Source organism: Pseudomonas putida (assembly GCA_041071465.1).
Lineage (GTDB): Bacteria > Pseudomonadota > Gammaproteobacteria > Pseudomonadales > Pseudomonadaceae > Aquipseudomonas > Aquipseudomonas putida_P.
In genome coordinates this window covers 1,264,459-1,322,129 of sequence record CP163498.1, presented here as the reverse complement: position 1 = coordinate 1,322,129, position 57,671 = coordinate 1,264,459, and the positions used below count along the sequence as shown (strand labels likewise).

Here is a 57,671-nt window from a genome sequence, read left to right as displayed (position 1 = left end):
GAAGCCTGGCTGTCGGGCCTCGATCAGGGCAAGCTGTCACAGCGCTTCTTAGCCGGCTCGGTGAACTTCTGCACCCTGATGCCCATGCGCGCCATCCCGTTCCGGGTGGTTTGCCTGCTGGGCATGAACGATGGCGACTACCCGCGCGCCCAGCAACCGCTGGACTTCGACTTGATGGCCAGCGACTACCGCCCCGGTGACCGCTCTCGCCGCGAAGACGACCGTTACCTGCTGCTGGAGGCGCTGTTGTCGGCACGCGACCAGCTGTATGTCAGTTGGGTCGGGCGCAGTATCCGTGACAATAGCGAACGCCCGGCCTCGGTACTGATCGGCCAGTTGCGCGATCACATCGCCACGGGATGGCATCTGGCCGGCACGCAGCAGGGGCAGCCAGCCGAACCGGGCGAGCAACTGCTGCACGCTCTGACTCAGGAGCATCCCTTGCAGCCGTTCAGCGCACGCTACTTCCAGAAAGGCAGCCCGTTGTTCAGCTTTGCCCATGAATGGCAACTGCTGCACCAGCATGGCGAGACAGATGAACAGGGCGAGCCCGGCCTGCCGCCATACCTAGGTGATGAAGCCCTGAGCCTGACCCAACTGAATGACTTTCTGCGCCATCCGGTACGGCACTTTTTCAGCCAGCGCTTGAAGGTGTACTTTGAAGCGCTGGAAGCACCAACCCCGGACGAAGAACCCTTCGTCCTCGATACGCTGCAACGCTATGGCGCCAGTGAAAGCCTGCTTGGCGCAGCCTTGGCCGAGCCGGACAATGCCGAACAGGCCTTGCGTGCCCAGGCCCGGCGCCTACAGGCCTGCGGTTTGCTGCCGCTGGCCGGTTTCGGAGAATCGCTGCAAAGCGAGTTGATCGAACCGCTACCCGATTTGTTGCAACGTCACCAACAGCTGCTGCAACGCTGGCCTCAGCTGGTCGAGGGCGCTTTGCCGGTGCATTTCGAGCACGCTCAGCACCGTCTCGAAGGCTGGTTGGGCCGGGTGTTCCAGGCTCAGGACCAGAGCCTGCTCAGCATCACCACGGTACCCAACACAATCAGCGCCGGGCGCAACAACCTCAAGTGGCATCGTCTGATCGCACCTTGGGTTACGCACCTGGCCGCCTGTGCGGCCGGCTATCCCTACAACAGTGCACTGGTAGCCAGCGACCTGACCCTGTTACTTGCACCGCTACCGCAAGCACAGGCTGCTCAGCTGTTGGGCGACCTGCTGGTGGCCCGTCAGGCGGCGATGAATGCGCCGCTGCCCGTCGCGGCCAAGACCGCGTTCGCCTGGCTGGCCCAGGACGACGCCGACAAGGCTTTGGCCGCCGCAGCCCGTGCCTATGAAGGCGACGAGCGCACCAGCTTTGGCGAGCGAAGTGAGAGCATCGCTCTGGCCCGCCAGTTCCGCGACTTTGCTGCACTGACGGCTGACGAAACCTTTGAAGGCTGGTGCGAAACCTTGTACCGCCCGTTGTTCACCGCCCCTTGGCAGACCCTGGGCAACCCGGAGAAAGGCGCATGACCCAGGACCGTCCCCTGGCACTGAGTTTCCCCCTGCACGGCAGCCAGCTGATCGAGGCCAGCGCCGGCACGGGCAAGACCTTCACCATTTCGGCGCTGTACCTGCGCCTGATCCTTGGCCACGGTGGCGAACAAGGCTTCGACCGCGAGTTGCTGCCACCGCAGATACTCGTGGTGACCTTCACCGACGCTGCCACCAAAGAGCTGCGCGAACGTATCCGCGCCCGCCTGGCTGAGGCTGCACGGTTCTTCCGTGGCGAACTGGAAGGCGCCGACCCGCTGTTGCACCAATTGCGTGATGATTACCCGCAAGAAGCCTGGCCGCGTTGTGCCGGCCGCTTGGAAATCGCCGTGCAGTGGATGGACGAAGCTGCGGTATCGACCATCCATGGCTGGTGTCAGCGCATGCTGCGCGAGCATGCCTTCGACAGCGGCAGCCTGTTCACCCAGACCCTGGAAACCGACCACAGCGAGTTGCTGGGCCAGGTCATGCGCGATTACTGGCGGCGTTTTTGCTACGGCATGCAAGGCGATGCACTGGCCTGGGTGCGCGGCAACTGGGGCAGCCCCGACGCTTTGCTGCCGCGCATTCGCCCACTGTTTGGCCGCGTGCGTGCTCAGCAGGATGGGCCAGAGCCGGCAGCATTGATCCAGGCATCGCTGCAGCAACGTGGCGAGCAGCTGGCCCGGCTCAAGGCGCCATGGGCGCAGTGGGCCGAGCAACTGCGGCAAATCTGCCGCGATGCGCTGGCCGCCAAGCAGGTCGACGGCCGCAAGATGCAGGCCCGTTACTTCGAGCCCTGGTTCGACAAGCTCTGTGCCTGGGCGGGTGATGAACAGCTGGTTGACCTCGACTTGGGCACGGGTTTTACCCGCCTGACCCCGGCGGGCATGGCCGAGGCCTGGAAGGGTGAACCGCCTGAGCACCCCGGCCTCAACGCCATGCAGAGCTTGCAGCAACAATTGCAGGCCTTGGACAGCCCGGATGCGCCCTTGCTTGAGCATGCTGCCAGCTGGGTATCGGCACGTTTCGAAGTAGAGAAGCGCCGGCGCGCGGAAATGGGCTTCGACGACATGCTCGTGCGCCTGCAGCACGCCTTGGCCAGCGAGGCCGGCGAGCGCTTGGCCGGTTTGATCCGCGAGCAGTTCCCGGTAGCGCTGATCGACGAATTCCAGGATACCGACCCGGTTCAGTACGGCATTTTCGAGCGCATCTATCAGATCAGCGAAAACCGCGCAGACACTGGCCTGTTCATGATCGGAGACCCCAAGCAGGCGATCTACGCCTTCCGTGGTGCCGACATCTACACCTACCTCGCTGCACGGCGCGCCACCCGCGACCGCCTGCACAGCCTGGACACCAACTACCGGTCCAGCAAGGCCATGGTCGCGGCGGTCAACCAGGTGTTCCTGCAGGCCGAAGTGCGTGAAACGGGGCGGGGAGCATTCCTGTTCCGCGCGGCGGATGACAACCCGCTGCCGTTCATCGAGGTGCGCGCGAAGGGCCGTGGCGAACAGTTGCTGATTGACGGCGAAACCAGTGCAGCCCTGCAGTGCTGGCAACTGGAAAGCGAAGAGCCGGTTTCCAGCAGTGTCTACCGCCAGCAGCTGGCAGCCAGCTGCGCCAGCCATATCGTCGCGCTGCTCAATGGTGGCCAGCAAGGCACGGCAGGCTTCCAGAATGCCGAAGGCGAGTTGCGTCCCTGCCTGCCCTCGGACATCGCCATCCTGGTGCGTGATGGCCACGAAGCGCAGGTGGTCCGCGCCGAGCTGGCCGCGCGCGATGTACGCAGTGTGTACCTGTCCGACAAGGACTCGGTGTTCGCCGCCCAGGAAGCCCACGACCTGCTGGCCTGGCTCAAGGCCTGCGCCGAGCCCGACTCCGAGCGCCTGCTCAAGGCCGCACTGGCCAGCCTTACACTGGGCCTGTCATTGGCCGCGCTGGACCAGCTGAACCAGGACGAGCGGGTCTGGGAAGGCTGGGTCATGCGTTTTCGCCATTATCGCGATACCTGGCAACACCAGGGCGTGTTGCCCATGCTGCGGCACCTGCTGCATGACTTCCAGCTGCCGCGCACGCTGATCCGCCGCAGCGATGGCGAGCGGGTACTGACCAACCTGCTGCACCTGGCCGAATTGCTGCAGCAGGCTGCTGGTGAGCTGGACGGCGAACAGGCATTGATCCGCCACCTGGCCGAGCACCTCGCCAATTCCGGGCAGGCCGGTGAAGAGCAGATCCTGCGCCTGGAAAGCGACGAACAGTTGGTCAAAGTCGTGACCATCCACAAGTCCAAGGGCCTGGAGTATCCCTTGGTTTACCTGCCGTTCATCTGCACCAGCAAGCCGGTGGACGGCAGCCGCCTGCCGCTGGCCTGGCATGACAGCGAAGGTAACGCCCACCTCACCCTCACCCCGGATCAGGAACAGATCGAGCGCGCTGACGACGAGCGCCTGGCCGAAGACCTGCGCCTGCTCTATGTGGCCCTGACCCGCGCCCAGCATGCGTGCTGGTTGGGGGTCGCCGACCTCAAGCGTGGCAACCAGAAGAGTTCGCAGCTGCACCGATCGGCATTGGGTTACCTGCTGGGTGGCGGCCTTGCCCTGACAGGTTCGCAGCAGCTGACGGACTGGTTGCAGGCGTTGGCGTCGACATGCCCGCACATTACCTGCCCGGGCCTGCCGCAGGCCAATGAGCAGGCGTATCGCGTACCGCACGCCGAGCGTGAGCTGCTGCCCGCACGCAAGCCCCGCCGCGCGGCCGCCGAGCACTGGTGGATCGCTTCTTACAGCGCCCTGCGCGTAGGCGACCAGACCCTCGGTGCCGACAGCTCACAGGCCCAGCAACTGCTGGATGACGAGACGGTCGATGCCCAGGTGTTGCGCGAGGTCCCGGCTGACAGCGGCGATATCCACCGTTTCCCGCGGGGGCCAAACCCAGGCACCTTCTTGCATGGCTTGCTGGAATGGGCGGGTCGTGAAGGCTTTAGCCAGGTCAGCGGCAACCCACAGCTGATTGAGCGCACCGTTGGCCAGCGCTGCAACCGTCGCGACTGGACCGGCTGGATCCCCACCCTGAGCCAGTGGATGCAACGCTTGCTGGGCGAGGCGTTACCGCTGCCAGGCAGCGACCAGAGCGTAATGCTGGGCCAGTTGCATCATTACCAGATCGAAATGGAGTTCTGGTTCGCCAGCCACCAGGTCGATGCTGAACAACTCGACCGCCTTGTCGCACGCCACACCCACCCCGGCCTGGCGCGCCCGGCGGCGCAGCCGACCGTGCTCAACGGCATGTTCAAAGGGTTCATCGACCTGGCCTTCGAGCTGGACGGGCGTTACTACGTCACCGACTACAAGTCCAACTGGCTGGGCCCGGACATCCAGGCCTACGACACCCAAACCATGGAAAAGGCCATTATCGAGCACCGCTACGACCTGCAGTACGTGCTGTACCTGCTGGCCCTGCACCGGCAGTTGCGTGCCCGCCTGCCGGACTACGATTACGACCGCCATGTTGGCGGTGCCCTGTTCATCTTCCTGCGTGGTGCCAGCAGCAGCGGCCATGGCGTGTATCACGCCAAGCCACCGCGTGAGCTGATCGAAAGCCTCGATGCGCTGTTCCGTGGCGAGCACCCACCCGTACAGCAGGACCTGTTTGCCGGAGCCGTGAAATGAGCCGAAGCCTTGTCGACCTGTTGCCCACGCCGTTGCACGCCGAGCACCTGCTGGCGCTGGCACCACAGCATGACAGCGGTGACCTGCTGCAACTGCTCGACCGCTGGGTAGAACGGGGCTGGCTGCGCGCGCTGGACCGCGCATTCGTGTCGTTCCTGGAAGAGCGCGCTCCCGGCAGTGATCCCTTGTTATTGCTGGCGGCGGCGCTGGCCAGTCATCAACTGGGGCACGGGCATGTCTGCCTCGACCTGCAACAGACCTTGGCCGAGCCTGATTTCGCCCTGTCGTTGCCGCCGGAGGGCGATGCGCTGACAGGCCCCTTGCTGCTTCCCTCGCAACTGCTGGCCAACCTCGATTTGAATGCCTGGCGCCAGCGCATCGCTGCCAGCGCGCTGGTGGCCGAGGGCGATAGCCCAGGCCAGCAAGCGCGGCCACTGGTGCTCAGCGGCCAGCGTCTGTACCTGCGCCGCTACTGGAGCTATGAACGGCGTATCGACCATACCCTGCGCCAGCGCCTGACCCAGGCCGAAGCGCCGCTGACCGACCTGACCGGTCGCCTGGCTCAGCTGTTCGACGGTGGTGCGCCAGCTGGCCAGGTAGACTGGCAGAAGCTCGCTTGCGCGCTGGCCACCCGTGCCGGTTTCAGCATCATCACGGGTGGCCCCGGCACGGGCAAGACCACCACTGTGGTGCGCCTGCTGGCCTTGCTGCAAGGGCCGGCAGTGGAGCAGGGCAGGCCGCTGCGCATCCGCTTGGCCGCGCCGACCGGCAAGGCCGCTGCGCGCCTCACCGAATCCATTGGCCAGCAGGTCGAGCGCCTGCAGGTCAGCGCCGAAGTGCGTGGGCACATTCCCACAGAAGTCAGCACCGTGCATCGTCTGCTCGGTAGCCGCCCGGGCTCCCGGCACTTCCGCCACCATGCTGGCAACCCGTTACCATTGGATGTGCTGGTGGTCGACGAAGCATCGATGATCGACCTGGAAATGATGGCCAACCTGCTCGATGCCTTGCCGCCTCGGGCACGCCTGGTGCTACTGGGCGACAAGGACCAGTTGGCGTCGGTGGAAGCCGGTGCGGTGCTGGGCGACTTGTGCCGGGATGCCGAAGAGGGCTATTACTCGCCGGCGACCGCAGCATGGCTGGAACAGATCAGTGGCGAGTCACTGGCCGGCAGTGGCCTCAAGGCTGGCGACGAACAGCGCAATCCACTGGCCCAGCAAGTGGTGATGCTGCGTTTTTCGCGACGCTTCGGTGAAGGCAGCGGCATTGGCCAACTGGCCCGGCTGGTCAACCGGCAGGACTCCCATGCGGCGCGCAACTTGCTGGCCACGCCACCCGCCGACGTGCACAGCCTGGCACTCAAGCACGAGCAGGACCGTGCTTTCGACCGCCTGTTGCTCGATGGCCTCAACCGCGGCAGCGACGGCCCGCAAGGCTACCGCAGCTACCTGCGTACCCTTGGCCGCTATCGGCCAGCACTCGAAACCGCTGCTGACGACCCCGCGTGGGAGCAATGGGCCGGCAAGGTGCTGCACAGCTTCGAGGACTTCCAGTTGCTGTGTGCAGTGCGTCGTGGCGCCTGGGGCGTCGAAGGCCTGAACGAGCGGGTGGCGCGGGTGCTGCACAATGCTGGCTTGATCGACAGCCAGCAGCACTGGTACGAAGGGCGCCCGGTATTGGTGACCCGCAACGATTACGGCCTGGGCCTGATGAACGGTGACATCGGCATCGCCCTGCACTTGCCGGATGAGCGCGGTGAGCCGCTGCTGCGCGTGGCCTTCCCGCGTAACGATGGCAGTGGCGGCGTGCGTTTCGTCCTGCCCAGCCGGCTCAACGAAGTGGAAACGGTGTTCGCCATGACCGTGCACAAGTCCCAGGGCTCGGAGTTCAGCCACACGGCGCTGGTGCTACCGGATGCGCTCAACCCGGTGCTGACCAAGGAACTGGTGTACACCGGCATCACCCGCGCCAAGCACTGCTTCAGCCTGGTCGAGCCTCGGCAGGGCATTTTTGAAGAAGCGGTGGCGCGCAAGGTGCGGCGTATTTCAGGGTTGATGCTGGAACAAGTCTGATACCGAACGCGGTCCCTTGTAGGAGCGGCCTTGTGCTATCGTTGCGCCAATTCGAGAAAGGATTTTAAGAGACTCCCCACATGCACGTGGCCGCAAGGCGAGTGACAAGCTGTGCGCTTTCGCTATTGCTGGCCGCCCTGTTCCTTTACACAGGCCCTGCCCAGGCAGACTCCGCCACAACCGCCGCTCGGGCTCAACAACGCGCCCAGGCAGTCACCCAGGTCGTATTGGGTATCTTCAGCTACGCCCGCTGGCCTATAGAACCCTCACCCTTGCGCTTGTGCCTGATCGGTCCGACCGAATACGCCGATGACCTGATCAAAGGCCATGTCCAGGAATCCGGTCGCCCCCTGCAGGTGCGGCGCCTGTTGGCAGAAGATACCCAGGTCGCCCAGGCCTGCGATGCCATCTATATCGGCAAGCTCGACCAGGGCCAGCGCGACCAGCTGTTCCAGCGTGTCAGGGGCCATCCGGTGTTGAGCATCAGCGAGGCGGATGACCCCTGCACGGTCGGCAGCCTGTTCTGCCTGCGGGTCAGCGACCAGCAGGTGGCCTTTGATGTCAACCTCGACTCGGTGGCGCGCTCTGGCGTGCGTATTCATCCCAGTGTGTTGCAATTGTCGCGGCGCCGGGCGGTGCAGCCATGAAACCGACCCGCAAGCGTAGCGTGCGCCCCACCCTGCGCTCGGTGCTGGGCCGTGGCCACCTCAGCGTCGCCTTGCTTGCCGTGGGCCTGGCGGGTATTTCCTTGACCCTGCTGGGCGTGCTCGCCCTGCGTGTCTACGCCAACCAAAACCTGCAGCTGATTGCCCGCTCGATCAATTACACCGTAGAGGCAGCGGTGGTGTTCGATGACAGCGCCGCCGCCAATGAATCGCTGGCGCTGATCGCCAGTACCGAGGAAGTGGCTGAGGCCAAGGTCTTCAACGACGAAGGCGAGCTGTTGGCGCACTGGCAACGCGGCGACACCGACATGCTCGCGCAACTGGAAGTGCAGGTTGCCACCGCGTTGCTGGATGAGCCGGTCAACCTGCCGATCCTGCACCAGCAACAACAGGTCGGGCATATCGAACTGGTCGGCCAGGGCCGTAGCCTGTTGCTGTTCCTGCTCAGCGGTCTGGCCGGCATCCTGTTCTGCACCATCCTCAGCGCCTTGGCTGCCCAGTACCTGTCGCGGCGCCTGCTCAGCGATATCACCCGCCCGCTGCGTGGCCTGGCCAGTGTCGCCCACGCCGCCCGCCGCGAGCGCAGCTTCGACCGGCGTGTGCCGGAAGCGCCGATTGCCGAGCTCAACGAGCTGGGTAACGACTTCAATGCCCTGCTGGACGAACTGGAGGTGTGGCACAGCCACCTGCAGAGTGAAAACCAGAGCCTGGCCCACCAGGCCAGCCACGATAGCCTGACTGGCCTGCCCAACCGGGCCTTCTTCGAGGGGCGCCTGAGCCGCAGCGTGCGCAATGCTGCACGGCAGCAGGACCACTTGGCCTTGCTGTTCCTCGACAGCGATCACTTCAAGCAAATCAACGACACCCTCGGCCATGCCGTAGGCGACGAGGTTCTGATCAGCGTGGCCGACCGCGTACGCGCCCAGTTGCGCGAACACGACCTGGTGGCGCGCCTGGGCGGTGATGAGTTCGCCGTGCTGCTGACACCTTTGCAGTCGCGCAAGGACGCCGAACACATCGCCGAGAAGATCGTTGCCAGCATGAAGCTGCCGGTGCAGCTGGACAGTGGCCGCAGTATCGCCACCTCACTGAGTGTCGGTATTGCCTATTACCCGGATGACGGCGCTGACCCCGCCAGTCTTCTCAATGCCGCCGATGCGGCGATGTACCAGGCCAAGCGTAAACGCCGTGGCCATTGGCAAGTGGCGCAGACGGAACGGTCCGCCAACGAAATCAAGAACAGGAGCTGAACCCGTGATACAGGCTTTACGTTTCCCGCTGTGGGCCTTGTTGCTCGCCGTGCTGGCACTGACTGGCTGCCAGACCGCCCCTCCCAAGGGCCTTACCCCGAACAGATTGCCGTGCTCAAGCGCGAGGGCTTTACCCCGACCGACGAAGGCTGGGCGTACGACTTGTCTGGCAAGGTGCTGTTCGGCAGTGACCTGGACAGCCTCAACGGCCAGAGCCAGGCGATTGTCGAGCGCATTGGCAAGGCACTGCTCAGCGTTGGCATCCAGGGCGTGCGGGTGGACGGGCACGCCGACGCCTCGGGCAAGGCGGCGTATAACCAGCAATTGTCCGAACGCCGCGCTCAGAGCGTGACCAAGGCGCTGGTCGGGGTCGGCATGCAGCCGCAGAACATCCAGAGCCGTGGCCTGGGCAGTACCCAGCCGGTGGCGGACAACCGCACCAGTGCCGGGCGCACCGAGAACCGGCGCGTGTCTATCGTGGTGGCGTCTTACTGACGGGAGGGTTTGGGGTTGCACAGCAACCCCATCATTCCTGAGCAAAGCGCATCTGGCGTGTGTCACCCATCAGCAACGGCGCATTCGTCTCCGTCACACCTCGGATGTAATCCCACAACAGGGTAATCCGCTTCAACTTTCTCAAGTCCTCCCGGCAGTACATCCAGAACTGGCGCGTCACCTCGATCTCCTCCGGTAACACCGTCACCAGCCGAGGGTCCTGCGCGGCGAGGAAGCACGGCAAGATCGCCAACCCTCGCCCCTGCAACGCTGCGGTGTACTGCGCGATCACGCTGGTGCTGCGCAAATGCGCGCTGGCGCTGGGGATGAGGTTGGCCAGGTACAGCAGCTCGGAGCTGAACGCCAGGTCATCCACGTAACTGATGAACGGATGTTTGGCCAAGTCCGCCACCTGGCGGATCGGCGCGTGGTTGTCCAGGTAGTCTTGGGTCGCATACAGCCGCAAGCGGTAGTCGCACAGTTTGCAGCACACATAAGGCCCATGCTCCGGCCGCTCCAGCGCGATGACGATGTCCGCCTCGCGTTTGGACAGGCTGATGAAGTGCGGCAGCGGCAGGATGTCCACCGAAATCGCCGGGTAGGCATCGACGAAATGGCTGAGCTGCGGGGTGATGAAGAAGCTGCCAAAGCCCTCGGTGCAGCCCATGCGCACATGCCCCGACAACGCCACACCCGACCCGGACACCTGCTCGCAGGCCATGTGCAGCGTGCTCTCGATCGATTCGGCATAACCCAGCAAGCGCTGGCCCTCGGCGGTCAACACAAAGCCGTTGGTCCGCGACTTTTCGAACAGCAAGGTACCCAGCGCGCCCTCCAGCGAGCTGATGCGCCGCGACACGGTGGTGTAGTCCACACTCAGCCGTTTGGCGGCACTGCTGGCCTTGCGGGTGCGGGCCACTTCAAGGAAGAACTTCAAATCGTCCCAGTTGAGCGCGCTCAGGGATGTGAGGTCTTTTTGCATGATGATCCGGTTTTTTTGTGCGTTCTTGTTGGATGTTTGCACATCTATACTCGAAACAAGCCTCAGGACGCCACCTCGCGTTTGCCCGGCGCTGGCGATCTCGTCCCGACAATAATTCCAAGGAGAACGCAGATGAACGCACCGCAATCCCCTAACAGCACCAAGGTCGAGCAGGTGAAGCTGCTGATTGACGGCCAGTGGGTCGAGTCCAAAACCACCGAATGGCGCGACATCGTCAACCCGGCCAGCCAGGAAGTGCTGGCGCGCGTACCGTTCGCCACCGTCGAGGAAGTCGACGCTGCCGTGGCCGCGGCCCACCGAGCCTTCCAGACCTGGCGCGACACCCCGATCGGCGCGCGCATGCGCATCATGCTCAAGCTGCAGGCGCTGATCCGCGAACACACCAAACGCATTGCCCAGGTGCTCAGTGCCGAACAAGGCAAAACCCTGGCCGATGCTGAAGGCGATATTTTCCGCGGCCTGGAAGTGGTCGAGCACGCCGCCTCCATCGGCACCCTGCAGATGGGCGAATTTGCCGAAAACGTCGCAAGCGGTGTCGACACCTACACCCTGCGCCAGCCGATCGGTGTGTGCGCCGGCATCACCCCGTTCAACTTCCCGGCGATGATCCCGCTGTGGATGTTCCCCATGGCCATCGTCTGCGGCAACACCTTCGTGCTCAAACCGTCCGAACAAGACCCGCTGTCGACCATGCTGCTGGTGGAGCTGGCGCTGGAAGCCGGTGTGCCGGCCGGTGTGCTGAACGTGGTGCACGGCGGCAAGCAGGTGGTGGATGCCATTTGCACCCACCAGGACATCAAGGCGATTTCCTTCGTCGGCTCAACCGAAGTCGGCACCCACGTTTACAACCTCGGTAGCCAACACGGCAAGCGCGTGCAGTCGATGATGGGCGCCAAGAACCATGCGGTGGTGCTGCCCGATGCCAACCGTACGCAAACCATCAATGCTTTGGTAGGGGCTGCCTTTGGTGCGGCGGGCCAACGCTGCATGGCCACCTCGGTGGCGGTGCTGGTGGGCAAGGCCCGCGAATGGCTGCCAGATATCAAGGCAGCCGCCAGCAAGCTCAAGGTCAATGCCGGCTGTGAGCCAGGCACCGACGTTGGCCCGGTGGTTTCCAAGCGCGCCAAGGAGCGCGTCCTGGGCCTGATCGAAAGCGGTATCAAGGAAGGCGCCAAACTTGAGCTGGACGGCCGCGACGTCAAGGTGCCGGGTTACGAGCAAGGTAACTTCGTTGGCCCGACCCTGTTCTCGGGCGTGAAGACCGATATGCAGGTGTATACCCAGGAAATCTTCGGCCCGGTGCTGGTGACCCTGGAAGTCGATACCCTCGACGAGGCCATCGCCCTGGTCAACGCCAACCCGTTCGGCAACGGCACCGGCCTGTTTACTCAAAGCGGCGCGGCAGCACGCAAGTTCCAGAGCGAAATCGATATCGGCCAGGTCGGCATCAACATCCCGATTCCGGTACCGGTACCGTTCTTCAGCTTTACCGGCTCACGTGGCTCCAAGCTCGGCGACCTCGGCCCGTACGGCAAGCAAGTGGTGCAGTTCTACACTCAGACCAAGACCGTCACTGCCCGCTGGTTCGATGACGACAGCGTCAACGACGGTGTGAACACCACCATCAGCCTGCGCTAAGGAGAAGTCATGCGTATCGCATTCATCGGCCTGGGCAACATGGGCGCGCCCATGGCCCGCAACCTGATCAAAGCCGGGCACCAGCTGAACCTGTTCGACCTGAACAAGGCCGTGCTGGCCGAGTTGGCAGAACTGGGCGGGCAGATCAGCCCGTCGCCCAAGGACGCGGCAGCCAACAGCGAACTGGTGATCACCATGCTGCCGGCCGCAGCCCATGTGCGCAGCGTGTACTTGAACGAGGACGGCGTGTTGGCCGGTATTCGTCCCGGCACGCCGACCGTTGACTGCAGCACCATCGACCCGCAGACCGCCCGTGATGTGTCCAAGGCCGCAGCGGGCAAAGGTGTGGACATGGGTGACGCGCCGGTGTCCGGTGGTACTGGCGGCGCGGCGGCTGGCACCCTGACCTTCATGGTCGGCGCCAGTGCCGAGCTGTTCGCCAGCCTCAAGCCGGTACTCGAGCAGATGGGCCGCAACATCGTGCACTGCGGGGAAGTCGGCACCGGGCAGATTGCCAAGATCTGCAACAACCTGCTGCTGGGTATTTCGATGATCGGCGTGTCCGAGGCCATGGCCCTGGGCAACGCGTTGGGTATCGACACCAAGGTGCTGGCCGGCATCATCAACAGCTCGACCGGGCGTTGCTGGAGCTCGGACACCTACAACCCGTGGCCGGGTATCATTGAAACCGCGCCGGCATCGCGTGGCTACACCGGTGGCTTTGGCGCCGAACTGATGCTCAAGGACCTGGGGCTGGCTACCGAAGCGGCACGCCAGGCTCACCAGCCGGTGATCCTCGGGGCTGTGGCCCAGCAGCTGTATCAGGCCATGAGCCTGCGCGGCGAAGGGGGCAAGGATTTCTCGGCCATCGTCGAGGGGTATCGCAAGAAGGATTGACAAGCGAGGACTTCATCGCGGACCGGGCGGCCTTTCCTCTGTAACTGCGCACCAGAGGGAAGGGGACCCGCCCGCGATTTTTTTATTGTGTTGGCAGCCATATTGTTTGCAAGTTACGTAATGCGCTTGCTAAACCGTTATAGGTAATGCGCTATTATCAAGGCGCTGAATAGAGTGATGTGCAGCGCCCAAAGTGTTACAAGTAAGATCTTGGTTTTTTTCGGAAAGCCTTCGATCTCTTGCCTATCTACTAGATTTCTTTTTGTAAAAAAAGATGGTAATGCAAGTATTGTTGAGATTGCGCCCGTGCGCATCATCTTGCCGATTGATCCGGCTCGCTCGTAGAGTAGTTTGTTTTGTTTTATATATTTGCTTTTGGGGAATAGGGATTCAAAATATTCTGTGCGTCGTGAGGCGACAAAAAACTGAGTGATCATTGTGATGATAATCAAATTTATAATGACGGCTGCAATGATCCCATCTTCAATAGCCATCAGTTTGAGAGCGCTCTATACAAAAAATCGCCGTAAGCTTCACCTTTCTCCCCACCAGCCTTGCCTCCAATTGTGGCGCCTGCGGCACCAATTATAACTGCACAAAGAAGCCCACCTGTTCCACCTGTTGGTAACCCGATCGCTGCGCATAAAACTGGCGCGATAATAGCTCCACCCAAATATCCGCCTGCACCGCCTCCTGCAAGGCCTCCCACGAGTGAGCCTCCGTCGATGTACTTTGCCCTTGTGCAATCCTCTTCGTGACCGAGCGTACAAGCGTTGTGGATATCCAGTCCAGTGGCTGCGATTTCAAGTGCTACCCTATGTAAGTTCCTTGTTTGATCAAGCTGGATGCCCTCGCGACACTGGCTACCTTGTTGGCGTAACCGGCTATTTCGCCTGTGTGAATATAACGCTTGGTGGATATTCCCAGCGTCCTTTTGATCGATCCCTTGTTTCTCAGGCCTGAACCATAAGCCGCCATCTTGCCCAACTGTTCATCCAGTTTCATGAACAAGGCCGATCGCTTCGCATAGAACTGTTCGCGGGCTGTCATCGTTCCTGACCCAAGAAACTGCTGGTGGAGTTTTTCGATATCCATCAAGGTGACCTCGATAGCCCTCAGGTGCCTGCTCCATCCGTCACTGACCATTCCAGCGCCCATTGACGCATGCGCGATCAGGCTTTTCAAAGTCTCGAAATTATCCAGAAAGAAGTTATCCACACCTTGGCCGTTGCGCATCAGCCCCATGTGCACAATGGCAGCCTGCCTCATCATCCAGGCTTCCTGGCTGGTGCAGGAAGCCGTGGTGGGGTCGCCAATGATGATAAGCTCACCGCTACGCACCACCGTATTGGCAATGTGCGAATTTAGAACATCAAATTTTTCCAGCGCATGGCCGCTCAGTGCGAGGTCGGATTTGAGCCGATGATAGTTTTGCAGCTTGAGGTTGAGAAACGCGCGGGCTTCGGACATGACTTGAGCCTCACGCGTATTTTTTATTGCCGATACGGTCCCAGCCGCCGGCGATGTTGCCGCCACCGCCGCCATCGATGCGCCGTTGCTGGGTGTAGGTGGTCTTGATTCGACCGTAGTTGAGCTGTACAACTTCAAGCGGTACACCGGTGTCGACGCTCTGCGAGTACTCGGCAATGATGACTTCTTCAAGAATGATTTCGTAATACTTGAGCTTGTCACCGCCGGCACGACAGAGTGCCAGCTTCACCGCTTTGAGATGCTGCCCTGTACAACTGGCCTCCATCAGCTTGCAGCTGGCACTGTCGAGGTATTTGGTGAATGTGAAGTTGGTGACGGAGCTTCGGCCGGATGTGGCACCACCAGCCGAGCTTGCAGTGGCGGATGTACTTTGACTGACCCCAAAGTCATAGCTAAGTACTTCAATCCATTGACTGTATTTTTCGTCCCGTGCTTCGCCTGGAATACGGTCAATCTGAATATATGCATCGAAAGCCATGTCTACCTCTCCCTGGCAACTTTTGATTGGGCAATGCTACCCACGAATGGGGGCAGTCAGTGCAGGCTAGGCCTGAGTGAGTGCGAGGGCAATACGCATTGAGAGGTAGGGATTAGATTCAGAAAAGGACTACAGAAATGGGCGGGGATGTGTAAGGCCATGTAACTGTGGTTCAATGCTTTGATTAATTCACGCTCTTTTGTTGCCTTGTTCAAACAAATTGTTCAAGAGTGTTTCTGGCCCTGTGGGAAATTTAGCGTTTTCCACAGGGCCTATATCGGGTGGAAATTTCTGATCAGGCAAAGACGAAATACTTGCGCACGGTCTCGACCACTTCCCAGGTACCTTTCATCCCAGGTTCGATCACGAACACATCACCCGCTTTCAGGTGTTTCGGCTCTTCGCCTTCCGGGGTGATGATGCAGTAGCCATCGAGGAAGGTTAACCCAAGCTATAGTCCCAAAAAATTTGGCCTACCTCTCTACTGGACCGAGCTCAGCTATGCTGTGAAAACGAAGCTCTCCAACTGCATTGATCTCCGGAGTCAGCAAAATGGCTGTTTTCTTCGAACGATCCCATCGTGAGTACAGAGCGCTGAGATTCGATGCAACTGGTTTTCGACCGGTGTTGCCTGTAATCATCACAGATGAAGGGATACTTAAGGATTTTGCTTACTATATGTACTTGAATGGGCGTAAGAGCAGGTCATGGCAAGATAGTACGACTTTTGCTGTGCAGCTGTTGTTGGAATATGTAGAAGCTAATCATCAGTTTTTTGATTCTCCCCAAATGCTGTTTAGATCGTTTTCCAATTCACTGTATAGTGGTACCGTGGAGCGGGGATGCGATCCATCTGAATTGTGGTGGGAGCCAAGACAGCCAGATGATGCCTCCAAGATTATTTCCGCGATTACTCAATTTTCAGACTGGCTGGCTGCGCTAAATGAAGATTCTGGATTGGTTTTAAATACTTGGCGCAAAGCGAATCGTGCTGAGGAAAAACTTAATTGGGCAGCTTACGTCCATCGGAAGAGTAATGCCTTTCTTTCGCATCTTTGGATAAAGCCACCTGATTTTTCAATGAGTAGGGAGGTCAGGTCTACTTCAATGATAAGCTTTGATCTAGAGCCTGCAAAAGATTTTCCTGAAGAATCGATTGATGCCTTTCTTGCGCAGGGGTTCAAGCTTCGGAAGAATGTATACAGTATCAGAGATATCTTAATCACTATGCTCATGCATTATGGCGGGCTAAGGTTATCTGAGGCGCTGAGCTTGTGGTGCGATGATGTCACAGTTGAAAAAGGTGAAGTTGTTGTTCGAGTTTATCATCCTCAACTCGGATTAGCGCCTGGAAAAAAACGGATGAAGCGTCAAACATTTCTGCGTGACAAGTATGGGCTGACTCCTAGAAATCTACTGGTCAAATCGCAGGATTCTCTATTTTTGGGTGCGAAGGGAAGGGCGTTTACTGACCGTCAGCGAATGAGTTTTGAGGTTTTCTTTCATCCGGCATTCAAGGCAGAAGTATTTGCGCAGTTGTGGAGTGAGTATCATTGCATGCACAGAGTGAAACCTGCATTAGGTCAAGAGCATCCTTATGCATTCACTAACAAACTTGGGCAGCCGTATTCACATACTGCCTACAGGAAAGCACATAGAGGGGCTGTAAAGCGCATTGGGTTGATCAGTGAGAAAATGTTAGGTACTACCCCTCATGGACACAGGCATTCCTATGGGCAGCGACTTGCCGCAGACGGAGCCACGGATCTTACTATTAAGTCAGCTATGCATCACTCGTCTATTGAATCAAGTGGAGTATATACTCAGCCAAAATCAACGCAGGTTCGCGCAACTCTGGCTGCTCTTGAATCGAAAATGGCATACAAGCATCACGATGCAGATAGTGGCGATTAAGGTGTGCGGAGTCTACTGGGACAATTTAGGTTAGAGTCGCCACTAGTTTCCTCGGTGCTCTCTAAGCTCAGGATCTAGCGTTTCTCGTACTCTGCTGGCAACAGTTGCATAATATATGCCGTGCCGGCGTTTATGAGTATCTCCATGTAATCGAAAATACAACTCCGGCCTTCGTCATGCGTTGCGTAGATTTTTCGTCGGATTCGCTCCCGCTTCAGAATTTTTCAGTTCACATTTCGAGCGCAGTTGGCCAGTGCTGAGCGCATCCACTTAGGCATTTTGCATTCCATGAGCCTGTTGAACTCTTCAGCGCTGAGCGAGCTCACAATCTTGCTCGCGACCTGTTCATCCACCCCATTTTCTCCGAGATACCAAAAAGCGGTCAGGGCCGTCCCTATTGGCGTTCCAGCTTGCTGGAGTCGTTGGCGAGACGCATGGCGCAGCCTAACAACCGCGTTACCGATCTTGATCTCACGTGTCGTCCCGCTGGTGTAGTAAGTAGGCAGGACCTGCATCTGAACACTCAGCCCCAGTCGACGAACAGCTTCTGCACCATGGATCTGGATAATCTCGCCTCTTGCCCTAGCAACGGCTTCCAATACAGAAAGCGGGTTGGCTCGAACCCTTTTACCCGTGTATTGGCTGTGCTTGGGACGCATGTAAACGCCGCGGGCAACGCGCTCCAGGGAACCCCTGAGCACCATTCGAGAAAGAGCTTTGTTTACCGCGGAGCGAGAGCCGGCTCGCTCGAATACGGATCTAACAAAGGGCCTTCCCTTAGGCATACGCTTGATTCGGTTCGATATAGACTCTGCGATAGACACAGCTAAACCTATGTCAGACGAGTAGTGGACAGGTCCTCTGGCATGGAACCTTGCGGCGTTAAGCATAGACGCCGTGTTCAATTCGTCCTAGAAGTGTCACCACTTTCTGGTAGCCCGATCGACTTACCATGATGATGCAAGGTACCTGATGACTTAGCCCTATCGCTGGTTTGTATAGCCATTGCGCGGCGAGCACTCGACTGCCAAGCACTCGCGTCGCCAGGTGCAGGATTTGCTCGCACCTTCCCTTGTAGCATCGGTGGACGATGCTCCAGCATTCCAGCGGTGAACTGGGGCAAAGCGCTAGTATCTGAGAATCGTTCATTTGCACACCTCAAATGTGAAAGCGTATCTCTCAACCGGCAAGTCGGCCAACGGGTTCCATTCTCTTGCCGGCTTGTGCCGCTATATCGAGGAACCTTCCTTGCGTCTGTGCCCGCCCTCGCAAAAGCTCTTGGGCGCTGCCTTCCAGTTCCGACTTGATACGCCACTTCTCAGTCTTTACCTTCCGCCGGCCTTTCAATGTATCTCCTTTCCCGCATAGGTAGGGCCAAGGCGCAACCCAGCCACTGGGTCAGGGAGCGCAGAATTTGGTTGCATCAGACAAGACATCTCAGCCCATGCTGAAGGGTGCAGATGCCCATCCTCATCGGTCCGATGGCGTCACGCTGAGCTCCTCACGAACGCGCTGAATGATTGAATCCAGAGTGGCATCCTTGTCCATAAAAAGGTAGCACTGGGTCAAGATCGTCAAAGGATGAACATTCATGGCAGAGGCGAGCCCATGCACCATTTCGAGGGTAGGGCCTTTTCCTCCGGCTTCCAGTTGACTGAGGTAGGTTTGGCTGCTGTGGCCACCGAAATCTTCTTGGTTAAGGTTGCGGGATTTTCTGAGCTGCCTCATTGCTTTCCCAAATGCCTGTTTCAGTTCCATTTTTTCATTCCTACAAAAGGAATGATGAAGCCGTCTTGAACGTCGGACATCCATTAACTATTGTTAATATTTTGAGGATTTTTCGATGTTCAAGACCTACAGGCACGCCGAACTCAGCTCAGCCGACATTTTCGGAGAGCCTTCCAGTCGCCGCTGGAAATTTATTGAGCTGGAACTGCACCATCCATGGTTTTACGTGGAGCTCGTGCGCGATTATGGTGATGACATCGTGGGCAGCATGCTGATGATCCCCACGGTACCGATACTTAAACAGATGCTTTCGGAGCTTGATGACTGCTCATGGATCGCGCAGGCACATCTGATGTCTCCTGGCCACATGAGAGGTGGGAAAGACTGGGTGATGGAACCGCTTCAGGAAGTGAGCATTGCTGAAGATGCCTCAGGAACGGATGAGGGCTATATCTACAAGGTAGTAGGCGGGGCTTGCTACAGCATTCATCACTCGCCTCATCGAGAGAACCTCAAGGTCACAGAGATTATTTTTTCGGCTGATCGCGATATGCGCGTGAGTGGATGAGTAGAGCCACTCGCACTCGCCGAGTGTCATGATGGTGTTTCGGTCGAGGCCTCTCGATGCTTTGAACTCAATGTTTTCGAGTGTGGCCTGCGTCTCTCGCAGCTTGGCCGCCTTGAGCAGGCGCTCAATTTTCCGGGTTTCGCGCTCGCTTTTTTTCGCATCCATCATCAGGCCGAGGCGGGTCTCGAAGGGTTGACCGAGCAGCGCCGGATCGTCCAGCTGGCGCGTATGCCTCAGCCATCTCGCTCAGCCCGAGGCTGCTCAAACTTTCAGCTGTGTTAGCGATCGTTTTCATGGCAGTTCATCTCCTTGAGACGCGTAATACTGAGCGCCGCAAATGTTGTCGTGCTCAATCAGCGGTGCAGATTTTCTGGGCATTGGGCGCAAATCAGACTCGTTGCGAATGATTGACCGCAGTCGTTCAGAGCTCAAAATGTTCAGCGTATTTGCATAGGTGCATATATACATGCGTCTCTCCACCTAAATTTGATGGTCTATCAGAACTCGAAGCGTAGAAAGCAGCGTTTGACCTGGACTCAGCGGGTGAAGGTAATTAACCAGTTGCTTAGTGGTCGAATGGGAATGGACGTGTGCTATGCCATGCAGCCTAGTTACAAACTTGCTGTCGACGAAGACCAGATTCCTATCGAATTGGTAGGTGATTTCCTGCGCAGCGCATCGCTACATAAATGGGCGTGGGACTGCATCAAGGAGGAGCGAGTCGAACGGTTTCCCCCAGCCAATTTGTTGGTTGCGAACATCCCTAGCAAGTACTGATTCTCGGCGAGTCGCCGCCGAAATGTGAAAACCCCACTCCCGCGTTGTACAGTGCAAGTAGGCCGGGGGGTGAATAAGCAGTTGCCGAAAGAAAAACCCAGCCCTCTAACCACTAGTTCCCGCGAAAGGAAGCCAGATGCACATTCGCCTTGCTCAACTCAGCGATGTCCAGGCCATTGCCGAGATCTACAACCAGGGGATCGAAGACCGCAGCTCTACGTTCGAGACCCAACCACGCAGCGCCATGGATGTGCAGCCCTGGGTGGCCGACATGTCTCGCCATCCGGTGCTGGTCGTCGAGGTCGACGGTGCGGTAGTGGCGTGGGCAAACCTGAGCAGCTACCGCGCGCGTTCGTGCTACGCCGGCATCGCCGACTTCTCGATCTATCTGGGCCGTGACGTCCGCGGACGTGGCATCGGCAAGGCGCTGCTCAAGGCATTGCTCAGTGAGGCTGAGGCACGCGGCTTCTGGAAAGTCCTCTCCCGCATTTTCACCTTCAACGAGGCGAGCCTCGCGCTCTGTCAGTCCTGCGGTTTCAGGACGGTTGGCGTCTATGAGAAGCACGCTTGTCTTGAAGGCCGTTGGCTGGATTGCGCGATCGTTGAGCGGGTGTTTCCGTCGAACCAACCCGTTCCAGATGACGAAGCAGCAGGCTGTCGTAGTACTTGCGCCAGTTTCCGCCTGGGCGCGTCTGCTCATCTAGGATCAGAAAGTCCAAGCCGTGCTGCTGTAAATGCCAGCCAAGCGCCAAGCCCGCTTGCCCACCACCGATGACGATCACATCCACCGCGCGACTCGATTTATTCATATGTGCGCACTCAAGCATATATCAGGACAAAAAAAGGGCACGAGCTACGGGCAGCACAGCGAAACCAGACCCTTGGTTCGCTGGAGCAGGCCCTCAAGGCGCTCGACGATCGCCCCACCATTCACTTCGTAGAACACCTGCCTGCCCACCTTGGTGGCTTTCACGATCTGGGCATCGTGCAGCACCTGCAGGTGCCTGGAGACCACCGAGCGCTCCTGCGGCAGCTCTTTAGCGATTTCGCCGACATCCGCCCGGCCCAGCAGGAGCACGCGCTTGAACACCGCGACCCTGGAGGGCTCGCAGAGTGCTTTGAAGAAGGCTTCGTCCAGCGACTCGATGGCAGCGTCGATGGCTTGGGTGCGGAGGTTCTGGTTGGTCGTCATGCCGCCAATATATGTGCACGAATATGCACATGTAAAGCCACCCATCACCGGAGGGGTTGCGATACATTCGGAAAAGCGTATATTCGAAAAATCATATACATGCATAGTACCTCGCGATGACTGGCAAGATCCGCGTCCTGTTTGTTTGCACCGCAAACGCTGCTCGCTCCCAGCTCGCCGAAGCATTGCTCCGACACACAGACCCTGTGCGCTTTGAAGCATTCAGCGCCGGCACTCAGCCTGGCGAAGTAGATCCGCGTACCTTCGCGGCGCTTGAGCACCTCGGTATCGATGCCAGCGGCCGCGCAGCAAGTCCATCGATGAGTTCGCCGGCGAACACTTCGACTACCTCATCACCCTTTGCGACAAGGCGGCGCTGGAGTGCCAGTTACTACCGGCATTGGGCGAGCGCTTGGCGTGGCACTTTGAAGATCCGGTCACCAGCGACAAGCACGATGCCTTCCGCCATACGCTTCACGAGATCCATGAGCGCATCAAGATGTTCGTCTTCGTGAAAACCAAACACTGAGAATCGTTATGACTGATCCACTGACCCCTACCAAGGTTTTCAAATGCCTCGCCGACGAGAACCGCATTCGGATGATGCTGCTGATCGCCCGCGAGGAAGAGCTCTGCGTCTGTGAGTTGACCTGTGCGCTGGAAGAAAGCCAGCCCAAGGTTTCCCGCCACTTGGCGCAATTACGCACCTGTGACCTGCTGGCAGACCGCCGCCAGGGCCAATGGGTTTATTACCGGCTGCATCCAGAGCTGCCCGCCTGGGTACGCGAGATCCTGAAAACGACGCTGGAGGCCAACAGCGAGTGGCTGAACAGCAGTTCCACTCGACTGGACGCCATGGGTGACCGCCCACAGCGTGCTGCTACCTGCTGCTGATTACTGCCGAGCAAAAGCCGATGAAAGTTCTGTTCCTCTGCACCGCCAATAGCTGCCGCAGCATCCTCTCCGAGGCTGTTTTCAATCACCTGGCTCCGGCCGGCATGAAGGCCTACAGCGCCGGAAGCCAGCCCAAGGGCGAGGTACATCCGCTGTCCATCTCCGCGCTGCAGCGCGCCGGTATTTCCACCGATGGCCTCAGCAGCAAATCCAGCGATGCACACGCCGAGCTGGCACCGGACTTCGTCATCACCGTCTGCGACAAGGCCGCTGGCGAAGCCTGCCCCGTGTTCTTCGGACCAGCAGTGAAAGCCCACTGGGGACTTTCTGACCCTTCGGATTTGCACGGTAGTGCCGCCGAGCTGGACGCGGCATTCGACAACACGCTTGAACAGATCAAGCGACGCCTCAAGGCATTCATCGCACTGCCTTTCGACCAAATGGATGCCGCCCAGCTCAAGGTCGAGCTGGCCCGCATCGGAACGCTCTGACGTTTAGGGAGATCCACCATGAGCAAAAGCCGACTTTCATTCCTAGACCGCTACCTGACGGTCTGGATCTTTCTGGCCATGGGCCTGGGCATTGGTCTGGGCAGCCTGTTCCAGGGATTGCCTGCGTGGCTGAATAGCCTGTCGGTAGGCTCGACAAACATCCCCATCGCGATTGGCCTCATCGTCATGATGTACCCGCCGCTGGCGAAGGTGAAATACGAGGAACTGCCTCAGGTTTTCAAGGACAAGCGCATCCTCGTGCTGTCGCTGGTCCAGAACTGGGTAATCGGCCCGGTACTGATGTTCGGGCTGGCAGTAGTGTTCCTTTCCGACAAGCCTGAGTACATGACTGGCCTGATCCTCATCGGCTTGGCGCGCTGCATCGCCATGGTGCTGGTGTGGAACCAGATCGCCGGTGGCAACAACCAGTACGTGGCGGGCCTGGTCGCCTTCAACAGCATTTTCCAGATCCTGTTCTTCAGCGTGTACGCCTGGATCTTCCTTGGCCTGCTGCCACCTCTGTTTGGCCTTGAGGATAGCGTCATCGAGACCAGCTTCCTCGACATCGCCCAATCGGTACTGATCTACCTGGGCATCCCGTTCCTGGCCGGCTTCCTGACCCGCAAGATTCTGATCAGCAGCAAGGGCGAGACCTGGTACCAGGAGCGCTTCATTCCGAGGATCAGCCCGCTGACGCTCTTGGCGTTGCTGCTGACCATCGTGGCCATGTTCAGCCTGAAAGGCGACATGGTGCTGCAACTGCCGCTGGATGTGCTGCGCATCGCTATCCCGCTGACTATCTACTTCGTGGTGATGTTCTTCATCAGCTTCTGGATGGGCAAGCTGCTGGAAGCTGACTACCCACGTACCACTGCTCTGGCGTTCACCGCAGCGAGTAACAATTTTGAACTGGCCATTGCCGTGGCCATCGCCACCTTCGGTCTTGCCTCGCCGGTCGCGTTTGCCACCGTCATCGGGCCCTTGGTGGAAGTGCCGGTACTGATCTCCCTGGTGGGCGTGGCCTTGTGGCTCAAGCGCCGCTGGTTCGATCAGCCATCTGGCGCCTTGTCTCAGGAGTAAATCATGACCGAACACCACATCCCCAACATCGACAACGATCTGGTCGAACTGCCGACAGCAGACAAGCTGGCAGTCGAGCAAAAGTCCACCCATAAGCCTCGCATCCTGCTGCTGTACGGATCGACCCGCGAACGCTCCTTCAGCCGCCTGCTGACGGAAGAAGCTGCACGCCTGCTGGAACACTTCGGTGCCGAGACGCGGATATTCAATCCGACCGGGCTGCCGCTGGCGGATGACGTGCCCGATGACCACCCCATGGTCAAGGAGCTGCGCGACCTGGTGCTGTGGTCGGAAGGCATGGTCTGGTGCTCGCCAGAACGCCACGGCGCAATGACTGGCGTGTTCAAATCGCAGATCGACTGGATTCCACTGAGCATGGGCGCCGTGCGCCCGACCCAAGGCAAAACCCTTGCGGTGATGCAGGTCTGCGGTGGCTCGCAGTCGTTCAACGTGGTCAACCAGCTGCGCGTCCTCGGCCGCTGGATGCGCATGTTCACCATCCCTAACCAGTCGTCCGTGCCGAAGGCCTACCTGGAATTCGACGAGGCGGGTCGCATGAAACCCTCTTCGTACTACGACCGTGTCGTCGACGTGATGGAGGAGCTGGTGAAGTTCACCCTGCTGCTTCGTGATCGCTCCGACTATCTGGTCGATCGCTACTCCGAACGTAAAGAGTCGGCTGAAGAACTATCCAAGCGTGTCAATCAACGATCCATTTGAGGCTTTGTGAGCATGCAATTGCACCCGTATTCCGTGTTGGCTAATTCCGAACTGGTCGGCCAGCTGATCTTCACTCCGTGCCCAGGTACCAAGGAGACATCGGTATCTCAGGCTCTGGCAACGCTGCGCGATGCCGGCGCGAGCGCGCTGGTAACCCTGATGCCGAGTGAAGAACTGCTGCAGAACGAGATCGATCTGCTTCCCGAGGAGTGCCAACTGCTGGGCCTCGAATGGTTCCACCTGCCGGTCGAAGACGACGAAGCACCCGGTGAGCCGTTTGCTGCTGCCTGGGAAACTCACCGGGAACGCCTGAAAGAGCTGGTGGTGACCGGTAAGACGATCGCCATTCACTGCAAGGGCGGCTCTGGCCGCACCGGCCTGTTTGCCGCCCGCCTGATGATCGAGTGCGGCATCCCTGTGCAGGAAGCTGTTTCCCAGGTCCAGGCCCTGCGTCCACGTGCAATTCAGAACCCTGCGCACGTCGGCTACATCAACCAGTTCAGCGTTACCCTCTGACCCTTCGCTAATCGCGACCCGAGAACAAGAACATGGCTATCAAAGTAGGTATCAATGGGTTTGGCCGTATCGGTCGCTTGGCGCTGCGCGCGTCTTGGGACTGGCCAGAGTTCGAGTTTGTGCAGATCAATGACCCGGCCGGCGACGCCGAGACCCATGCCCACCTGATCAACTTCGACTCGGTCCACGGCCGCTGGCTCCGTGAAGCCCGTGCTGAGGGCAGTACGGTGGTGATCGATGGCAAGCGCATTCAGGTCACCGCGAACAAGACCATCGCCGACACCGACTGGTCAGGCTGCGACCTGGTCATCGAGGCCAGCGGCAAGATGAAGTCGGTAGCCGTGCTCCAGGCCTACCTGGATCAGGGCGTCAAACGTGTGGTGGTCTGCGCTCCAGTGAAGGAGAAAGGCGCACTGAACGTGGTGATGGGCGTCAACCAGCACCTGTTCGACCCGGCGCAGCATCGCATCGTTACCGCCGCCTCCTGCACTACCAACTGCCTGGCCCCGGTGGTCAAGGTGATTCACGAGAACCTTGGCATCCGCCACGGATCGATCACCACCATCCACGACCTCACCAACACCCAGAGCATCCTCGATACGCCGCACAAGGACCTGCGCCGCGCCCGTGCCTCTGGCATGAGCCTGATCCCAACCACCACGGGCTCGGCTACTGCGATCGCCGAGATCTTCCCCGAGCTGCGCGGCAAGTTGAATGGTCACGCCGTGCGCGTACCGCTGGCCAACGCCTCGCTGACCGACTGCGTGTTCGAAGTGGAACGTGAGACAACGGCTGAAGAGGTCAACGCTCTGCTGAAGGCGGCGGCCGAAGGCCCGTTGAAAGACATCCTGGGCTACGAAGAGCGCCCCTTGGTGTCCATCGACTATCGCACCGATCCGCGCTCCTCGATCATCGACGCACTGTCGACCTTGGTGGTCAATGGCACCCAGGTGAAGCTCTACGCCTGGTATGACAACGAATGGGGCTACGCCAACCGTGCAGCGGAACTGGCCCGCCTGGTCGGCGCAGCGGAGTAAACAGCGATCATGAAGGCGTTGTCAGCCCTGTCTGCGGAAGTGCGTCAGTACCTGCTGGTTACCGGCAACTACTGGGCCTTCACCCTCACCGACGGCGCGTTGCGCATGTTGGTGGTACTGCACTTCCATTCGCTGGGCTACACGCCGCTGCAGATCGCCGCGCTGTTCCTGTTCTACGAAGTGTTCGGCGTGATCACCAACCTGGTGGGTGGCTACCTCGGCGCCCGCCTGGGACTCAACCGCACCATGAACATCGGCTTGGGCATGCAGGTCTTTGCACTGCTGATGCTCACAGTGCCGGCAGCCTGGCTTACGGTGCCGTGGGTGATGGCCGCTCAGGCGCTGTCCGGCATCGCCAAGGACCTGAACAAGATGAGCGCCAAGAGCTCCATCAAGCTCCTGGTACCGGACAGCCAACAGGGGACGCTCTACAAATGGGTGGCCATCCTGACGGGCTCGAAGAACGCGCTCAAAGGCGTGGGCTTTTTCCTCGGCGGAGCACTGCTCGCGTTGCTCGGCTTCACCCTGGCGGTGCTGGCCATGGCGGCAGTACTGGCCCTGATCTGGATTGGCAGTCTGGTGCTGCTGAAAAAGGACTTGGGCAAAGCCAAGGCCAAACCCAAGTTCCGCGACATGCTGTCCAAGAGCCGAGCCATCAACATCCTCTCGGCCGCACGGCTGTTTCTCTTTGGTGCCCGGGACGTCTGGTTCGTCGTGGCGCTGCCGGTGTACCTGAGCACCGCGTTTGGCTGGGACTTCTGGCTGGTCGGCGGCTTCCTCGCCGCGTGGATCATTGGCTACGGCATCGTCCAGTCGTTTGCTCCTCACATCACCGGTAAGAAGCGCGGTCACGTGCCGGACGGTCGAGCGGCCTTCATTTGGGCGATCGCCCTGGCGGGACTGCCTGCGCTCATTGCCGTGGGCCTATCGGCAGGCTGGTCGGCCCAGGTGGTGCTGCTCGGTGGGCTGATGCTGTTCGGTGTGCTGTTCGCGGTGAACTCCTCGCTGCACAGCTACCTGATCGTCAGCTATGCCAAGGAAGACGGCGTCTCCCTGGATGTAGGGTTCTATTACATGTCCAACGCCCTGGGGCGGCTGGTCGGTACACTGCTGTCAGGCTGGGTGTTCCAAGCCTACGGTTTGCAGGCCTGCCTGTGGGTTTCCAGCATCTTCGTATTGGCTGCCGCGCTCATCTCGCTCGGGTTGCCCAGACACAGCGAAATGGCGCAGCAGACCCACTGAGCACAGGGGAAGAGCGGATGCACTCAAGCCTCCGCTTTCACCATAAACTGCTCGATCTCAACAACAGTGCTGCGGACTGTGCGTGTCACCCCGATCAAGGTCGCGGATGCAGAGCCTGTCCACTCGCCATAACCCACCAGCCAAAGGGCAGGCTCATTCACTGACCGTGTACCTGAAACTTCGACGCGTCCGTCACCCGTGACTACCCCGAGGCTCGCCAAGTGCCCCAGCGCCGGCTTGAATCCGGTGCACCAGATCACCGCATCGACCGCGGTCTCCGAGCCGTCCGCCCAAACCACACCGTCGGGGGTGAAACGAACGAAGGGCCGCACAGCGTGCAGAACGTCTCGCTCACGCGCCTCGACCACAGCCGGGACCATCACGATATCGCCCAGCCCACCGACTGGCTGCTCAATCACACGGCCCTCCATCTGCGCTTTCCAGCGCTCTGTCGCCCGTTCGAACAGCACTCGACCATCCACATCATCAGGCAGGAAGAGTGGCTCGGTGGGCGTTACCCAGGTCGCATCCGCTACTTGGGAAACCTCAGCGAGAATCTGTGCCCCGGAGTTACCTCCACCGACGATCAGTACTCGCTTACCCGAGAAGGCCAGCGGCTCAACATAATGAGCTGAATGCAGCTGCTGACCACGGAACAGCTCGGCACCGGGATAAGCAGGGATATTAGGGTTGCTCCAGGTGCCCGTGGCACTGACCACTGCTTTGGCATCCCAATACCCGTGCTCGGAATGCACACGCAAGGCACTGACGAGGCGCTCACCCAGGATCTATGCTGCGCCCAGGGAATGAGCTTTTCTGGCCTTTCACCAGCTCTCAGAGAATGCCGTTCGACACCGCTTGCCGACTGACAAAGATGTAATCCACAGATCACCCGAGAGACAGGTGCTGCCCCCTAAGATTCAATCACACCAAATCGGAGTGACGAACATGAAAGCTCTCAACGGCGTTGCCGCCATACTGATTCTGATGGCTTCCTCGGCCGCGATGGCTGAGGGCGGGTCCGACCGCCTGCACGGGAAAATGATTCAGGCGAATGAGCAGGCCATGCGCGCATACGCAGCCTCCATCGGTAAAAATCCCCCAGAGGTAGTCCACTACCGCTACGGCATGGAGCTCGATGTAGCAAAAGTGATTGCTGTGACCTCAAACCGGGGAAGCTGTGATGTGATGCCTGCGCAAATGACCTATGAAGACTCGACAGGCAAGCTCAACATTCTCGAATACCGCGCAGCTGGCATCAATTGCCGCGGCCAGAACTGAGCTCTTGAACTCTATTCAAACTAAAACGGCGCCTTTAAAAGCGCCGTTTGCGTTGGGAAAACTGTCGATCAGTGGCCTGGATACTCCGCAACCACTACATCCTGCCCGCTCTTGTTGAAACCGATGACTTGGTATGCATGAGTGACACCATCCACTTCCATACCTGGGGAGCCTGCCGGCATACCTGGGACGGCGACACCGATCAGATCATCTCTGTTTGCCAGCTCACGAACCTGCTCAGCTGGCACGTGTCCTTCGACAAACTTCCCATCAATCACTGCCGTGTGACAGGAAGCCAAACGCGGTGCGACCCCAAGGCTCTGTTTTACAGCACTCATGTCGGTTTCAACATGGTCAATGACCTTGAAGCTATTTTGTTCCAAGTGTGCGATCCACTTTTTACAGCAGCCGCAATTGGCATCCCGATGAACATCAATCGTGGTCGGTACGGCTGCGTAGACTGGCGGCAGCGCGATGAATGCCGCGAAGGCGGCCAACCTGAGAAAGCGGCTGTTAGCCTTCATGGGTGTGTACCTTTCCATCTTTGTGTGTGTGCGTCTTCGAACCTGGTTTGGAATTCTGATCACTAGAGGACTCGGTAGCATCATGATGGCCGCCCTCAGATTCGTGACCCTCGGAATCTGCCGAGTGTGAGTGATGAGCCTCTGACTGCTCCATATCGTGGTGCCCTGCCTCAGAGGAAACCTTGCCATGATGGTCTGGCTCATTGCCGCCATGCTGGCCCTCATGGTTGTGCATCTCACTTTCCCCACCACCGTGCTGGTGGCCGCCACTGGTTGTTACCAGGGCCTTGTACTGCTCTGCGTTCATCTGCGGCATTTGCTCAAGGAAAGCGACAATACCCCAGATGTACTGGTCACCCATGCTCTTGCCCCAAGCGGGCATGCCGGTAGCCTTGATACCGTGTTTAATGGTCCAGAAGGCCGCTGCGGGGTTATTGCTTGAACCAATCTTGGCAAGATTGGGCGGTGCCGGATAAAGCGCTTGGCTGAGCTCGGTTTTATCCACCCCAGGGGCGAGGTGGCAGCCAATGCACATCGCATTGTAGTTACCGGCACCTGTACGGATAAGGGTTTCATCCTTTAGGTTCGGTACCTCGATGTCCCGTGCGCGCACTTCAATGGAGCGATCCCGCGCCATGGCGAGGAAAGCATGCACGGCTGGGAAGTGAGGATCATCAGCACCGACGTTGACCAGGCCAAAATACGCGGCCCCCAACGCCGCCGCACTACCCACGGCGCCTGCTGCTACCAACGTTGTAATTGTTCTCTTCATGTCAGGCTCTCAAAACCACATCCGAATGCCGGCAACGAAACGCGCTTCATCGACATCCCCGCCTTCATCGCGGATCAGGTCTGCCGTTTTGCCGTAGGAGCGGCTCCAGGTGACGCCGACGTAGGGTGCGAACTGGCGCACGATCTCATACCTTAAGCGCAGACCGACTTCGGTGTTTGCCAGGCCAGAACCCACCCCGCGCTCGGGATCGTTTTTGCCATAAAAATTGGCTTCAGCGGTTGGCTGCAGGATCAGGCGATTGGTCAGGAGAATGTCGTATTCGCCCTCTAGCCGAGCAGCTGTCTGGCCATTCTCACCGATGAACGCTGTGGCTTCGGCTTCGAAGTCATAGAGCGCCATGCCCTGGATACCAAAAGCTCCCCATGTCTGTGGAGATCCTGGTTGGAAATCCTGGCGCACCCCAGCGACCACATCCCACCATGTGCTAATGGATCGCCCATACAGAAGCTGCAACTCAGCGTCCTCGGTGACGCCATTCGTCCGCTCACCTTCGGAGCGGATCCACAGCCGGTTGATATCGCCGCCAACCCATCCAGAGGCTTCCCAAGCCAGCGCGCTGCCTTCGTCTGCATCCTGGTACTCAAGCTTATCTAGCAGGAAGAAGCTGTTGATCGCGCTGTCGTGCATCTGATGCCCGCCCAACGGAGGAAAGGCAGCTTGGCGATCAGCATCCGTCAGCACAGGTATCGGAGTACGGCTAGTCGTCGTTGGGGCATCAGAGCCATGGTTCATCATCGAGTGATCCATGGCCCCATGGTCCATCCCCTGCATGCTGCCATGGTCCATCTTGCTGTGGTCCATGTGTGCAGGTTTGGCCGCAGGTTGACTGTGTTTCATTTTGCTGTGATCAACGGGCGCGGCTTTCTTCTGCTGCTTGCTCGCGCCCATCTGAGCGTGGTCCATGCCTGGCATCGGGTCAGCCGACGGAGCGGAATCCATTTCCATGGCTCCGTGCCCCATTGCCGAATGGTCCATCTCCTCAGCAGCAAAGCTGGGCGCAGCACCCAGCAAGCTGAATGAAACGGTCAATGCCAGCAGCGATGGTCGTACCAGGCTATTGGTCATCTTTCCCTGCCTTAGCGTTATCGCTGCCATGCGATTCCATCATTTTGCTGTGATCCATACCTTCCATCGAGCCATGGTCCATACCTTTCATGCTGTCGTGGTCCATACCCTTCATGGAGCCATGATCCATACCCTTCATCGAGTCATGATCCATGCCCTGAGAACCCTTCGATTTCGCGGCATCGGCAGACTTCTGGGTGTGCTGTTCATGATTGTCGCTGGACCACGACGAAGGAGCATAAACAGCAAACAGACCAGCCATCGCAGCAGAAAGGAAAAAGGCGTTTCGCTTCATTGGTTTGCTCATCTTGGATCTCCAGTTCATTCGTCCACGCGGACTTCTCGGAACATGCCCATTTCCATATGGAACAGTAGGTGGCAGTGGTAGGCCCAACGGCCCAAAGCATCCGCGGTTACTCGGTAGCTTCGTTTTGAGCCTGGAGGCATGTCGATGGTGTGTTTTCGAACCATGAAATTACCCTCCTCATCTTCCAGATCGCTCCACATTCCGTGGAGGTGGATGGGGTGAGTCATCATGGTGTCGTTGACCAACGTGATTCGCAGACGCTCGCCATACTTGAGGCGCAGGGCTTCAGCATCGGAGAATTTGACGCCGTCAAAGGACCAGGCGAACTTCTCCATATGGCCTGTGAGATGCAGCTCGATGGTGCGCCCTGGTTCACGTCCATCTGGATCAATGAACGTGCTGCGCAGATCCGCATACGTCAGGACACGTCGTCCATTGTTGCGCAGGCCGATTCCCGGATCGTCCAACTTGGGCGTTGGACTCATAGTCTGCATGTCGACCAAGGGGTTATTAGTTTCTGAGGCTGGGTGAGACTGCATGGCGCCGCCCATGTCTCCCATGCTGCCGTGGTCCATACCAGCCATCTTGCTGTGGTCCATGCCGGCCATGCCGCCTTGGTCCATCCCTGCCATTTTGCTGTGGTCCATACCAGCTATGCTGCCTTGATCCATCCCAGCCATTTTGCTGTGGTCCATACCGGCCATGCTGCCTTGATCCATCCCAGCCATTTTGCTGTGGTCCATACCGGCCATGCTGCCTTGGTCCATCCCAGCCATTTTGCTGTGGTCCATACCGGCCATGCTGCCTTGGTCCATCCCAGCCATTTTGTTGTGGTCCATGCCAGCCATGCTGCCTTGGTCCATCCCAGCCATCTTGCCGTGGTCCATGCCAGCCATGCTGCCGTGATCCATACCCATATCGCTCATTGAAATGAGAGGGCGAGGATCAACTGCCGGAACTGCAGCTTGCATACCTTCGCGAAGGGCTAAAGTGCCTCTGGAGTAGCCTGTGCGATCCATGGATTGAGCAAAAATGGTGTAAGCCTGCTCGTCTTCCGGCTCAACAATTACGTCGTAGGTTTCGGCAACGGCGATGCGGAACTCGTCGACCGCAACGGGTTTGACATGCTGCCCATCCGCTGCGACAACCGTCATCTTCAGGCCGGGAATTCGCACATCGAAATACGTCATGGCCGAGCCGTTGATGAAGCGCAGGCGGATTTTCTCGCCCGGTTTGAACACGCCCGTCCAGTTACCGTCCGGGGCCTGGCCGTTCATCAGATAGGTGTAGGTGTAACCATTTACGTCAGCGAGGTCGGTAGGGCTCATTTTCATCTCAGCCCACATTTTCCGATCCGCCACCGCAGCCGACCATCCCATCTCGCCTACGTCGTTGACGAAGTCGCCCACGGTGCGCTTGTGGTAGTTGTAGTAGTCAGACTGCTTCTTGAGCTTGGACAGCACACGTGCAGGGTCTTCATCCGTCCAGTCGCTGAGCATGACCACGTAGTCCCGGTCATAGGTGAACGGCTCAGGCTCTTTCGCGTCGATGACTAGGGCGCCATACACCCCGACCTGCTCCTGGAGCCCGGAGTGGCTGTGGTACCAGTAGGTACCGTTCTGATGGACCTTGAACTTGTACTCATACATGCCATCGGGTGCGATGCCATGAAAGCTCAGACCAGGCACACCATCCATGTTCGCTGGCAGGATGATGCCGTGCCAATGGATAGAAGTGTCCTGTTTCAAGCGGTTGCGTACGCGGAGCGTGACTGTGTCTCCCTCCCGCCAACGAAGGATCGGCCCCGGCAACGATCCATTGATTGCCATGGCTGTGCGAGTTGCTCCGGTGATGTTGACCGGTAGCTCACCGATGTAGAGATCAAAATCGGTGCCTGTCAGAACATTCGGTTGGCCATGGCTGGTCACAGCCCAGACCGGCGCGCGCCACATGCCCAGTCCACCCAGTAGTCCAGTAGCGGCCAGGCCTTTGACGAAAGATCGTCTCGTGGTTTTGCTGTGCATGCCGTAGTGTCCAGTCAGTCAGATAATTCGCTGATATCCGGGCCGCTCGATCGCAGACCCGGCTTCCTTGGGGGTCCCACAAGTCTTATGGACTTGCTCGAAAGCGCAAGCCACAGTGGGAGAAAGCGATTTGAAACTGCCACATAAAAGATTCCCGAGTGATTACATTTCTGTAAGCTCGGATTAGCAGTTCTCATGCTGCCCGTGTTTATGGCTTTGGCTTGCCATCGGCGCCTTGTCGGTCTTCTGCTGTGCAAGCTGATACGCCTCAGTGGCGGTTTGGCGGGCAGCCTCCATTTTCGCAAAGGTACGGTCGCCACCACCTTCAGCCAGAGCAAGGCCAGCCATTCCAAAAGTGATAACCATTACGAGAGCTTTGATCGAGTTCATCTGTTGTTCCTCGGCGGATTACTGTGCGGCCCATGGAGTTCAGGCTTGGGGTCACATTAGCCAGGCTGCGCTTTCAGAAAGCTGAGCTCGGCATTACAGTTCCGTCAGCTTCATGCGGCCCACAAAAAAAACGGCGCCGTGTGGGCGCCGATAGGCCAAAGGAGCAGAGGGGAACGGCCACGAATCCTGGGCTATGGATGACACTCCTTGTCCGCCATCATCAATTTGTGTTCACGAACCATTTGACTGAGTACGTCATCAACCATCTTGTCGTGTTTCTCCATCCACGCCAGGTGATCTTCTTTGGACATACCCGCTTTGGGGTGATCTTGGTGCAATTGGCCCATCAGGTCCTTAAGCATGGACATGTGCTCTTTCATATGCACATGTCGTTGGCCGGGCTCAGCTTTTTCAGCCCTCACCAGAACTGCTTCGGCTTTGTCGCGAAGCTGCTGCATCCGCTCTATTGCTCGATCGCTCCCACCTTCAGCAAAAACGGCCGACGACAGCAGCATAGATGTAGCCACAAGCAAAAGTCTGATCGATTTCACGGGACTATCTCCATCAGGTGGTTTGAAACCATTGCTACCGATAACGGCAGGCGTGACTGCAATGCCCGTCTTCAATGACCGTAGACGGCAGGCCCTGACAGCTGGCTGATCCCAACATTACTTTTACGTCAGCTTCTGGTTTGCTCACTTTTTTGCTGCACACTGGGTGTGTACACCTTTTGAAGGCTGAGCACATGAAACTACTCGTAGCTGAGGATGAACCGAAAACCGGTGCTTATTTACAACAGGGCCTTGCAGAGGCGGGATTCACTGTTGACCGGGTCCTCACGGGTACCGATGCCCTTCAACATGCACTGAGCGAAAGCTATGACCTGCTGATACTCGACGTGATGATGCCGGGGCTAGAAGGATGGGAAGTCTTGCGAATGGTCCGCGCAGCCGGCAAAGACGTCCCTGTATTGTTTCTGACTGCCAGAGATGGGGTGGATGATCGAGTGAAGGGCCTTGAGCTGGGAGCCGATGACTACCTGATCAAACCCTTTGCTTTCTCAGAACTGCTCGCTCGTGTGCGGACTTTACTACGCAGGGGCACCAGCACAGCAGCCCAGACCACTGTGAGAATGGCGGATCTTGAGGTAGACCTCCTCAAACGAAGAGCTACTCGAGGTGGCAAGCGAATGGACCTTACTGCTAAAGAGTTTTCACTTCTGGAACTTTTGATGCGCCGGCGTGGTGAAGTGCTCCCCAAATCTCTGATTGCTTCCCAGGTGTGGGACATGAATTTCGACAGCGACACCAATGTGATCGAGGTTGCGATACGACGGCTACGGGCAAAGATTGATGATGACTTTGCTCCTAAGCTCATTCACACAGCTCGAGGAATGGGCTACATGATGGATGCCCCGGAGTGATTTTGTCCCGGTCCTCGCTCGTAAAGCGCCTGACTCTGATGATCATGTTCGCGGTCATTGCTGTTCTTGTGGTCGCGGGCATCAGCTTCAACATGCTGAGCCAGCATCACTTCCGCATGCTCGATGAACAAGCGCTGTCCGAGAAGCTGGAGTCAACGAGACACATTCTGTCAATCCAGGCACCTGGAACGGGAATGGAAGAGTTGAGACCACAACTCCGCGCATTGCTGGGTGCTCATCAGGATCTGACGGCAGAGGTGCTGACCTCACAGGGTGAGGTACTATTTTCAGATCTCAAAGCCGTACAAATTCCAGACCACTACAAGCGCGCTGACAAGGAAGAGGTGTGGGAATGGCAGGACGAATACCATAATTTCCGCGGTATCACCGCTGACGTTGCGATCCAGGGCCAACCAGCTCTCGGCACCGTCATGCTGATGCTGGATATCACCAGCCATGCGCACTTCTTCGAAACCCTCCAGCGGTGGTTTGCGATTGGTTTGGTTATTAGTGCGTTGGTCAGTGCTGGTATAGGCTGGCTGGTCGCGAAAAGTGGCCTACGCCCCGTCGAACAAATTACGAAGGTTGCGACGTCCATATCTGCCAGGTCACTTCAAGAGCGAATCCCGCTGGAGCCTGTACCACTCGAACTGCAAACACTGATCTTGTCCTTCAACGGGATGCTCGCACGCCTGGAAGATGCCTTCGTTCGTCTATCAAATTTCTCAGCCGATATCGCGCATGAGTTGCGAACGCCTGTCAGTAACCTGTTAACGCACACCGAAGTGGTGCTGTCCCGGAAGCGCGATGTCGACGCGTATGAAGAGAACCTGTATTCAAACCTGGAAGATCTGAAGCGGATGTCACGCATGATCGATGACATGCTCTTCCTCGCCAAGTCAGACAACGGCCTCATCATCCCTGAGCAGGTGGACATCCAGCTTCATGACCTTGTTGCCAAACTCTTCGAGTACTACCAGTTGCTGGCCGACGATCGCGACATACGCCTCACGCTTCAAGGGAAAGGCATCATCTCCGGAGACAGGCTCATGATTGATCGAGCTGTATCCAACGTTCTCTCGAATGCCGTGCGATACACGCCGGACGGGAGCGAGATCTCGGTAGAAATTCAGCAAGCAGCAGACAAGGTAACCCTCACGATCAAAAACGGCGGGTCCGCCATTGACACGCAACACATCAACAAGATTTTTGATCGCTTCTACCGGGCCGATCCGGCAAGGCGAGAAGGAGGACCTAGCAATGCAGGGCTTGGTCTGGCCATTACCCGCTCCATCGTCAAAGCACATGATGGAAAAGTCTGGTGCACCTCGTCCGAAGGGGTTACAGCATTCAATTTCGTTTTTCCTGCCGCGCACCGAACGGCTAACAATCGCACGCGTCGTTAATGTTGCGCTAACCGCTTTGGCCTACACTCGACCATCATGATTCGATTCCTACGACTGCTAACTATGTTGATGCTCGTGGGCGCGCTTCCTCTCCATGGGATGGCGGGAATCGACTCACCCATAGAACCATGCCCGATGCAGTCTCAGGGCATGGATATGATGGCAGGCATGGACCACGATTGTTGCCAGGATCAAGACAACGGAGAGCCCAACCAACACTCATCCAAAGCCTGTAAAGTCGGTCAGGAATGTAGAACTGCAAGCACACTGCAGGTCAGCATGGTCGAGCCCGCACTCACCTTCGCCACTCCACGTCCCGTCGATACCTACGGTCAAAGCCTTCTAACCAGGGCTCCCCCGATCACTGGCGCCCTCCTCGGGCCTGATTCTTTCGTAAAACTCACACCATTGTTCTGCCTCGGCGGCTGAACGATGACACGCGCCTATGCGCTGGTTTTTTCGAGGAATCATCTTCATGACTCCCCTATGTTCCCATTCAGGGCGGATGCTTGCTGCCGCCCTGACACTCCTGCTGCCGGTGCTATCCGCGCAGGCGAATTCGCTCACGCTGGACGATGCGCTGCAACTCGCCGAGCGCAACGCACCTTCGCTTCAAGCACGCCAAGAACAGGCTTCCGCAGCACGTCACTCAGTTGTGCCTGCGGGTGAATTGCCAGATCCACGATTGAATCTCGGTGTGCAGAACCTGCCCGTGGATGGCAGCGATCGATGGAGTACCAACCGAGACTTCATGACCATGCAGGTGGTCGGCCTTTCTCAGGAGGTGCCCAACCGCGACAAACGAAAAGCGCGGGTCGAAACCGCTCAGGCCACGGTCGAGCGGGCGGATGCCGAAGCGCTGTTCGAGCGTCTGAAAGTGCGTGCAGCCACGGCACAAGCCTGGATTACCGCGTACACCCTGCAACGCAAATTGCAGCAGTTCGACAATCTGTTCAACGAGAACCGCCTGCTGGCAGCGGCGGTACGTGCACGCCTGGCCGCAGGGGGCGGCGCTTCCGCCGACGCCCTGGCCCCGGGCCAGGAGGCCGCGCAGCTGGAAGAGCAGAAGGACCAACTACTGACCCAAGCCACCCAGGCCCGCGCCGCACTTAAACGCTGGATCGGACAGGATGCCGACGCATTACAAGCGCCGACGTTTCCGCAGTGGCCGGTACGCGCACCTGACTACCTGCACACCCTACACGCCCATCCGGAGTTGGCCGCCTACGGGGCCATGACCCGTGAAGCCCAAGCTCAGGTGCAGCAGGCCATCGCCGAGAAAAAGTCAGATTGGGGCTGGCAGGTTGACTACCAACGCCGCGGGCCTGAATTCAGCAACATGGTCAGCCTGCAGGTCAGTTTCCAGTTACCGCTGTTCAGCGGGTCGCGGCAGGACCCGATGATCGCCGCTCGCCAGGCCCAGGTGCGGCAACTGGAGGACGAACAGGAAGCGGCACTGCGTGAACACACCGCGCAGCTCGAAGCTGACCTGGCGGAATACCAACGCCTGCAAAGGGCGGTGACGCGCAGCCGCGAAACCTTGCTGCCGCTGGCCGAACAACGCGTCAGCCTGGCCTTGGCCGACTACCGGGCAGGCAAGTCGGCGCTGGAAGAGGTAGTCACAGCGCGGCGTCAGCGCATCGAGGCACGGTTACAGGATATCGACCTGCAAGGGCAGCTAGCGGCGACCGCCGCTCGCCTGCACTTCGTATATGGAGAGGTGCGTGCATGAACAACACGTCTATCGGTTTGATCACAGCACTCGCCCTGGCCATTGGCACCGGGACAGGCTATTGGCTGGGGCATCCTGGGCAACCTGCACAAGCACCCGCAGCAACAGCGGAACAGAAGCCATTGTATTGGTACGACCCGATGTACCCGCAGCAACACTTCCCAGCGCCCGGCAAGTCGCCGTTCATGGACATGCAACTGGTAGCGAAATACGCCGAAGAAGGCACAGATCCCGTGCAGCCAACGGTGCAAATCAGCCAAGGCGTACAACAGAACCTTGGGGTACGCCTAGCGACGGTGAGCCGTGGCCGGCTGCAGCGCAGCCTGCAGGTCAGCGGCGTACTGGCCTTCGATGAGCGGGATTTCAGTGCACTCCAGGCACGCACCGCAGGCTTCGTCGAGCGCACCTATGGCCGAGCCACAGGGGATGTGGTGGCCAAAGGCGCGCCTCTGGCGGATGTACTGGCTCCGGAATGGGCTGGTCTGCAGGAAGAGTTTCTCGCGCTGCGCCACTTGGGTGATGTGCAGTTGCTAGCTGCAGCACGCCAGCGCCTGCTGCTGGCCGGTATGCCGGGTGAACTGGTCGACCGGGTCGCACGCAGCGGCAAGGTGCAGAACCAGGTGACACTGGTCGCGCCGAGTGCCGGGTCATCCAGGCGCTGGATCTGCGTCCAGGAATGACCGTGACACCTGGCGCAACTCTGGCACGTATCAATGGCATTGCGAATGTGTGGCTCGAAGCCGCTGTGCCGGAAGCTCAGGCAAGTGGCCTGCACGAGGGGCAAGCAGTAGAGGCCCACTTGCCGGCTTATCCCGGCGAGACCGTTCTAGGCAAACTGACAGCTCTGCTCGCGGATGCAGACCTGCAAAGCCGTACCTTGCGCCTGCGTATTGAGCTGCCCAACAAAGATGGTCGGCTACGGCCGGGAATGACCGCGCAGGTTGCGCTGCGCCCAGGCGAAAACGCCGATGACAGCCTGCTGCTACCTGCCGAGGCCGTAATCCGCACCGGCAAACGTGATCTGGTGATGGTGGCCGAAGACCAAGGCCGGTTCCGCCCAGTGGAAGTGCTGCTAGGCCAGGAGAACGGCGGCCAGGTTACCATCTTGAAAGGCCTGCAGGCCGGGCAAAAAGTCGTGGCATCCGGACAGTTCCTGATCGACTCCGAAGCCAGCCTCAAAGGCATCGAGGCGACCACCGCCTCGGACTCACCGGCCGCCTCGCAACCGCCCGAGCTGCATGAAGCAGACGGTCGAATCGTGCAAATTGAAGGTAATCAGCTGACCATCGCCCATGGGCCTTTCGTCACCCTGGGAATGCCTGGGATGACCATGACTTTTCATGTGGCCGACCCCACGCTGATTACTGGGCTCAAGGTGGGTGAACGTATCCGCTTTGGTGTTCGGGAGCGCGACGACGGCATGGTCATCGAGCAGATCAATGCGCTGGAGGGCCAGCCATGATCGAAAAACTGATTCGTTGGTCAGTGAGCAATCGCATACTGGTTCTGCTCACCACTTTGTTCCTGGTGGCCTGGGGGATATTTTCGCTGCGCAGCCTGCCGATCGATGCCTTGCCCGATCTGTCGGACGCCCAAGTGATCATCCGTACCTCCTACCCAGGGCAAGCACCCCAGATCGTCGAAAACCAGGTCACCTATCCGCTGACCACCACGATGCTCTCGGTACCGGGCGCCAAGACCGTACGTGGCTTTTCTGCCTTCGGCGACAGCTTCGTCTACGTGCTGTTTGAAGATGGCACCGACGTGTACTGGGCACGCTCACGCGTGTTGGAGTACCTGAGCCAGGTTCAGTCGCGCCTGCCTGCCTCAGCCAAACCAGCACTTGGGCCGGACGCCACAGGCGTTGGCTGGATCTACCAGTACGCTTTGGTCGACCGCAGTGGCAGGCATGATCTGGCACAGCTGCGCAGCCTGCAGGATTGGTTCCTGCGCTTTGAGCTCAAGACCGTACCGGATGTCGCTGAAGTGGCAAGCATTGGCGGCATGGTCAAGCAGTACCAGGTGGTACTCGACCCGCTGCGTATGGCCAGTCTCGGCATCACCCAGGGCGAGGTCGCAAACGCCATCGGCAAGGCCAATCAGGAAACGGGCGGTGGCGTGCTGGAACAAGGTGAGGCGGAATTCATGGTGCGGGCCTCGGGCTACCTGAAGACGCTGGACGACTTTCGCGCCATCCCCCTGCGCTTGGCTGCCAACGGTGCACCGGTGACGCTGGGCGACGTCGCCCGAGTACAACTCGGGCCGGAAGCCCGGCGGGGCATCGGGGAGCTGGACGGCGAAGGCGAAGCCGTGGGCGGCGTGGTGATCCTGCGCAGCGGCAAGAATGCCCGGGAAGCCATCACCCGTGTGAAGGAAAAGCTCGAAACACTGAAGAAAAGCCTGCCCGCCGGCGTCGAGCTGGTGACTACCTATGACCGCAGCCAATTGATCGACCGCGCCGTAGACAACCTCAGTCACAAGTTGATCGAGGAGTTCATCGTGGTCGCACTGGTGTGTGCGGCCTTCCTGTGGCACCTGCGCTCGTCGCTGGTTGCGATCGTGTCATTGCCGGTGGGGGTGCTGATCGCGCTGATCATCATGCGGCACCAGGGCATCAACGCCAACATCATGTCTCTGGGCGGAATTGCCATCGCCATTGGCGCAATGGTCGATGCCGCTGTGGTGATGATCGAAAACGCGCACAAACGGGTCGAGGCCTGGCATGCCCGTCATCCGGGGCAGGTGCTGAGAGGAGCCGAGCACTGGCGGGTCATGACAGATGCCGCCGTGGAGGTCGGGCCGGCGCTGTTCTTCAGCCTGATGATCATCACCCTGTCGTTCGTGCCGGTGTTCACCTTGCAGGCCCAGGAGGGACGGCTGTTCGCACCCCTGGCGTTCACCAAGACCTACGCCATGGCGGCCGCGGCGGGGCTAGCCGTGACATTGGTGCCGGTGCTAATGGGCTACTGGATCCGTGGGCCATTGCCTGCCGAGCAGCGTAATCCACTCAACCGTGGGCTGATTCGCGTGTACCGGCCGGCGCTTGAGGTCGTACTGCGTAGGCCGTGGTTGACGCTGTTGGGCGCGCTGGCGATCTTGCTCAGCAGCCTGTGGCCATTGAGCCACCTGGGTGGAGAATTCCTGCCGCCGCTGGACGAAGGTGACCTGCTGTACATGCCCTCGGCCCTGCCAGGCCTGTCGGCGCAAAAGGCCTCGGAGCTGCTGCAGCGCACCGATAGACTGATCCGCACGTTGCCAGAAGTCGCCAGTGTGTTCGGCAAGGCCGGTCGCGCGGAGTCAGCCACCGACCCGGCACCGTTGGAGATGTTCGAGACCATCGTGCGGCTCAAGCCCAAGGATCAGTGGCGGCCAGGAATGACCAGCGAAAAACTGGTCGAGGAACTCGACCGGACCGTACGCGTACCGGGCCTGACCAACATCTGGATTCCGCCAATCCGCAACCGAATCGACATGCTCGCCACCGGTATCAAGAGCCCGATTGGCGTAAAGGTGGCCGGCAGCGACCTGGCGCAGATCGACCGCACGACCTTGGCTATCGAACGGGTAGCGAAGTCTGTACCTGGCGTGACTTCAGCCCTTGCCGAGCGTTTGACCGGAGGGAGATACGTCGATCTCGACATCGACCGCCAGGCTGCTGCCCGTTACGGTTTGAACATCGCCGACGTGCAGGCCATTGTCGCCGGCGCCATTGGTGGCGAAACCATCGGTGAGACGGTCGAAGGGTTGGCGCGTTACCCGATCAGCGTGCGCTATCCCCGCGAATGGCGCGACTCAGTCGACGCCCTGCGTCAGCTACCGATCTACACCGAACAAGGGGGCCAGATCACCCTCGGTACCGTGGCAAATGTGCGAATCGCTGAAGGCCCGCCGATGCTTAAGAGCGAAAACGCCCGACCCTCTGGCTGGGTGTACATCGACGTGCGGGGCCGTGACCTGTCGTCTGTGGTCGCTGACTTGCGTCAGGCAGTTGATAGCGATGTGAAGCTCGATCCAGGAGTGAGTCTGAGCTATTCAGGGCAGTTCGAGTATCTGGAGCGCGCCAACGCACGGTTGGCCTGGGTGGTGCCGGCGACCCTAGCAATCATCTTCGTCCTGCTCTACCTGACCTTTGGCCGCCTCGGCGAAGCGCTGCTGATTATGGGCACCCTGCCTTTCGCCCTCACCGGTGGCGTGTGGTTGCTGTACCTGATGGGTTTCAATCTGTCGGTGGCCACCGGTGTTGGCTTCATTGCCCTGGCCGGGGTCGCGGCGGAATTCGGAGTGATCATGCTGATCTACCTGAACAACGCTTGGTCTGAACGGCAAGCCAATAGCGAGCGCACGCAAGTTGCACTTCTGGAAGCCATTCGCGAGGGCGCGGTGCAGCGCATCCGGCCGAAGGCGATGACAGTGGCAGTTATCGTTGCAGGCTTGTTACCCATTCTCTGGAGCAGCGGGACAGGCAGCGAAGTGATGAGTCGCATCGCCGTACCGATGGTAGGCGGCATGCTGACGGCGCCGTTGCTCTCTCTCTTGTGATTCCCGCAGCGTATTGGCTAATACGGCGCCGCGAACTTGCAGTAACCCATGATTCCAAACCAGGAGACATCCAATGAAAAAGCTCTACCTCAATGTTGCACTGTTCGTTGCCTTCGCATCAGGCGCGCAAGCCCAAGACTCCATGGTCGGAATGAACATGGACGGAATGGATATGAAGGAAGCCCCATCAGCACCTGCTGCTCACGCTGAAGGTACGGTAAAGGCTATTGACGCCTTGGGCGGTAAAGTGACCCTGGCACATGGACCGGTGCCGGCATTGAAATGGCCAGCCATGACCATGGGCTTCAAAGCTTCTGCGCAGCAGCTCGAACAATTGAAGGTGGGAGACAAAGTAGCGTTTGATTTCCGGATGGAGGGCAGCGCGGCGACGATTGTTGATATCCAAAAAGAGTAGATCGCTTACGCCCATGGGCTATCAGCGAAAGGTACCCCTACAGGACTGATCGCCTTAGGCAACTCCCGAGCAATGCTCGGGAGTTGGGCCGTACATGACCGCCTATCCAAACAAGGCGCCTCCGGATTTCCGGATATTCACATTGGAAATAGGGGAACTCAGGTCTCCACCTTCACCAAAAACTGCTCAATCTCAGCAGCGGTGCTACGGGCTGTACGGGTCACTCCAATCAAGGTCGCCGAGGCAGAACCTGTCCACTCGCCATAACCCACCAGCCAAAGGCCAGGCTCATTCACCGCACGTGTACCTGTAACTTCGACGCGACCGCCTTCAGTGACTACACCAAGACGCACCAAGTGCCCCAGCGCCGGCTTGAATCCGGTACACCAGATCACCGCATCGACTGGGGTCGATGATCCGTCCGCCCAATGCCCGCCTCTTCAACAAGAATATTGACGTGGCAGTACAGATCTTCTGGGCCTCGTAGATAATTGAAAATCCTTGATCTAACGACGCCGCATACCCCTCCTTTGACCGCCGTAGAGGGGAGATTGATAACATCACCGACGCACGGAATAAGTGCTAAGCCATGGTCGCTGTTGAAGATAATTTCAGTTGGACAGGCATCAATCCTGGCATGCGATTGACCTTGCGAAACCTGCTGATAATAAATGCTATACCTCATGTACAGCCTACCTCATTTGTTGGGTGAGGAATCAGCGCCGCGGATCGTAGACAGAAAGCTCAAGCTCGCAAGCGACGGGAGTATATAACTGATTTTCGGTACGAGAGATCTTGGCAATTATCGCTTTTCGAGCACATACCCTACGCCCCGAAGCGTATGTATCAGCTTGGTCTCGAAAGGGTCATCTATCTTGGCTCTGAGTCTTCGAATCGACACCTCTACAACGTTTGTGTCGCAGTCGAAATTCATATCCCAAACCTGCGAGATAATTTGCGTACGGCTCAGCACCACACCGGTATTACGCATCAGGTAATGCAGTAACGCGAATTCTTTCGTGGTCAGGTCTATGCGCTGACCGTCCCTGAATGCCCTGTGTCGGCTCTGATCAAGCTCTAGGTCAGCGACGCGAATGACTTCTACGGATGCGGGGTGATCTGACCTGCGCATCAAGGCGCGAACCCGGGCCAGAAGCTCAGGGAACTCAAATGGCTTGATCAGGTAGTCGTCTGCGCCGTTCTCCAGCCCCCGGACCTTATCCGCCAGCCGGCTTCTCGCCGTCAGCATCATGATGCGGGAAGGGCAATTTTTACGCCGCAACAACTCAAGAACCTGCCAACCGTCCATCTCTGGAAGGTTTATATCGAGAATAATCAGCTCGTATTCGTGCTGCTTGGCCAAGAATAATCCATCTGACCCGGTGTGGACGCAATCTACGACATAGCCACATTCCGTCAGACCTTGACGCACATACTCCGCAGTTTTTACTTCATCCTCAATTACCAGAATTCGCATGGGATTTTGTCTCGATATCACTGAGCAATTAACCGCGCACGCGCGCCGGCATTATTGAAAGGGATGGTAAATCAAAATGAGCGCGTCGGGGCTCAAATGACGGATTTGTAATTTCTAGGTAATACAGTTGATAGTCTAGCGGTATATCTTGTCGCGGTTTGGGTTTGACAGTTGCGGGCCCTCTCTCCAGCAGGTGATTTGACCTTATGAAGTATTGGGTTATTTTCTTCTTTGTGCTGGCTTCGTTCCGCTCAGATGACGGCGAGGTCGCTCACATCGAGGAGACTGGTCATTGGTGTAGTCATGAACTTCACCGACATGCGATGCGTACAATCGAACGCTTACTTGAATTCTAGGCAAAAAAAAGGCGCCCAATGGGCGCCAAATATTCACCTTTTACCAAAGGAGCACTTAAGCCTCTCAAGGTGAATTCGTAATGCTCGTTGTGCTAATAGGACCAGCTAATGAATAACTGGTCCGGCTAGCGAATTACAGAATCGAAAGCGGGTACTCGATGATTACACGAGTTTCATCCAGATCAGATTCGAATGCAGTGGCACGCGTTGTTGCCTGGCGCAACCGGAAGGACAGATCTTTTGCCGGACCGGTTTGGACAACGTATTTGACTTCGACGTCACGTTCCCAACGCTTCTGATTGTCGAGCGGGTTGCCGTTGTCGTCAGTGCGCATGTAGAACTGGTTAGCGTTCGAGTAATCCGCGCCCGAGCCTCTGGCGTAGCGGGTCATGAACGTCAGGCCTGGAATGCCGTAGCTGGTGAAGTTCAGGTCATAGCGCAGCATCCAGGAACGCTCTTTCGGCGAGTTGAAGTCGCTGTACTGGATGGAGTTGTCGACGAAAATCGAGTCCGACTGACGTAGGTAGTCGAAATCGTCGTCTCCGTTGTTGCGCTGGTGCGACAGGGCCAGGGTGTGGGCACCGTAACGCACGCCGACCTTGGCACTCCAGATGTTGTTGTCAAATTCACCCAGGCGCTTCTTACCTTCATCTACGGCTTTGTAGTAGTTGAAGCCACCGATCAGCGCCAGATCGTCGCTCAGCGGGTAAACCACGCTGGTGCCGGCGTAGTACTGATTCCAGACGTCTTTCAGCTGGCTGGCATAGACGCTCACAGTCCAGTTGTCGTTGACCGAGTAGTCACCACCACCGTAACCGATCCATGGCGAGTTGACCGGGCCGCCGTAGAAGGTCACGAAGTTGTCGTTCAGGTCACTGGAGACTGGCTGGCTCATGGCGTGCAGTCGACCACCCTGAAGGGTGAGGCCCTGGATGCTGGTGTTCTCAACGGTCACACCGCGGAAGCTTTCAGGCAGCAGGCGAGAGTCGCCGGATGCAACCACCGGTGTCGATGGGAACACATCACCCACTTTCACGATGGTATCGAACAAGCGGACCTTGGCTGCGCCGCCTACCTTGGTGTATTCGTCGCGAGCTTCGCCCTTGTTATCAACAGGTAGCACGTCGAAGGAGCTACGGCCGCCGTTGCGACCATCACCGGTGTCGAGCTTAAGGCCGATCATGGCGAAGGCATCAACGCCGAAGCCAACGGTACCCTGGGTAAACCCAGAGTTGAATTTGCTGATGATCGCGTGCGCCCAGGCTTCGGAGTAGCCGTTGGTATTGCCCTTGCCACTGTTGTAAGTGGGGGCGGTGCTGTCGCGGTTATCACGGTTGAAGTAGAAGTTACGGTTCAGCACTGTAAGGCTGCTGCCTTCAATGAAGCCTTCGGGCTTGTCTTCAGCTTGTGCCGAAATAGCATAGCTTCCAGACAGCGCAGAAACTGCCGCCAGGTACAGTGGTACTTTGATTTTCATCCGATGCTCCTTTGATTCACGGCAGTTTTTATTATGTTTACCTGCGCGGGTGTCGTTAATTGTTCTGACCCGGCGGTGCGCCTAGCGTAGCGCGAGCTCATATTTGCAGGCCGAAGATAACGGGAGGGTGATAGGATAATTACAATTTCGTCATCTGCCAGCTATTTGGCGCTTCTACACCGCGTGTTTGCCATCTCCGTTGCTTGTAACGAAATCATAGTGCCGGGTTGGTTTTCCCAGTATTTACGGGCATTACAGAGATTTCTTACGAAATTGTAATTTTCTAGCCACCCCTCTGATAGCTACCGCTCATTAGAGTGCCATCACCTAATCAAGTGGGGCTTGGCAGCTGTTTCGGCGTTCTCGCCAAGCTTTATCGAAGTTTGTGCACGAGGACCATCAAAGTGCCCCGGTATAACCGCAATGTCTTATCTAAGACCTCCGTCACTCCTTGGAAGATCGCCGCCCTTTGCGCGGTCATGGCCGGGTTGATGGCCCCAGAAGCACTTGCTCAAAGCATCAGCTTGCCCAGGCGCTTTCGACGGCCATGGATGCCAACCCTGACCTGGCCGCGGCCAGGCAAGAGATTGGAATCGCTGATGGTGCTCGCAAGCAGGCCGGGCTTATCCCCAACCCCACTATTTCGTACGACGTAGAAGACACCCGTCGTAACACCAGCACGACGACCGTGTCGCTTAGCCAGACCCTGGAGCTGGGGGGTAAGCGAGGAGCTCGTGTCGACGTCGCCACTTACGGGCAGACCGCCGCACAGCTGGAGTTGGACCGTCGCGTGAACGGTCTGCGTGCAGACGTCGTACAGGCCTTCTACGCCGCGTTGCGGGCCCAGACAGGCCTTGACCTGGCCAAACAATCTCTCGAACTGACTGAGCGCGGCCTCCGCATCGTCGATGGCCGTGTTCGCGCAGGTAAATCGTCCCCAGTAGAGGCCACCCGCGCCCAGGTGCAACTGGCCGAAGCCAAGCTTCAAGTTCGACGTGCCGAAACGGAAAAGACGACCGCTTACCAGCAGCTCGCGCAAATTACCGGGAGCTCGGTCACGGTCTTTGATCGACTCGAATCGCCAACCCTCTCCCCGGGGTTGCCACCGCAGACTGAAGAGCTGCTGGCAAAGCTCGATCAGACCGCAGAAATGCGCCAGGCCGTGGTGCAGATCGACAAGAGCGATGCCTCGCTCGGTTCAGAGAAAGCTCAGCGTATCCCGAATCTTACTGTCAGCGTAGGCAGCCAGTACGACCGCTCTGTGCGCGAGCGGGTCAACACTGTGGGCCTGTCTATGCCTCTGCCGCTGTTTGATCGTAACCAAGGCAACATTCTTTCCGCTTCTCGACGTGCCGATCAGGCCCGAGACCAGCGCAATGCTGTGGAGCTGCGCCTGCGCACCGAAACCCAAACCGCGTTGAACCAGTGGTCCACCGCAATGCAGGAGGTCGAGTCCTACGACAAGACCATTCTGCCGTCAGCCCAACAAGCCGTAGAGACCGCAACCCGCGGCTTCGAGATGGGCAAATTCGGCTTCATCGAAGTGCTGGATGCCCAGCGCACCTTGATCGTCGCTCGTGGCCAATACCTCGAATCGTTGGCAGCGGCGACCAATGCGCGTGCGCAGGTGGAAAGGGTTTATGGCGAAGTCGGCTCAACTGCCGGCGCTCGCTGAACGGGCCAAACATTTTCTTCGGCACCCAGCCTTGAACAAGCCGGTGCCAACGATCAGCAGGAGTAGCAATGGATAATAAACGCAAGATCGCCCTCGCGGTAGCCGCTGTGGCAGCCCTCGGATTTGGCAGCCTTGCCTGGAACAACAGTTCCGAGCAGCAGGCCGCTAGTACCGCCGAGCACGGTGCTAACGACGGTCATGGCGACGAAAAGAAAGCCGCATCTGCCGCCATAGAGGAGGGTGATGAGGGTCATGGAGAAGAGGGCCACAGCGAAGAGGGTGGTGAAGAAGAGGGCAAGCTGACGCTCAGCGCTGAACAGATCAAGGCAGCCGGTGTTGCCCTGGAAGCTGCAGCGCCTCGTGATCTCGGTACTGTCGTGAGCTTCCCGGGCGAGATCCGCTTCGACGAAGACCGCACTGCCCACGTCGTTCCTCGTGTCCCTGGCGTTGTTGAAGCGGTGCAGGCGGACCTGGGTGAGACGGTCAAAAAGGGTCAGGTCCTCGCTGTAATCGCCAGCCAGCAGATCTCTGACCTGCGCAGTGAACAACAGGCCGCACAGCGTCGCGTCGAACTGGCGCGTGTGACCTTTGAGCGTGAGAAACAGCTGTGGCAGGACAAGATCTCTGCTGAGCAAGACTACCTCCAAGCACGCCAAGCGCTGCAAGAAGCGGAGATCTCCTTGGCCAACGCCAAGCAGAAGGTCGGCGCGATCGGTGCCTCGGTTAACTCCGTTGGCGGTAATCGTTACGAACTCCGAGCTCCCTTCGACGCCGTGGTAGTGGAGAAACACCTGACCGTTGGCGAAGTCGTTAGCGAGGCGACCAACGCCTTCATCCTTTCCGACCTGAACCAGGTCTGGGCAACCTTCGCCGTCCCACCTACAGATCTGGGCAAGGTCACGACTGGTCGTGCGGTGAAAGTCTCTTCGCCTGATATGAACGTCGAGGTCGAAGGGAAGGTGGGTTATGTCGGCAGCCTGCTGGGCGAGCAAAACCGTGCAGCTACTGTCCGCGTCACCTTGACCAACCCCAACGGTGCCTGGCGTCCAGGCCTGTTCGTGAACATTGCGGTCACTTCCCAGACTGATCGAGTTGCCGTAGCGGTCCCTGAGCACGCAGTGCAGACCGTTGAAGACAAACCCTCGGTATTCGTACGAACCCCAGAAGGTTTTGACACCCGCCCGGTAAAACTGGGTCGTCGCGACAATGGGTACGTGGAAATCATCGACGGTATTGAAGCCGGCGCCCAGGTAGCAACCAGTGGCAGCTTCACACTCAAGTCTGAGCTCGGCAAAGCTTCTGCCGAACACGGTCACTGATGCGAACTGACAGGATGATTTCTCATGTTTGAACGTATCATCAGATTCGCCATCGAGCAGCGCATCGTAGTAATGATCGCTGTTCTGATCATGGCGGGTATCGGTATCTACAGCTATCAAAAGCTGCCCATCGATGCGGTACCCGATATCACCAACGTTCAGGTGCAGATTAACACTGCAGCGCCTGGTTATTCGCCTTTGGAAACCGAACAACGGATCACGTTTCCTGTTGAAACGGCCATGGCCGGTCTCCCGGGCCTTCAGCAGACCCGTTCCCTGTCTCGCTCTGGCCTGTCTCAGGTCACCGTGATCTTCAAGGATGGCACTGACATCTTCTTTGCCCGCCAGTTAATCAACGAGCGGCTGCAGGTTGCGAAGGAACAGCTGCCAGACGGTGTAGAAGCCGTCATGGGTCCGGTATCTACCGGCCTCGGCGAGATCTTCCTGTGGACCGTTGAAGCCGAAGATGGCGCGGTCAAAGAGGACGGTACACCGTACACCCCGACCGACCTGCGCGTGATCCAGGACTGGATCATCAAGCCTCAGCTGCGCAATGTGCCGGGTGTAGCGGAGATCAACACCATCGGCGGCTACGCCAAGCAGTTCCTGGTTGCGCCGGATCCAAAGCGCCTGGCTACCTACAAGCTGACCCTCAATGACCTGGTCGCAGCGTTGGAAAGTAACAACGCCAACGTCGGCGCCGGCTACATCGAGCGTAATGGTGAGCAGTTGCTCATCCGTGCGCCAGGTCAGGTAAGCAGCATCGAAGACATCGCCAACATCGTGATCACCAGCGTGGATGGTGCACCGATTCGCATCAGCAGCGTTGCTGACGTCAGCATCGGCAAAGAGCTCCGAACAGGTGCTGCTACTGAGAACGGCCGCGAAGTCGTGCTCGGTACTGTGTTCATGCTGATTGGTGAAAACAGCCGTACCGTATCTCAAGCTGTCGCCGCCAAACTGGCGGACATCAACCGCACCCTGCCAAAGGGCGTGGTGGCCGTGACCGTTTACGACCGCACCAATCTGGTTGAAAAAGCCATCGCTACGGTGAAGAAGAACCTGGTGGAAGGTGCGATTCTGGTAATTGCCATTCTGTTCCTGTTCCTCGGCAACATCCGTGCTGCACTGATCACCGCGATGGTGATCCCGCTGTCCATGCTGTTCACCTTCACAGGCATGTTCAACAACAAGGTCAGTGCCAACCTAATGAGTTTGGGGGCACTCGACTTCGGCATCATCGTCGACGGTGCTGTGGTGATCGTAGAAAACGCGATCCGACGACTGGCTCATGCGCAGCATAAGCATGGCCGCATGCTCACCAAAACCGAACGCTTCCATGAGGTCTTTGCTGCGGCGCGAGAAGCTCGCCGGCCGCTGATCTTCGGTCAGCTAATCATTATGGTGGTGTACCTGCCGATCTTCGCCCTCACCGGCGTCGAAGGTAAAATGTTCCACCCGATGGCCTTTACCGTCGTGATGGCGCTGCTGGGAGCAATGATCCTGTCCGTTACCTTTGTTCCTGCAGCTATTGCCATGTTCGTCACTGGCAAGGTAAAGGAAGAGGAAGGCGTGGTCATGCGCACAGCTCGACAGCGCTATGAGCCAGTTCTGCAATGGGTGCTGGGACATCGGAACATCGCTTTCTCGGCCGCAGTAGCCTTGGTCGTGCTCAGCGGTGTACTGGCAAGTCGGATGGGTAGCGAGTTCATCCCAAGCCTCAGTGAGGGCGATTTCGCGATGCAGGCGATGCGTGTGCCTGGAACGAGCCTCACTCAGTCCGTAGAGATGCAACAGCGCTTGGAGAAAGCGGTGATGGCGCAGGTTCCCGAGGTAGAGCGGATGTTCGCTCGGTCGGGTACTGCAGAAATCGCTTCTGACCCAATGCCGCCTAACGCTTCCGACGCCTACATCATGCTCAAGCCGCAGGACCAGTGGCCGGACCCCAAGAAGTCACGTGATGAGCTAATCGCTGAAGTGCAGAAAGCCGCTGAAGGTATTCCAGGGAGTAACTATGAGTTGTCCCAACCAATCCAGCTGCGTTTCAACGAACTGATTTCGGGTGTGCGTAGTGACGTCGCTGTGAAGGTCTTCGGCGATGATATGGACGTGCTCAACAATACTGCCAACAAGATCGCAGCAGTGCTCAGAGCGGTCCCGGGCTCGTCGGAAGTGAAAGTTGAACAGACATCCGGTCTGCCGGTCCTAACCATCAATATTGACCGTGAAAAAGCTGCGCGCTACGGCCTAAATATCGCGGATGTTCAGAACTCGATCGCTATCGCGGTGGGTGGCCGTCAGGCCGGTACGCTGTATGAAGGCGATCGGCGCTTCGACATGGTGGTACGCCTGCCTGAGACCGTTCGCACCGACGTGGCGGGTATGTCTAGCCTGCTGATCCCGGTACCTGCCAATGCGGCCCAGGGCGCCAATCAGATCGGCTTCATCCCGCTGTCGCAGGTTGCGAATCTAGACCTGCAACTGGGACCGAACCAGATCAGCCGCGAGAACGGCAAACGTCTAGTGATCGTTAGTGCAAACGTTCGAGGCCGCGACCTGGGATCCTTCGTTGAGGAAGCAGCAGCCTCGCTGGATACTAAGGTGCAAATTCCCGCCGGCTACTGGACCACTTGGGGTGGCCAGTTCGAGCAGCTGCAGTCGGCAGCCAAGCGTCTGCAGATCGTTGTTCCAGTCGCCTTGCTGTTGGTCATGACCTTGTTGTTCCTGATGTTCAACAACCTGAAGGACGGCATGCTGGTCTTCACTGGTATTCCATTCGCACTCACTGGTGGTGTTGTGGCGCTGTGGCTGCGGGACATCCCTCTGTCGATCTCGGCAGGTGTCGGCTTCATCGCACTGTCCGGCGTTGCAGTACTGAACGGCCTGGTGATGATTGCCTTCATCCGCGGGCTAAGAGAGGAGGGGCGGACGCTCAGGCAGGCAGTCGATGAAGGCGCATTGACCCGTTTGCGACCTGTTCTGATGACAGCTTTGGTAGCGTCCCTGGGCTTCATCCCGATGGCTTTGGCCACCGGTACCGGTGCAGAAGTTCAGCGGCCATTGGCGACAGTGGTGATTGGTGGGATCCTGTCCTCCACCGCACTGACCTTGCTCGTACTGCCTGCCCTGTATCACTGGGCACACCGTAAGGATGAAGACGGCGAGGAGGCCGAAGTGGTTAGCTAACAGCCTCCGCTAGAGAGAAGCCCACAACACGTGTTGTGGGCTTTTTTGTTTAAAGTGAAGTAGATGCACTTACCTTTCAAAATTGTAAGTTTCTCGTCATGCCGGTGATGCCTATGCATTGCTAAGGTTATGCCCGAGAAGATTTGAAATTGAGAGGGTTTTATGAAAAAGATAATTATCGCTGCTGCACTTGTTGTTTTCTCGATGGCTTCGCAGGCCAACACTTTCTCCGAGAGCAAGCAGCTGCAATACACCAAGGAACACCAGACCGCAGTGGCTACGTACGCAGAGAAGAATGGCAAGCCAATGCCAGAGATTCAGGATTACAAATATGGTATGAAGATAGACGTTGCTAAGTTCGTGCGTCAGTCGCAGGACCCCCGTACTTGCCAAGTCTACCCACGGTTGATGACCTTCGAGGACTCCCAGGGCACGCTCAAGACCGTTCGTTACTCGATGTATTCGCAATGTATCAACAACAAGTAGTAAGCAAGTTGAACAGAACAACTAGAGCATTCATAAATGCCAGGCAGCGCCTGGCATTTTTTATTACGCCCGATACCACCATAGGTTCGGAATGTTAACGCCTGGGCCCGGGCAAACCGTGCATTAGATGTTAGCTAATTAATAGCGACGGCTCCCAACTGCAGAGGGCAATTGGAAGCCTTGACCCCAGAAGGGACGAGTTATGAAGAGTTTGATTGAACGCCCTGATGATCAAGCCGGGCATGAAGGTCATAGCCATGAGCATGGCGGCATTTTTGGCATGAACACCGAGCTGATTTTCGCGCTGATCTGTGGTGCTCTCCTGGGGGCCGGAGCCCTCGCAGGAAAACTCGACCTAATTGATCGACTACAGCTGGTTTTGTACGTGTCGGCCTACGTTTTCGGTGGATGGTTCACCACCAAGGAAGCGATCAGCAATATCCGCCAGAAACGCTTTGACATCGATTCGCTAATGCTTCTCGCCGCAGCCGGTGCCGCGAGCATTGGCGCCTGGGCGGAGGGGGCTCTGCTGCTGTTCCTGTTCAGTTTGGGGCATTCCCTTGAAAGCTACGCGATGGGGCGGGCGAAGAAAGCGATTGAGGCTCTGTCCAAGCTCGCACCGGCCACCGCTATCGTACGCAGAACAAACGGAACGCAGGAAATGCCGGTGGAGCTTCTCGTTCCCGGTGACGTTGTCATCGTGCGTCCCAATGACCGCCTGCCTGCCGATGGCTTTGTGGTTGTAGGCTCCTCAAGCATTAACCAGGCGCCGGTGACCGGTGAGAGCGTCCCCGTTGACAAGCAGCCTGTAGTTGATGCTGAACTCGCACGGAGCAAGCCAGATGCAGTGGACGCAGCCTCCAAAGTCTTCGCCGGTACCATCAATGGCGAAACGCTCATCGAAGTTGAGGTAACACGTCGCTCCACTGAAAGTACTCTGGCGCGGGTCATCAAGATGGTCAGTGAAGCGGAGGTCAGGAAGTCACCGACCCAGCGATTCACGGACCGCTTTCAACGCGTATTCGTCCCGTTAGTTTTGCTGCTAGTGGTAGGGTTGATCTTTGCCGGCATTTTCCTTGACGAGCCGTTCCGTGACTCGTTCTACCGGGCGATGGCCGTACTGGTTGCAGCCAGCCCCTGCGCGCTTGCGATCGCAACACCAAGCGCCATTCTATCGGGCATCGCCAGGGCAGCTCGTGGTGGGGTACTGATCAAGGGCGGTGCGCCGCTTGAAGAGCTTGGCTCCTTGAATGCCATGGCATTCGACAAGACCGGTACCCTGACCGAAGGGCGCCCACGTATCACCGATGTAATACCCGTAGGCGGTACGCAGATTGAGGATTTACTAAACGTCGCCATCGCAGTGGAGTCGATGAGCGACCACCCGCTGGCTGCGGCAATTGTGCGTGACGGTGAAGAGATGATTGGCACATGGCGCCGATTCCAAGCCAAGAACATGACCAACATGATTGGTCGCGGCGTGCGTGCTGAGCTTGATGGGCAGTTCGTCTGGATTGGCAAGGTCGAGATGTTCGGTACTGATGGTGTTCCCGCACTGAGCAAAGCAGCCTTGGAGGCTGCAGAGCGTCTGCGTCAGTCGGGCCGCACTACCATGGTGGTACGTCGCGCCGACAAGGATCTGGGCGCTATCGGGTTACTGGATACCCCCCGAGAGGGAGCCAAAGAGGCACTCCAAAAACTCAGAGAGATGGGCATCGGCCGTATGGTCATGATTTCTGGTGACCACAACCGCGTTGCGGAAGCTGTAGCCAGACAAGTTGGCTTGGATGAGGCTTGGGGAGACCTGATGCCGGAGGACAAGGTCAAAGCCATCAAGAATCTCCGCCTTAGCTCCAGTGTAGCTATGGTGGGTGACGGCGTGAATGATGCCCCTGCCATGGCCAACTCAAGCGTGGGCATCGCAATGGGAGCTGCGGGATCCGATGTGGCTCTGGAAACGGCTGATATCGCGCTTATGGCTGACGACATCAGGCAACTCCCCTTTGCGGTGGGGCTGAGCCGTCACACGCGATCGATCATTCGCCAGAACCTGTTCGTCAGCTTGGGGATTGTGGCCATCCTCGTTCCGTCAACCATCATGGGTTTGAGCATTGGCGCTGCTGTTGCGATCCATGAGGGCTCAACACTGTTGGTAGTATTCAACGCCTTACGTCTGTTGGCCTACCCTAAAGGCACCTAATTTTCATTATAAAAATGTCCCTGTCGACATAGAGAACGGCGCTTTTTATCGCTGCTGGTGCCCAGCTTGGTGAACAGTCCCTGAGCTGGCGCATCCCTGTCCGATGACATCGCGCCGCCAGGCTATCCGGGCATGCTGATTTTTACGATCCGTCCGGGTATCTAAACCAGCGGTCTTGGTTAAAACCAAGGGGGTAGGCCCGGAACGATGGCGCTTGTCACTGATATGTTTGCCGCAGAGATTCAGGAAAATGACGTTGCCTAGCTTGCCATCGCGGTCAGACAGCATGGGCGAGAGTGGTACCAGCTGCCGATGGAAGATGATCAACCACTTCCAAAGCCGTAACAGCCATCTCGTTGCGGAGATCAAGTTGATTTTACTTAGACCGGAAGACTTGGAGCGGGGGCTTGGCTAAATCTTCTCCATATTCCGGCGAGTCCTCTTCTGGCATCGGATTTGCTGATCCTCAGTGCGCCTGCTTTTACGTTGCTTCGCAGAGTGCGAAAATTGAAGGTTTCTATGACCGGTGAACAGCTTTCTTAGCCAGAACGTGAAGATTGCAGTAATGCTGCGATGGAGATATCCCCCAATACTGGGTAAGCCCATTCTTTTCCCCATGTATAGGGGAGGTGAATTAGCAACTTTCTCGGCCGGCACCTGCTAAGGACCTGCCGAGGACCAGGAGGCGTGATGGGATTGTTTTCTGGACGGATGCGCACCTGGCAATTTCGGGCGAGGCCTCCTGAGCGTTCTGAACCGCTCAACCTGATGCTGCGTTTCTCGCTGACCAGTTTCATCATCATCGGCGCGGTGGCTCTCGGCCTTGCCGGGTTTTCAACGCGCTTTCTGGTCAATGAAAGCTTGGAACGCGATGCGTTGCTTTCGGCTCAATTCATCCAGTCGATCGCCGTTGGTGAAATTCGTCACCATGACCTGACGGGGATGAAGATGGGTGACGTCTTGTCCGCTGTGCGTTACGGCATGCTCACGCGGGGCACCGCAGAGAATCGTCAGCGGGCGCGATTAGAGTTTCTCGATCACCTGTCCAACCTTCCAGACCTTCTGTTGGCCACCATCTTCTCGCCGGACAAAGAGGTCATCTGGTCCACCAACCCTCAATTGGTGGGCCGCAAGCTTGAACACGATAGCGTGCTGGATAGCGCTTTTCGCTCAGGGGGCGAGTCAGTGCCCGGTACGACGAAGTCGAGCCTGGCAAACCAGAGCAACAGTTCACTCGGTCACCGAAAATGTTCTTCGTCGAGAACTACATTCCCTTGCTGGATGATCAAGGCAAGGTCTTGGCGATGGTCGAGATCTACAAGGAGCCAGTCGATCTCTTCGAGCGGTTGGAGCGCGGTCGCAGGCTGATCTGGGCCGCAACAGCACTGGGTGGGATGGCAATCTACTTCGGTCTGTTCTGGATCGTGTGGCGAGCGGCGCGACTGCTGACCGAGCAGCAGGACCAGTTGGTGGCAAACAAGACGTATGCCGGCTTGGTGGAGATGTCCACCGCAGTCGCACACAGTCTGCGCAACCCATTGGCAAGCATCCGCAGCAGTGCGGAACTGGCACAGGTCATGCCAAGTCAGCCAGCCGTTGGAAACATCGCGGATATCATTGCGCAGGTCGACCGGATGTCGGGGTGGGTGAATGATCTGCTGCAATACCTGCGGTCGCTGCGCGGCGAGGCAGAATCCGTGGACCTGGTGGCCATCACCCGTGAGGCGGTGAGCAGTTTCGAGGCACAGCTTCAGCAATCGCGGATTCGCACTACGCTGGCGATCAGCGGTAAGGTCGAGGTGATCAGTCACACCTTGTTGCTGGGACAGGTCCTCAACAGTGTGCTGGCCAATGCGATCGAGGCGATGCCAGAGGGCGGAGAATTGCGCTTGTCGCTAAAGCGCTCAGGCACCGCCGAAGCACTTCTGTTGATTGACGACACCGGCCCCGGGATTTCCCGTCAGCAGGAGATATCCGCGTTCAAATCGTTCTACACCACCAAGCAGGGTGGCCTGGGCATCGGCCTGTTCATGGTCAGCCAGGTGATGGAGCATTTTGGCGGCGAGGCGACGTTGCTCAACCTCGAACCGCAAGGCACCCGAGCCAGCCTGCGCTTCCGTTGCTGAACAAGAGTCAGCAGTCGTGCCGGGTCAGCGACTCGATGATGCGACACTCTTCGATCACACCGCCTTTGCAACATCCCAGCAGCCGCTGCAATTCAGCCTCAAGGGCTTTCAGGTCGCGTATGCGGCTTTTCAC

Annotated in this window: 44 protein-coding genes and 13 pseudogenes (2 of these 57 only partly in view); 33 read left to right on the top strand and 24 right to left on the bottom strand. The window is 58.3% G+C overall.

Annotated features, from left to right (window positions below; all coding sequences use genetic code 11):
- From recC to AB5975_06140, 6 genes and pseudogenes are all read left to right on the top strand, one after another.
- Window positions 1–1,518, top strand: the final stretch of a protein-coding gene (gene recC, locus AB5975_06165; GenBank protein ID XDR21452.1) for an exodeoxyribonuclease V subunit gamma. It extends 1,962 nt beyond the left edge of the window; the window shows 1,518 of its 3,480 coding nt (coding positions 1,963–3,480); the start codon falls outside the window, past its left edge; the stop codon is at window positions 1,516–1,518.
- Window positions 1,515–5,189, top strand: coding sequence for an exodeoxyribonuclease V subunit beta (gene recB / locus AB5975_06160; GenBank protein ID XDR21451.1), 3,675 nt, complete (start codon window positions 1,515–1,517; stop codon window positions 5,187–5,189). Before recC ends, recB begins: the two co-directional genes overlap by 4 nt.
- On the top strand, window positions 5,186–7,261 hold the full coding sequence (recD, locus tag AB5975_06155; GenBank protein ID XDR21450.1) for an exodeoxyribonuclease V subunit alpha: 2,076 nt from the start codon (window positions 5,186–5,188) through the stop codon (window positions 7,259–7,261). The genes recB and recD overlap by 4 nt, the downstream gene beginning before the upstream one ends.
- 80 nt (window positions 7,262–7,341) lie before the next feature.
- Complete coding sequence (locus AB5975_06150) at window positions 7,342–7,908, top strand: YfiR family protein (protein XDR21449.1); 567 nt, start codon at window positions 7,342–7,344, stop codon at window positions 7,906–7,908.
- Complete coding sequence (locus AB5975_06145; protein ID XDR21448.1) at window positions 7,905–9,176, top strand: diguanylate cyclase; 1,272 nt, start codon at window positions 7,905–7,907, stop codon at window positions 9,174–9,176. The genes AB5975_06150 and AB5975_06145 overlap by 4 nt, the downstream gene beginning before the upstream one ends.
- A 4-nt stretch (window positions 9,177–9,180) precedes the next feature.
- Window positions 9,181–9,671, top strand: a pseudogene (locus AB5975_06140) (OmpA family protein).
- A gap of 31 nt (window positions 9,672–9,702) precedes the next feature.
- Here the strand turns inward: AB5975_06140 and AB5975_06135 are convergent.
- The gene (locus tag AB5975_06135; GenBank protein XDR21447.1) at window positions 9,703–10,653 is read right to left on the bottom strand and encodes a LysR family transcriptional regulator; all 951 of its coding nucleotides are present in this window, start codon (window positions 10,651–10,653) and stop codon (window positions 9,703–9,705) included.
- A gap of 132 nt (window positions 10,654–10,785) precedes the next feature.
- Here AB5975_06135 and AB5975_06130 point away from each other — a divergent pair, with 132 nt between their 5' ends.
- Window positions 10,786–12,312, top strand: a complete 1,527-nt coding sequence (locus AB5975_06130) for a CoA-acylating methylmalonate-semialdehyde dehydrogenase (protein ID XDR21446.1) — start codon at window positions 10,786–10,788, stop codon at window positions 12,310–12,312.
- 9 nt (window positions 12,313–12,321) lie between these two features.
- A complete protein-coding gene (gene mmsB / locus AB5975_06125) occupies window positions 12,322–13,209 on the top strand; it encodes a 3-hydroxyisobutyrate dehydrogenase (GenBank protein XDR21445.1) in 888 nt (295 codons plus the stop codon).
- 137 nt (window positions 13,210–13,346) lie between these two features.
- Here mmsB and AB5975_06120 read toward each other — a convergent pair whose 3' ends face one another.
- From AB5975_06120 to AB5975_06105, 4 genes and pseudogenes are all read right to left on the bottom strand, one after another.
- Window positions 13,347–13,703 carry a hypothetical protein gene (locus AB5975_06120; protein XDR21444.1) on the bottom strand — a complete coding sequence of 119 codons (357 nt, stop codon included), beginning with the start codon at window positions 13,701–13,703 and terminating at the stop codon, window positions 13,347–13,349.
- Window positions 13,703–14,679 (bottom strand): annotated as a pseudogene (locus AB5975_06115) (hypothetical protein). The gene AB5975_06120 and the pseudogene AB5975_06115 overlap by 1 nt, the downstream one beginning before the upstream one ends.
- Window positions 14,680–14,689: 10 nt before the next feature.
- The gene (locus tag AB5975_06110; protein XDR21443.1) at window positions 14,690–15,178 is read right to left on the bottom strand and encodes an Hcp family type VI secretion system effector; all 489 of its coding nucleotides are present in this window, start codon (window positions 15,176–15,178) and stop codon (window positions 14,690–14,692) included.
- 295 nt (window positions 15,179–15,473) lie between these two features.
- Window positions 15,474–15,617, bottom strand: a pseudogene (locus tag AB5975_06105) (cupin domain-containing protein).
- Between the two features lie 113 nt (window positions 15,618–15,730).
- On the opposite strand from AB5975_06105, the gene gmtY reads away from it, so the two are divergent.
- Window positions 15,731–17,092, top strand: a complete 1,362-nt coding sequence (gmtY, locus tag AB5975_06100; GenBank protein ID XDR21442.1) for a gamma-mobile-trio recombinase GmtY — start codon at window positions 15,731–15,733, stop codon at window positions 17,090–17,092.
- A gap of 74 nt (window positions 17,093–17,166) precedes the next feature.
- Here the strand turns inward: gmtY and AB5975_06095 are convergent.
- The 4 genes and pseudogenes from AB5975_06095 to AB5975_06080 form a co-directional block, all read right to left on the bottom strand.
- Window positions 17,167–17,316, bottom strand: a pseudogene (locus AB5975_06095) (IS3 family transposase).
- The gene (locus tag AB5975_06090) at window positions 17,317–17,916 is read right to left on the bottom strand and encodes a DUF6088 family protein (GenBank protein ID XDR21441.1); all 600 of its coding nucleotides are present in this window, start codon (window positions 17,914–17,916) and stop codon (window positions 17,317–17,319) included.
- Between the two features lie 58 nt (window positions 17,917–17,974).
- Window positions 17,975–18,241, bottom strand: a complete 267-nt coding sequence (locus AB5975_06085; GenBank protein XDR21440.1) for an antitoxin Xre/MbcA/ParS toxin-binding domain-containing protein — start codon at window positions 18,239–18,241, stop codon at window positions 17,975–17,977.
- Window positions 18,242–18,562: 321 nt separating this feature from the next.
- Complete coding sequence (locus AB5975_06080; GenBank protein XDR21439.1) at window positions 18,563–18,850, bottom strand: helix-turn-helix domain-containing protein; 288 nt, start codon at window positions 18,848–18,850, stop codon at window positions 18,563–18,565.
- An 85-nt stretch (window positions 18,851–18,935) separates the two neighbouring features.
- Here AB5975_06080 and AB5975_06075 point away from each other — a divergent pair, with 85 nt between their 5' ends.
- On the top strand, window positions 18,936–19,388 hold the full coding sequence (locus AB5975_06075) for a hypothetical protein (protein ID XDR21438.1): 453 nt from the start codon (window positions 18,936–18,938) through the stop codon (window positions 19,386–19,388).
- Between the two features lie 60 nt (window positions 19,389–19,448).
- Here the strand turns inward: AB5975_06075 and AB5975_06070 are convergent.
- Window positions 19,449–19,553 (bottom strand): annotated as a pseudogene (locus AB5975_06070) (AAA family ATPase).
- A 748-nt stretch (window positions 19,554–20,301) separates the two neighbouring features.
- On the opposite strand from AB5975_06070, the pseudogene AB5975_06065 reads away from it, so the two are divergent.
- Window positions 20,302–20,796, top strand: a pseudogene (locus AB5975_06065) (arsinothricin resistance N-acetyltransferase ArsN1 family A).
- Between the two features lie 19 nt (window positions 20,797–20,815).
- Here the strand turns inward: AB5975_06065 and AB5975_06060 are convergent.
- Together AB5975_06060 and AB5975_06055 are read right to left on the bottom strand one after the other, a co-directional pair.
- Window positions 20,816–20,974, bottom strand: a pseudogene (locus tag AB5975_06060) (FAD-dependent oxidoreductase).
- A gap of 44 nt (window positions 20,975–21,018) precedes the next feature.
- Complete coding sequence (locus AB5975_06055; GenBank protein ID XDR21437.1) at window positions 21,019–21,357, bottom strand: ArsR/SmtB family transcription factor; 339 nt, start codon at window positions 21,355–21,357, stop codon at window positions 21,019–21,021.
- Between the two features lie 116 nt (window positions 21,358–21,473).
- Here AB5975_06055 and AB5975_06050 point away from each other — a divergent pair.
- The 8 genes and pseudogenes from AB5975_06050 (at window position 21,474) to arsJ (ending at window position 27,337) form a co-directional block, all read left to right on the top strand.
- A pseudogene (locus tag AB5975_06050) lies at window positions 21,474–21,886 on the top strand (arsenate reductase ArsC).
- A gap of 8 nt (window positions 21,887–21,894) precedes the next feature.
- Window positions 21,895–22,251 (top strand): metalloregulator ArsR/SmtB family transcription factor, encoded by a 357-nt coding sequence (locus AB5975_06045; GenBank protein ID XDR21436.1) that lies wholly within the window; start codon window positions 21,895–21,897, stop codon window positions 22,249–22,251.
- Between the two features lie 20 nt (window positions 22,252–22,271).
- The gene (locus AB5975_06040; protein XDR21435.1) at window positions 22,272–22,742 is read left to right on the top strand and encodes an arsenate reductase ArsC; all 471 of its coding nucleotides are present in this window, start codon (window positions 22,272–22,274) and stop codon (window positions 22,740–22,742) included.
- Between the two features lie 18 nt (window positions 22,743–22,760).
- On the top strand, window positions 22,761–23,822 hold the full coding sequence (gene arsB, locus AB5975_06035; protein ID XDR21434.1) for an ACR3 family arsenite efflux transporter: 1,062 nt from the start codon (window positions 22,761–22,763) through the stop codon (window positions 23,820–23,822).
- 3 nt (window positions 23,823–23,825) lie between these two features.
- The gene (gene arsH, locus AB5975_06030; GenBank protein ID XDR21433.1) at window positions 23,826–24,542 is read left to right on the top strand and encodes an arsenical resistance protein ArsH; all 717 of its coding nucleotides are present in this window, start codon (window positions 23,826–23,828) and stop codon (window positions 24,540–24,542) included.
- A gap of 12 nt (window positions 24,543–24,554) precedes the next feature.
- The gene (locus AB5975_06025) at window positions 24,555–25,058 is read left to right on the top strand and encodes a cyclin-dependent kinase inhibitor 3 family protein (GenBank protein ID XDR21432.1); all 504 of its coding nucleotides are present in this window, start codon (window positions 24,555–24,557) and stop codon (window positions 25,056–25,058) included.
- Window positions 25,059–25,090: 32 nt separating this feature from the next.
- Window positions 25,091–26,095: an ArsJ-associated glyceraldehyde-3-phosphate dehydrogenase gene (locus AB5975_06020; protein XDR21431.1), complete on the top strand. Its 1,005-nt coding sequence runs from the start codon at window positions 25,091–25,093 to the stop codon at window positions 26,093–26,095.
- Window positions 26,096–26,104: 9 nt separating this feature from the next.
- Entirely contained in the window at window positions 26,105–27,337 is a 1,233-nt protein-coding gene (gene arsJ, locus AB5975_06015) for an organoarsenical effux MFS transporter ArsJ (protein ID XDR21430.1), read from the top strand.
- A 23-nt stretch (window positions 27,338–27,360) separates the two neighbouring features.
- Here arsJ and AB5975_06010 read toward each other — a convergent pair.
- Window positions 27,361–28,104: pseudogene (locus AB5975_06010) on the bottom strand (NAD(P)-binding domain-containing protein).
- Between the two features lie 181 nt (window positions 28,105–28,285).
- Between AB5975_06010 and AB5975_06005 the strand changes: the two are divergent.
- Window positions 28,286–28,618 (top strand): DUF2790 domain-containing protein, encoded by a 333-nt coding sequence (locus tag AB5975_06005; protein ID XDR21429.1) that lies wholly within the window; start codon window positions 28,286–28,288, stop codon window positions 28,616–28,618.
- Window positions 28,619–28,686: 68 nt separating this feature from the next.
- Here the strand turns inward: AB5975_06005 and AB5975_06000 are convergent, their stop codons facing one another.
- The 7 genes from AB5975_06000 to AB5975_05970 form a co-directional block, all read right to left on the bottom strand.
- On the bottom strand, window positions 28,687–29,142 hold the full coding sequence (locus AB5975_06000; protein XDR21428.1) for a DUF411 domain-containing protein: 456 nt from the start codon (window positions 29,140–29,142) through the stop codon (window positions 28,687–28,689).
- Window positions 29,132–29,914, bottom strand: a complete 783-nt coding sequence (locus tag AB5975_05995; protein ID XDR21427.1) for a c-type cytochrome — start codon at window positions 29,912–29,914, stop codon at window positions 29,132–29,134. The genes AB5975_06000 and AB5975_05995 overlap by 11 nt, the downstream gene beginning before the upstream one ends.
- 9 nt (window positions 29,915–29,923) lie before the next feature.
- Window positions 29,924–31,000, bottom strand: a complete 1,077-nt coding sequence (locus AB5975_05990) for a copper resistance protein B (GenBank protein ID XDR21426.1) — start codon at window positions 30,998–31,000, stop codon at window positions 29,924–29,926.
- Window positions 30,990–31,307 carry a hypothetical protein gene (locus tag AB5975_05985; protein ID XDR21425.1) on the bottom strand — a complete coding sequence of 106 codons (318 nt, stop codon included), beginning with the start codon at window positions 31,305–31,307 and terminating at the stop codon, window positions 30,990–30,992. Before AB5975_05985 ends, AB5975_05990 begins: the two co-directional genes overlap by 11 nt.
- A gap of 14 nt (window positions 31,308–31,321) precedes the next feature.
- The gene (locus AB5975_05980; protein XDR21424.1) at window positions 31,322–33,331 is read right to left on the bottom strand and encodes a copper resistance system multicopper oxidase; all 2,010 of its coding nucleotides are present in this window, start codon (window positions 33,329–33,331) and stop codon (window positions 31,322–31,324) included.
- Window positions 33,332–33,514: 183 nt separating this feature from the next.
- Complete coding sequence (locus tag AB5975_05975; GenBank protein XDR21423.1) at window positions 33,515–33,721, bottom strand: co-regulatory protein PtrA N-terminal domain-containing protein; 207 nt, start codon at window positions 33,719–33,721, stop codon at window positions 33,515–33,517.
- 191 nt (window positions 33,722–33,912) lie between these two features.
- Window positions 33,913–34,272 (bottom strand): co-regulatory protein PtrA N-terminal domain-containing protein, encoded by a 360-nt coding sequence (locus AB5975_05970; GenBank protein ID XDR21422.1) that lies wholly within the window; start codon window positions 34,270–34,272, stop codon window positions 33,913–33,915.
- 194 nt (window positions 34,273–34,466) lie between these two features.
- Between AB5975_05970 and AB5975_05965 the strand changes: the two genes are divergently transcribed.
- The 6 genes and pseudogenes from AB5975_05965 (at window position 34,467) to AB5975_05940 (ending at window position 43,236) form a co-directional block, all read left to right on the top strand.
- Window positions 34,467–35,144 (top strand): heavy metal response regulator transcription factor, encoded by a 678-nt coding sequence (locus AB5975_05965; GenBank protein ID XDR21421.1) that lies wholly within the window; start codon window positions 34,467–34,469, stop codon window positions 35,142–35,144.
- Window positions 35,144–36,550, top strand: coding sequence for a heavy metal sensor histidine kinase (locus AB5975_05960; protein ID XDR22929.1), 1,407 nt, complete (start codon window positions 35,144–35,146; stop codon window positions 36,548–36,550). Before AB5975_05965 ends, AB5975_05960 begins: the two co-directional genes overlap by 1 nt.
- Window positions 36,551–37,025: 475 nt before the next feature.
- Complete coding sequence (locus tag AB5975_05955) at window positions 37,026–38,282, top strand: TolC family protein (GenBank protein ID XDR21420.1); 1,257 nt, start codon at window positions 37,026–37,028, stop codon at window positions 38,280–38,282.
- Window positions 38,279–39,744: pseudogene (locus tag AB5975_05950) on the top strand (efflux RND transporter periplasmic adaptor subunit). The gene AB5975_05955 and the pseudogene AB5975_05950 overlap by 4 nt, the downstream one beginning before the upstream one ends.
- Window positions 39,741–42,898, top strand: a pseudogene (locus tag AB5975_05945) (efflux RND transporter permease subunit). Before AB5975_05950 ends, AB5975_05945 begins: the two co-directional pseudogenes overlap by 4 nt.
- Complete coding sequence (locus AB5975_05940; protein ID XDR21419.1) at window positions 42,895–43,236, top strand: copper-binding protein; 342 nt, start codon at window positions 42,895–42,897, stop codon at window positions 43,234–43,236. The pseudogene AB5975_05945 and the gene AB5975_05940 overlap by 4 nt, the downstream one beginning before the upstream one ends.
- Window positions 43,237–43,394: 158 nt before the next feature.
- Here the strand turns inward: AB5975_05940 and AB5975_05935 are convergent.
- The 3 genes and pseudogenes from AB5975_05935 to AB5975_05925 all read right to left on the bottom strand — a co-directional run bounded on the left by AB5975_05935 (window position 43,395) and on the right by AB5975_05925 (window position 46,546).
- Window positions 43,395–43,664: pseudogene (locus AB5975_05935) on the bottom strand (pyridine nucleotide-disulfide oxidoreductase).
- 374 nt (window positions 43,665–44,038) lie between these two features.
- Complete coding sequence (locus tag AB5975_05930; GenBank protein XDR21418.1) at window positions 44,039–44,713, bottom strand: heavy metal response regulator transcription factor; 675 nt, start codon at window positions 44,711–44,713, stop codon at window positions 44,039–44,041.
- A 489-nt stretch (window positions 44,714–45,202) separates the two neighbouring features.
- Entirely contained in the window at window positions 45,203–46,546 is a 1,344-nt protein-coding gene (locus AB5975_05925) for an OprD family porin (GenBank protein XDR21417.1), read from the bottom strand.
- 404 nt (window positions 46,547–46,950) lie between these two features.
- Here AB5975_05925 and AB5975_05920 point away from each other — a divergent pair.
- The 7 genes and pseudogenes from AB5975_05920 to AB5975_05890 all read left to right on the top strand — a co-directional run bounded on the left by AB5975_05920 (window position 46,951) and on the right by AB5975_05890 (window position 57,538).
- Window positions 46,951–48,221, top strand: a pseudogene (locus AB5975_05920) (TolC family protein).
- Between the two features lie 68 nt (window positions 48,222–48,289).
- The gene (locus tag AB5975_05915) at window positions 48,290–49,540 is read left to right on the top strand and encodes an efflux RND transporter periplasmic adaptor subunit (protein XDR21416.1); all 1,251 of its coding nucleotides are present in this window, start codon (window positions 48,290–48,292) and stop codon (window positions 49,538–49,540) included.
- Between the two features lie 24 nt (window positions 49,541–49,564).
- Complete coding sequence (locus AB5975_05910) at window positions 49,565–52,726, top strand: CusA/CzcA family heavy metal efflux RND transporter (GenBank protein XDR21415.1); 3,162 nt, start codon at window positions 49,565–49,567, stop codon at window positions 52,724–52,726.
- Window positions 52,727–52,888: 162 nt separating this feature from the next.
- Entirely contained in the window at window positions 52,889–53,212 is a 324-nt protein-coding gene (locus AB5975_05905; GenBank protein XDR21414.1) for a DUF2790 domain-containing protein, read from the top strand.
- A 202-nt stretch (window positions 53,213–53,414) separates the two neighbouring features.
- Window positions 53,415–55,412, top strand: coding sequence for a heavy metal translocating P-type ATPase (locus AB5975_05900; GenBank protein XDR21413.1), 1,998 nt, complete (start codon window positions 53,415–53,417; stop codon window positions 55,410–55,412).
- Between the two features lie 690 nt (window positions 55,413–56,102).
- Entirely contained in the window at window positions 56,103–56,780 is a 678-nt protein-coding gene (locus AB5975_05895) for a hypothetical protein (protein XDR21412.1), read from the top strand.
- A complete protein-coding gene (locus tag AB5975_05890; protein XDR22928.1) occupies window positions 56,717–57,538 on the top strand; it encodes a sensor histidine kinase in 822 nt (273 codons plus the stop codon). Before AB5975_05895 ends, AB5975_05890 begins: the two co-directional genes overlap by 64 nt.
- 7 nt (window positions 57,539–57,545) lie before the next feature.
- On the opposite strand, the gene AB5975_05885 is transcribed toward AB5975_05890, so the two are convergent.
- Window positions 57,546–57,671, bottom strand: partial view of a helix-turn-helix domain-containing protein gene (locus AB5975_05885; protein ID XDR21411.1) — the final stretch only. The gene runs 285 nt beyond the window's last position; 126 of the gene's 411 nt are visible here — the last part of the coding sequence; its start codon lies off the right edge, out of view; it ends in the stop codon at window positions 57,546–57,548.

Excerpts from the sequence above, each read along its gene's own strand:
- recB (XDR21451.1), top strand. The coding sequence starts at position 1,515 with ATGACCCAGGACCGTCCCCTGGCACTGAGTTTCCCCCTGCACGGCAGC.
- recD (XDR21450.1), top strand. The coding sequence starts at position 5,186 with ATGAGCCGAAGCCTTGTCGACCTGTTGCCCACGCCGTTGCACGCCGAG.
- AB5975_06150 (XDR21449.1), top strand. The coding sequence starts at position 7,342 with ATGCACGTGGCCGCAAGGCGAGTGACAAGCTGTGCGCTTTCGCTATTG.
- AB5975_06145 (XDR21448.1), top strand. The coding sequence starts at position 7,905 with ATGAAACCGACCCGCAAGCGTAGCGTGCGCCCCACCCTGCGCTCGGTG.
- AB5975_06135 (XDR21447.1), bottom strand. The coding sequence starts at position 10,653 with ATGCAAAAAGACCTCACATCCCTGAGCGCGCTCAACTGGGACGATTTG.
- AB5975_06130 (XDR21446.1), top strand. The coding sequence starts at position 10,786 with ATGAACGCACCGCAATCCCCTAACAGCACCAAGGTCGAGCAGGTGAAG.
- mmsB (XDR21445.1), top strand. The coding sequence starts at position 12,322 with ATGCGTATCGCATTCATCGGCCTGGGCAACATGGGCGCGCCCATGGCC.
- AB5975_06120 (XDR21444.1), bottom strand. The coding sequence starts at position 13,703 with ATGGCTATTGAAGATGGGATCATTGCAGCCGTCATTATAAATTTGATT.
- AB5975_06110 (XDR21443.1), bottom strand. The coding sequence starts at position 15,178 with ATGGCTTTCGATGCATATATTCAGATTGACCGTATTCCAGGCGAAGCA.
- gmtY (XDR21442.1), top strand. The coding sequence starts at position 15,731 with ATGGCTGTTTTCTTCGAACGATCCCATCGTGAGTACAGAGCGCTGAGA.
- AB5975_06085 (XDR21440.1), bottom strand. The coding sequence starts at position 18,241 with ATGAACGATTCTCAGATACTAGCGCTTTGCCCCAGTTCACCGCTGGAA.
- AB5975_06080 (XDR21439.1), bottom strand. The coding sequence starts at position 18,850 with ATGGAACTGAAACAGGCATTTGGGAAAGCAATGAGGCAGCTCAGAAAA.
- AB5975_06075 (XDR21438.1), top strand. The coding sequence starts at position 18,936 with ATGTTCAAGACCTACAGGCACGCCGAACTCAGCTCAGCCGACATTTTC.
- AB5975_06055 (XDR21437.1), bottom strand. The coding sequence starts at position 21,357 with ATGACGACCAACCAGAACCTCCGCACCCAAGCCATCGACGCTGCCATC.
- AB5975_06045 (XDR21436.1), top strand. The coding sequence starts at position 21,895 with ATGACTGATCCACTGACCCCTACCAAGGTTTTCAAATGCCTCGCCGAC.
- AB5975_06040 (XDR21435.1), top strand. The coding sequence starts at position 22,272 with ATGAAAGTTCTGTTCCTCTGCACCGCCAATAGCTGCCGCAGCATCCTC.
- arsB (XDR21434.1), top strand. The coding sequence starts at position 22,761 with ATGAGCAAAAGCCGACTTTCATTCCTAGACCGCTACCTGACGGTCTGG.
- arsH (XDR21433.1), top strand. The coding sequence starts at position 23,826 with ATGACCGAACACCACATCCCCAACATCGACAACGATCTGGTCGAACTG.
- AB5975_06025 (XDR21432.1), top strand. The coding sequence starts at position 24,555 with ATGCAATTGCACCCGTATTCCGTGTTGGCTAATTCCGAACTGGTCGGC.
- AB5975_06020 (XDR21431.1), top strand. The coding sequence starts at position 25,091 with ATGGCTATCAAAGTAGGTATCAATGGGTTTGGCCGTATCGGTCGCTTG.
- arsJ (XDR21430.1), top strand. The coding sequence starts at position 26,105 with ATGAAGGCGTTGTCAGCCCTGTCTGCGGAAGTGCGTCAGTACCTGCTG.
- AB5975_06005 (XDR21429.1), top strand. The coding sequence starts at position 28,286 with ATGAAAGCTCTCAACGGCGTTGCCGCCATACTGATTCTGATGGCTTCC.
- AB5975_06000 (XDR21428.1), bottom strand. The coding sequence starts at position 29,142 with ATGAAGGCTAACAGCCGCTTTCTCAGGTTGGCCGCCTTCGCGGCATTC.
- AB5975_05995 (XDR21427.1), bottom strand. The coding sequence starts at position 29,914 with ATGAAGAGAACAATTACAACGTTGGTAGCAGCAGGCGCCGTGGGTAGT.
- AB5975_05990 (XDR21426.1), bottom strand. The coding sequence starts at position 31,000 with ATGACCAATAGCCTGGTACGACCATCGCTGCTGGCATTGACCGTTTCA.
- AB5975_05985 (XDR21425.1), bottom strand. The coding sequence starts at position 31,307 with ATGAGCAAACCAATGAAGCGAAACGCCTTTTTCCTTTCTGCTGCGATG.
- AB5975_05980 (XDR21424.1), bottom strand. The coding sequence starts at position 33,331 with ATGCACAGCAAAACCACGAGACGATCTTTCGTCAAAGGCCTGGCCGCT.
- AB5975_05975 (XDR21423.1), bottom strand. The coding sequence starts at position 33,721 with ATGAACTCGATCAAAGCTCTCGTAATGGTTATCACTTTTGGAATGGCT.
- AB5975_05965 (XDR21421.1), top strand. The coding sequence starts at position 34,467 with ATGAAACTACTCGTAGCTGAGGATGAACCGAAAACCGGTGCTTATTTA.
- AB5975_05955 (XDR21420.1), top strand. The coding sequence starts at position 37,026 with ATGACTCCCCTATGTTCCCATTCAGGGCGGATGCTTGCTGCCGCCCTG.
- AB5975_05940 (XDR21419.1), top strand. The coding sequence starts at position 42,895 with ATGAAAAAGCTCTACCTCAATGTTGCACTGTTCGTTGCCTTCGCATCA.
- AB5975_05930 (XDR21418.1), bottom strand. The coding sequence starts at position 44,713 with ATGCGAATTCTGGTAATTGAGGATGAAGTAAAAACTGCGGAGTATGTG.
- AB5975_05925 (XDR21417.1), bottom strand. The coding sequence starts at position 46,546 with ATGAAAATCAAAGTACCACTGTACCTGGCGGCAGTTTCTGCGCTGTCT.
- AB5975_05915 (XDR21416.1), top strand. The coding sequence starts at position 48,290 with ATGGATAATAAACGCAAGATCGCCCTCGCGGTAGCCGCTGTGGCAGCC.
- AB5975_05910 (XDR21415.1), top strand. The coding sequence starts at position 49,565 with ATGTTTGAACGTATCATCAGATTCGCCATCGAGCAGCGCATCGTAGTA.
- AB5975_05905 (XDR21414.1), top strand. The coding sequence starts at position 52,889 with ATGAAAAAGATAATTATCGCTGCTGCACTTGTTGTTTTCTCGATGGCT.
- AB5975_05900 (XDR21413.1), top strand. The coding sequence starts at position 53,415 with ATGAAGAGTTTGATTGAACGCCCTGATGATCAAGCCGGGCATGAAGGT.
- AB5975_05895 (XDR21412.1), top strand. The coding sequence starts at position 56,103 with ATGGGATTGTTTTCTGGACGGATGCGCACCTGGCAATTTCGGGCGAGG.
- AB5975_05890 (XDR22928.1), top strand. The coding sequence starts at position 56,717 with ATGGTCGAGATCTACAAGGAGCCAGTCGATCTCTTCGAGCGGTTGGAG.